The following is a 57671-nucleotide window of genomic DNA, read 5'->3' on the forward strand; positions in this document are numbered from 1 at the left end:
GCGAAAGACTTAAGGAATCCCACGAAACGGAGTACTAATTCCGCGAAAAATCAAATGAATCCCGCGAATAATGGCTCTACGGATAGAGCAGATCGATAATCCCGCGAAAAGTCGAGTGAATTCCGCATATGGTGTGCTTCATGGAGTGAAAATAATTAGTATAAATACTTTTGGTGAATGAATAAAACAAAAAAAGGCAAAAATAGAAAATATATTTTAATTGGGGGTAATTGTATGGCTGATGAGCTTGATTTAAGTAAATTCTCAGTGCGAACCGATTTAGCGGTTGAAGCACGAGAAATGGTCGTTGAAGAACGGAATAAAAGCTTAGGGGAAAATGAAGAACCTATTTCAGATATACGTGGAGTAATCGTAAAGGACCGAGAAGTTGATGGTATTTTAATCTCTTCTGTTGAGATTACAGAAGAAGGTGCTAATGAAATCGGTAAGAAAAAAGGAAATTATTTGACACTTGAAGTACAAGGTATTCGCCAAAAGAATACGGAATTACAAGAGAAAGTACAAACTGTTTTTGCGAATGAATTTAGTCAATTTTTAAAGAAAATAGGGATTGAAAAAGAGGCGAGTTGTCTCGTGGTGGGGCTTGGAAACTGGAATGTTACCCCAGATGCACTTGGTCCAATCGCAATCGAGAACCTTGTCATCACTAGACACCTATTTAATCTACAACCTGAAAGTGTCCAAGAAGGATTCCGTTCTGTCAGTGCAATTGCTCCAGGAGTAATGGGGATTACCGGAATTGAAACTAGTGACATTATACATGGAGTCATTGAAAAAGCGAAGCCTGATTTTGTTATAGCAATTGATGCGCTTGCTTCAAGATCGATTGATAGAGTTAACTCTACTATTCAAATATCAGATACTGGGATTCACCCTGGGTCTGGAGTTGGAAATAAAAGAAAAGAACTGAGTAAGGATTCATTAGGAATACCAGTTATTGCAATTGGTATACCGACAGTTGTTGATGCAGTTTCAATCACGAGTGACACAATTGATTATATCTTGAAACACTTTGGCCGTGAAATGAAAGAAGGAAATAAGCCATCACGTTCACTTGTTCCTGCAGGTATGTCATTTGGAAAGAAAACCAAGTTAACAGAAGAAGATCTTCCTGGAGAAAACGAGAGAAATACGTTTTTAGGGATTGTAGGTAATCTTCCAGATGATGAAAAAAGAAGACTTATTTATGAAGTTCTTTCACCACTTGGACATAACCTAATGGTGACACCGAAAGAAGTAGATGTGTTTATTGAGGATATGGCAAATGTCATTGCTGGCGGTCTAAATGAAGCTCTGCACAAGGAAATAAACGATGGTAATGCAGGCGCTTATACACACTAAATAATTCAAACCTATTAGTTCTACTCTTTCAAGCTTGTTCATATTGATAGTATAGACAAGCTTTGAAGGAGGAAGAAAATGAAAAGCCGAACTCAAGGAATGATGGTTACTGTTGATGGGACGAGCATTAGTAAGGGAGTAATTCTATTAATTTTCGGAATTATGATGACCTTTATGCTAACTGCAATTATGACTTCTTTAAAACCTGAATACCGTATTTCATCATCTTCTATAAATAATATTGCAACAACTCTAAATGGCGAATCACTAGTTTATTTACTAGGTTACGAAAATCATTATTTTACTCAAAGTTTACCTGAATCTAGTAAAGAGCCTAATTATTCAGCACTCGTTTTTCATGCTGCAACCAATATTAATCCAGATGATCCAAGAAGTTTACTTGGTAGAGAATTACCTGGTTTTTCTATTTTTGATTCTAAATTAGTTGTTGCGGGTCAAGGGACAAACTATTCTAATCTTCCGATAGAGTCTTCTCCACCATTGGAAGTACTACTAGAGGAACGTGAGGCATCAATTGAAAATATAGAAGGAGATTCTGAGGAGGACAATCAGCCTGTTACTCCACCAGAAATGACTACAGGTGATAAAAAAGTCGTCTATATTTATCATACACATTCACGTGAATCTTATTTTCCTCATCTTAAAGCAGATTCATCTAATGCGAATAATGCTTTCCATCCAGAGGTTAACGTAACAATGGTTGGGAAGAAGCTTGGTGAAGAGCTAGAGGCAAAAGGTTTAGGAACCTTAGTGGATACATCAGATGTGACAGATATATTATTGAAGAATAAATGGCAGTATGGTCAATCTTATAATGCATCAAGATCAGTTGTAGCATCGGCAGTAAATAATAACCGTGATTTACGTTATTTAATAGACATACACCGAGATGCAGCAAGAAAAGATGTAACTACAGCAACAATTAATGGAAAAACATATGCGCGTACATGGTTTATTGTAGGTGGTAACAATCCTAATGCTGCCAAGAACTTGAAGGTGGCTGAGGATCTACATCACCTCCTTGAAAAGAAATACCCTGGTCTAAGCAGAGGTGTTAGTGAAAAGTCTGGTGCAGGAACAAATGGGAAATTTAATCAAGATCTCTCAGGCAATGCGATGTTAATAGAATTTGGTGGAGTAGATAATACAATGGACGAATTAAACAGAACTGCCAAAGCTGTTGCAGACGTGTTAGCAGAATATTACTGGGAGGCAGAGAGAGTAAATTCTTCTACTACTGAAAAAGAATAAAAGGGGTCATTAAAATGGCGAAATTCACGATGAAATGCTTTTTTATAGCATCAGTACTATTAATTGGTGTCTTAATTGGAATGCAGCAGGCCAATGAAGGTATGAAGAAGATGAAGGGGTATGAAGACCCTTCTCTTCAAAGTGCCTTTCAGATATCAAGTGAGACGTCTGGTGAAGTAGAAGCTTCAGTATTAGGCAATAAAGTGACTAGTCATGACCTTGATGAAAAACAAAAGCAACTTGAAGAAGTGGAAGCCTTCAACTTCTTCTCAATGATGGGAAGAAAACTAGGTGAAGGTGTTAGTGCAGTATTTGAAGTCATACTGACAGAAGTATCTAAGGGTATTGGGAAGGCGATTGATCAAATTGGATAGATCTCCATTGAGGTCGATTGAAAATGAAAAGGCATAATTGCATACTTGATATTGAACTCGCTGCGAACCACTCAACTCCTGCAGGATATGCAGTACACGGGAGATCCCGCAGGAGCGAAAGTGACGAGGAGGCTCCCGGACTGCCCTGCGGAAAGGGAGTGGTTCGTAGCGAATGAAATTTTAAAACTAAGTTCAGAGTAAACTATTTGGGCAACCTAACAACCTAGGTTGCTTTTTTATTTCTCGTATAATTTTCTGAGTACAATTTAAGATAAGTATAAATACAATTGTAACTTTTCACGATTCTTTGATATAATGAAGGGCAATGTATGTTTTCGGCGAAATTGGTAGGAGTGAAGATGATGAATAATGATGAAAGATTAAAAAGACAATCAAAAATCCGAAATTTTTCGATTATAGCTCATATAGATCATGGTAAATCTACATTAGCGGATCGTATTTTAGAAAAAACAAGTGCTCTAACACAACGTGAAATGAAGGATCAATTACTAGATTCAATGGACCTTGAACGTGAGCGTGGAATAACAATTAAGTTAAACGCTGTTCAGCTTCAGTATAAAGCAAGAGATGGCGAAACGTATATATTTCATTTAATTGATACCCCAGGGCATGTGGATTTTACGTATGAAGTATCACGAAGTCTAGCAGCATGTGAAGGTGCGGTACTAGTAGTAGATGCTGCACAAGGTATCGAAGCGCAAACACTTGCTAATGTTTATTTGGCATTAGACAATAATTTAGAGATTATGCCAGTGATTAATAAAATTGACCTACCGAGCGCGGATCCTGAACGTGTTCGAGGTGAAATTGAGGATGTTATTGGGTTAGATGCATCTGAAGCGGTTCTTGCTTCTGCAAAGGCAGGGATAGGAATTGAAGAGATCCTTGAACAAGTAGTCGAAAAGGTACCAGCTCCACAAGGGAATCCTGATGCGCCTTTGAAGGCATTGATCTTTGATTCGATCTATGATGCTTATCGTGGTGTTGTTGCCTATATTCGTGTCGTTGACGGTACTGTCAAAGTTGGAGACAAAGTTCGAATGATGGCAACAGGTAAAGAATTTGAGGTATCCGAAGTGGGTGTTTTTACACCGAAACCTGCAATGCTAAGTGAATTAACAGTTGGTGATGTTGGATTTTTAACAGCAGCCATTAAAAATGTTGGTGATACTCGTGTTGGTGATACAATCACACTTGCAAAAAATCGAGCAACTGAGGCACTACCAGGATACCGACGTTTAAATCCAATGGTATTCTGTGGACTATATCCAATTGATAATGCCAAATATAATGATTTAAGAGATGCGCTAGAGAAGCTAGAGTTGAATGATGCTGCATTACAGTTTGAGCCTGAAACATCTCAAGCTTTAGGATTCGGTTTCCGATGTGGGTTCCTTGGACTTCTTCATATGGAAATTATCCAAGAGCGTATTGAGAGAGAATTTAAGATAGACTTGATTACAACTGCACCAAGTGTTATCTATCATGTTCATCTTACAGATGGGACAGAAATAAAGGTAGATAACCCATCAAATATGCCTGACCCTCAAAAAATTGATCGTGTAGAGGAACCATATGTGAAAGCAACGATGATGGTTCCGAACGATTATGTCGGTGCTGTAATGGAACTGTGTCAGGGTAAACGAGGAATTTTTATCGACATGCAATATCTTGATGCAAACCGTGTGAGCATTGTCTATGAAATTCCGTTAGCAGAAATCGTTTTTGACTTCTTTGATCAACTAAAATCAAGTACAAAGGGCTATGCTTCCTTTGATTATGAATTAATTGGTTATAAACCATCTAACTTGGTGAAGATGGATATTTTATTGAATGCGGAAAACGTTGATGCACTATCCTTCATCGTTCACCGTGACTCAGCATATGAACGTGGAAAAGTGATTGTAGAGAAATTAAAAGAATTAATTCCAAGACAACATTTTGAAGTGCCGATTCAAGCCGCGATTGGACAGAAGATTGTTGCTCGATCAACGATTAAAGCTATGCGTAAGAACGTATTAGCGAAATGTTATGGTGGCGACATTTCTCGTAAACGTAAATTACTTGATAAGCAAAAAGAAGGTAAAAAGCGTATGAAATCTGTAGGTTCTGTTGAAGTGCCGCAAGAAGCATTCATGGCTGTTCTACGAATGGATGATAAGTAAGAAAAGCGTAAGCGCCTTGTTCAGACCCGACTGGCATAAGTCGAATCACGCAGGAAACCTTGGTTTCTGAAGTGATTTGACTTATGAGGGGCTAGGCGCTGGAGCTAGACACCAGAACTAAGTAAAAAAATATTCACCATGAAAAAGAGGCTGTCCCAAAAAGTACCTGGTTCCATTAACTCTCACATCAGAATGGGAAGTGGTTCATGGCACTTTATTATGGGGACATCCTCTTCTCTATTATATACGTATGGAAGAAGTGATTAACATCGTAAAAGCCGCATATCTTCATATCCCATTTTGTGCTCAAATTTGTCACTATTGTGATTTTAATAAGGTATTCTTGCAAGGTCAACCTGTAGAAGAATACCTTGAAAGTATGGATATAGAAATGAAAAACACAGTGGAAGCTTATCCTTTTTCTCAAATGAATACGATTTTTGTAGGTGGAGGAACTCCCACTGTCCTAACTGAACAACAGCTTGAGTTATTCTTAGCGAGCATTCATAAACATTTAATACCTAAAACTCTCGAGAACCTCGAATTCACTTTTGAAGCAAATCCAGGTGACCTTACTTTACAGAAGTTAAAGCTACTTAAAGAAGGAGGAGTGAATCGCCTAAGTTTCGGTGTCCAAACGTTTAATGATAAATTGTTAGAAAGTATTGGTCGAACACATCGGAGAGAAGATGTATTTAGAACGATAGAATTGGCTCGTGTTGCTGGGTTCACGAATGTAAGCTTAGATTTAATTTATGCACTTCCAAATCAAACGGTAGATGATTTCAAAGAAACACTTGATATCGCTCTTTCACTAGAAGTTGAACACTTTTCCGCGTATTCCTTAATCATAGAACCTAAAACTGTCTTCTATAACAGAATGAGAAAAGGAACCTTGAACTTACCAAGCGAAGAAAATGAAGCAAATATGTACGAACTTTTAATGGATACAATGGAACGAAACAATTATCACCAATATGAAATTAGTAATTTTGCTAAAAATGGGTTTGAGAGTAAGCACAATCTTACTTATTGGAACAACGAGGAATATTATGGAATTGGTGCAGGTGCGCATAGTTATTTACAAGGAAAAAGAATTGCGAACGCTGGTCCAATCAAGCAGTATATGACGAAGATTGCTGAAACTGGTTTCCCACACGTCGACATTAACCCTGTTCCTGAACATGAGAGAATGGAAGAAGAATTATTTTTAGGCTTAAGGAAAACGTCCGGAGTTTCGAAGCTACACTTCAAAAAAAAATTCGGTAAAGACATCATGGATGTGTTTGGTGAACAGATCATTGAACAAAAAAATAAAGGTCTATTGGAAGATACTGAGGAAACCATTCGGCTGACTCATAGAGGGAAATTCCTAGGAAATGAAGTTTTTCAAGCTTTTATCGGTTTAATCTAAATCGTTGACATTATCATTTGAATTTGGTAATTTATTTATAGAATTAGCACTCGAACAATAAGAGTGCTAACAGAGGTGATGTTCATGCTTACAGATCGTCAGCTTTTAGTTCTTCAAGTAATTATTGATGACTTTATAAGAAGTGCTCAACCAGTAGGATCTAGAACATTGTCGAAAAGGGACGAAATAACATTTAGTTCTGCAACGATTCGAAATGAAATGGCAGATCTAGAGGAACTTGGTTTTATAGAAAAAACTCACAGCTCCTCTGGAAGAGTACCTTCAGAAAAAGGTTATCGATATTATGTTGACCATTTATTATCACCATCACGCCTTTCAAAAAAAGATCGATTTGAAATAAGATCTATTTTTGCCGAGCGTATATACGAGTTAGAAAAGGTTGTCCAAAAATCTGCGCAGATTTTATCTGAGTTAACAAACTATACTGCTATTGTCCTAGGACCTGCTATGGCAGTTAATAAAGTGAAAAGACTTCAGATTATTCCAATCAACAATGAAACAGCTGTAGCGATCATTGTAACTGATACTGGTCATGTAGAGAATCGAACCATCAATTTCCCCGGATCTATTGACCCTTCGGATATTGAGAAAATGGTTAATATTCTTAATGAACGCTTGGTTGGTGTTCCGTTAAATGAACTCAACGATAAGATCTATAAAGAAGTGGCTTCTTTACTAAGTGCGCATATTCGAAATTATGATAGCCTACTACAAGCTTTCTCAGGTACATTTAATATTAATGCAATTGACCGAATGTATTTTGGTGGAAAAACGAATATGCTAAGTCAGCCTGAATTTCATGATGTGCAAAAGATTCGTTCACTTCTTACAATGATTGAAGAAAAGCAAGATTTCTATCAGTTATTGAGGAAATCACAGACTGGTATCAATATTAAGATTGGTCGAGAAAATCAATTTTCTGCAATGGAAAACTGTAGTTTAATTACTGCAACATACTCGATAGGTAGTGAACAACTTGGTTCAATTGCGATCCTTGGTCCAACTAGAATGGAGTATGCAAGAGTAATTAGCTTACTTGATTTGGCTACAAATGATTTATCAAAAGTACTAACTAAATTGTATCAAAATGAATAGTGGTGGCAATATTTAGTATAGAGTGATGAGTATGACTCCTAACCTCTATACTAAGTATCATTCATACTAGATACGTCCATACCTTAAGGGAGGTGAAAGAATTGGCTAATGAAGAGCAAATTGTAAAAGAAGAAACCATTAACGAAGAAGTAAATCAGCAAGAAGATGTGATAGTAGAATCTGAACAAGAAGCAAGTATCGAAAAAGATGACTTGACCATTGCCAATGAAAAAATCGCAGATCTTGAGGCTAAATTAGCGGAGTCTGAAAATCGAACGTTTCGGTTACAAGCCGACTTTGAAAATTATAAACGCCGCATCCGTTTAGACCAAGAAGCTGCTACAAAATATAGAGCTCAAAGCCTGGTAACAGACATTCTGCCGGCACTTGATAATTTTGAAAGAGCGTTAAAAATAGAAGCAATTGATGATAGTGCAAAATCATTAATGCAAGGCATGGAAATGGTATACCGCAGCTTAACTGAAGCTCTCGCAAATGAAGGTGTTGAGGCAATTGAGTCTGTTGGCAAACCATTTGATCCACACCTACACCAAGCAGTTATGCAGGTAGAGGAAGCAGATGCAGAGCCGAATGTTGTACTTGAGGAATTCCAAAAAGGCTACAAATTAAAAGACAGAGTAATCAGACCTACAATGGTTAAAGTAAATCAATCGTAGTCTACATAAAGCATGAACTTAATAATTGAGTGATATATAATATTTTTTAGAGTGAATGAGGAGGTAATTTACGATGAGTAAAATCATTGGTATCGATTTAGGAACAACTAACTCTTGTGTGGCAGTTATGGAAGGCGGAGAAGCGAAAGTAATCCCGAATCCAGAAGGAAATCGCACAACTCCATCTGTAGTTGCATTTAAAAATGGTGAGCGTCAAGTTGGTGAAGTAGCAAAGAGACAAGCAATCACTAACCCAAATACAATCATTTCAATCAAGCGTCATATGGGAACAGACTACAAAGTAGAAGCTGAAGGGAAAGATTATACTCCACAAGAGCTTTCTGCAGCAATCCTACAATATCTAAAATCTTATGCTGAAGAATATTTAGGTGAAAAGGTAGAAAAAGCAGTTATCACAGTTCCTGCTTACTTCAACGATGCTGAGCGTCAAGCAACAAAGGATGCTGGTAAAATTGCAGGTTTAGAAGTTGAACGTATTATCAATGAGCCAACTGCTGCGGCATTAGCTTATGGATTAGATAAGACTGAGGAAGACCAAACAATCCTTGTATATGACTTAGGTGGTGGTACGTTTGACGTATCAATCCTTGAACTTGGTGATGGTGTATTCGAAGTTAAATCAACAGCTGGTGACAACCGTCTTGGTGGGGATGATTTTGACCAAGTAATCATTGATTATTTGGTAGAACAGTTCAAGAAAGATAACGGAATTGATCTTTCAAAAGATAAAATGGCGCTACAACGTCTAAAAGATGCAGCTGAGAAAGCGAAAAAAGACTTATCAGGTGTAACTAGTACACAAGTTTCATTACCATTTATCACTGCTGGAGAAGCTGGACCACTCCACTTAGAAGTAACACTTTCTCGTGCTAAATTTGATGAATTATCTTCACACCTTGTTGAAAGAACAATGGGACCTACTCGTCAAGCATTAAAAGATGCTGGTCTTTCTGCAAGTGAACTTGATAAAGTCATTTTAGTTGGTGGATCTACTCGTATTCCTGCAGTAGTGGAAGCAATTAAAAAGGTGACTGGAAAAGACCCACATAAGGGAGTTAACCCAGATGAAGTTGTTGCACTAGGTGCTGCAATCCAAGGTGGAGTATTAACAGGTGATGTTAAAGATGTAGTATTACTTGACGTAACACCACTTTCACTAGGAATTGAGACAATGGGTGGAGTATTCACTCGTCTAATTGACCGTAACACAACAATTCCAACTAGTAAGTCACAGGTATTCTCAACAGCTGCTGACAACCAAACAGCAGTAGATATCCATGTACTTCAAGGTGAGCGCCAAATGGCTGCAGATAATAAGACATTAGGTCGTTTCCAATTATCAGACATTCCACCAGCACCACGTGGAATACCACAAATTGAAGTATCATTTGATATTGATAAGAATGGTATTGTTAATGTACGTGCCAAAGATCTTGGTACAAACAAAGAACAAAACATCACAATCAAATCATCTTCAGGTCTTTCTGATGAAGAAGTTGAAAGAATGGTACGTGAAGCAGAAGAAAATGCTGATGCTGACAAAGCACGTAAAGAAGAGGTTGAACTTCGTAATGAAGCAGACCAATTAGTGTTCCAAACTGAAAAGACGCTTAAAGATCTTGAAGGTAAGGTTGATGAGGCTGAGGTTGCGAAAGCAAACGAAGCGAAAGATGCTCTGAAAGAAGCGATTGAGAAAAATGAGCTTGAAGAAATTCGTACAAAGAAAGATGCTCTTTCTGAAATCGTTCAACAATTATCTGTTAAGCTATATGAAGAAGCTGCAAAAGCAGCTCAAGCAGCACAAGGTGATGCAGGAGCTCAAGGTGGAAAAGCTGGAGACGATGTAGTCGATGCAGAATTTGAAGAAGTTAAAGACGATAAGTAATTAGTAAAAGTAGCAGGCGATCAATTTAAGTGCCTGTAACTAAATAATAGACAAAGAATTATGGTATAAAAGTCAAAGTCAGGCATGTCTTGGCTTTGACTTTTTTTAACGAAAAGCATTTAACTTATACGATTTGTATATACAATAGGTTCGTTTAAAGATTATTCGTATCACTATGGTTTGTTATCAGATAAGAAAGTATATAATTTTGCATTCAGTTTTGGTGTCTAGCTCCAGCGCCTAGCCCCTCGGGGTCATAAGTCGAATCGCTACGGAAAACAAGATTTCCTACGTGATTCGCCTTATGCCTGCCTGAAGCTGAACAAGGCGCTTGCGCTTTTCTTATTGCCTTTTGATTTCAAGAAGTGATAGAATAATCTTTATGTGAAAGGAAGCGGGAGTGGGTATCAATGAGTAAAAGAGATTACTATGAAGTACTCGGGCTTAGTAAAGGGGCGTCAAAGGACGAGGTAAAAAAGGCGTATCGTAAGCTTTCTAAGAAGTATCATCCTGATATTAATAAAGCGGATGATGCAGCCGATAAATTTAAAGAAGTAAAAGAAGCATATGAGACTTTAAGCGACGATAATAAGAAAGCACATTATGATCAATTTGGTCACACTGATCCAAATCAAGGGTTTGGCGGATTCGGCGGCGGACAGGACTTTGGTGGCGGCTTTGGTTTTGAAGATATCTTCAGTTCAATTTTTGGTGGTGGAACTCGAAGAAGAGATCCTAACGCTCCAAGACAAGGTGCAGACCTTCAGTATACGATGACTTTGGATTTTGAAGAAGCTGTTTTCGGAAAAGAAGTAGATATTGAAATTCCTAGAGAAGAGACATGTGAGACTTGTGATGGATCTGGGGCAAAGCCTGGTACTAAGCCATCAACATGTTCACATTGTAATGGAAGTGGTCAGCTAAATGTAGAGCAAAATACTCCATTCGGCCGTATTGTGAACAGAAGAGTGTGTAACTACTGTAGTGGTACAGGTAAGAAAATCGAACATAAATGTTCGACTTGTGGTGGTTCAGGAAAAGTAAATAAACGCAAGAAAATCCATGTCAAAATACCAGCGGGTGTTGATGATGGACAACAATTACGTGTTTCTGCACAAGGTGAACCTGGCGTAAATGGTGGACCTTCAGGAGATTTATATGTTGTTTTCCAAGTGAGAGGGCATGAGTTCTTTGAACGTGATGGTGATGATATCTATTGTGAAATGCCATTAACATTTGCTCAAGCTTCACTCGGTGACGAAGTAGAAGTACCAACTCTTCACGGAAAAGTGAAACTAAAAATTCCTTCTGGCACACAAACAGGAACTAAATTCCGTCTTCGTGGAAAAGGGGTTCCTAATGTAAGAGGATATGGTCAAGGAGATCAACACATCCATGTGAGAGTTATTACCCCTACACAACTAACAGAAAAACAGAAACAGCTTATTCGTGAGTTCTCTGACCTTAGTGGACACGGAACCCCAGATGAACAGCATGATAGCTTTTTTGCGAAGGTAAAAAGAGCCTTTAAAGGCGATTGATAAGAGCATAATCTGAAAAATAAATATCAGTATTGGAGTTGGTAGTATGAAGTGGTCTGAACTTAGCATTCACACGACACAAGAAGCGGTGGAACCGATCTCAAATATTTTACATGAAGCAGGTGCTAGTGGTGTCGTCATCGAAGATCCGTTTGATTTAACAAAAGAACGTGAACAGGTTTTCGGTGAAATCTACCAACTCAATCCTGATGATTATCCAATTGAAGGAGTTATTGTAAAGGCCTATTTACCTGTAAATAGTTTCTTAGGTGAGACGGTTGATGCAATTAAAGAGGCAATAAATAATTTACTTCTATTTGATATTGATTTAGGACACAACGAGATTAATATAAGTGAAGTAAATGAAGAAGAATGGGCAACTGCTTGGAAAAAATACTATAATCCCGTGAAAATTTCCGAGAAATTCACCATTGTTCCAACATGGGAAACATATGAGCCGGTTAGTAGTGACGAACTAATTATCGAGTTAGACCCAGGAATGGCCTTTGGCACTGGAACTCATCCAACAACTGTCATGTGTATTCAAGCACTTGAAAGAACAGTATCTAAGGGTGATAAAGTAATTGATGTAGGGACAGGTTCAGGAATCTTAAGTATTGCTGCAGCGCAATTAGAAGCTGAAACTGTAAAAGCATTTGACCTTGATCCAGTGGCTGTCGATAGTGCTCGTTTAAACGTGAAATTAAATAAAGTACAAGAGCGGGTAACTGTTACTCAAAATAACTTGCTAGATCATGTTGAAGGACCTGTTGATTTAGTTGTAGCTAATATATTAGCAGAAATCATTGTTCGCTTTACTGATCAAGCTGCAAGCATCTTAAAGCCTAATGGGTATTTCATTACATCAGGAATCATCAATACAAAGAAAAATGAAGTGAAAGAACGTTTATCTGCTTCTGGCTTTGAAATTGAAGAAACGTTAGTAATGGAAGATTGGGTTGCATTTATTGCAAAGAAGGTATAATTCTCTTTCTAAAATCAATCTTCAGGTGGTGAATCACTTTTGCAAAGGTATTTTATAAATGAAATAACTGAAGAGCAAAAAGCGATGATTATGGGCGATGATTTTCATCATATCGTTCGAGTTATGCGAATGGAAGTGGGAGATCACTTTATTTGCTGTGACAGTAAAGGTAAGCAGGCGCAATGTGAGATAACTGAAATTACCAATGATATGATTTTAGCTAGTGTTGTAGAATGGATAGAGACACAAACTGAATTGCCAATTACTGTTTCAATAGCAAGTGGGTTGCCTAAAGGGGATAAACTCGAATATGTTATACAAAAAGGGACAGAGCTAGGTGCCAACGAGTTTGTCCCTTTTATTGCTGCCCGCTCCATTGTGAAATGGGATGAGAAAAAGGGAGCAAAAAAGGTAGAGCGTTGGAATAAAATTGCAAAAGAAGCGGCAGAGCAATCACATCGTTCTGTCGTTCCGGTGATCCCTTCGCCAAAAAGGTTTAATGAATTGATTTCTTATAGTGATGGTTTTGATTATAAAGTTATCGCCTATGAAGAGGAAGCAAAACGAGGAGAAAAATCTGCGCTAGCTTCTATTTTTAACAAGCTTACAGTAGGGGATTCACTTTTGGTTGTAATAGGGCCTGAAGGTGGATTGACTGAAAAAGAGGTGTCAGAGCTTCAAGATCACGGTTTCGTTTCTTGTAGTTTTGGGCCGAGAATATTAAGGACAGAAACAGCACCTCTATATGTCCTTTCCGCTGTGTCCTATCATTTTGAATTAGCGAGGTGAAAGTTATGCCTATCGTTGCGTTTCATACATTAGGTTGTAAAGTGAATCATTATGAAACAGAAGCTATCTGGCAGCTTTTTAAAGAGCAAGGTTATGAGCGTTCAGAGTTTGAAAGTACTGCTGACGTTTATGTAATAAATACATGTACTGTAACAAATACAGGAGATAAAAAGAGTCGTCAGGTGATTCGTAGAGCTATTCGTAAAAATCCTGATGCGGTAATTTGTGTGACTGGTTGTTATGCACAAACTTCTCCTGCTGAAATTATGGCAATTCCTGGTGTTGATGTTGTCGTTGGAACTCAGGATCGAGTTAAAATGCTCGATTATATTGAGCAATTTAAAGAAGAGCGTCAGCCTATTAATGCAGTTGGTAATATTATGAAAGCACGACTATATGAAGAACTTGATGTTCCTTCATTTACAGATCGTACCCGTGCATCACTAAAGATACAAGAAGGGTGTAATAATTTCTGTACGTTCTGTATTATTCCATGGGCACGTGGATTAATGCGTTCAAGAGATCCGAAGGAAGTGATTAACCAAGCTCAATCTTTGGTTAATGCTGGATATAAAGAAATCGTTCTAACTGGTATTCATACAGGTGGATATGGTGAAGACATGAAGGACTACAATTTAGCAGCCCTTCTGCGAGATCTTGAGCTGCAAGTGCATGGACTCAAACGAATCCGTATTTCTTCGATTGAGGCTAGTCAAATTACCGATGAAGTTATTGAAGTGTTAAACAACTCTAAGAAGGTAGTTAGACACTTACACATCCCTCTTCAATCAGGCTCGGACACTGTTTTAAAACGCATGCGTCGTAAATATACAATGGAGCACTTTGGAGAGCGTTTGGACCGGTTGAAAGAAGCATTACCAGGGCTAGCGGTAACATCAGACGTTATTGTAGGGTTCCCAGGGGAAACTGACGAAGAGTTCATGGAGACTTATAACTTTATTAAGAAGCATCAATTCTCTGAATTACACGTATTTCCTTATTCCAAGCGTACGGGAACACCTGCTGCACGGATGGAAGATCAAGTTGATGAGGAAGTTAAAAATGAACGAGTGCATCGACTAATTGCATTATCTGATCAATTGGCGAAAGAATATGCATCACAATTTGAATCCGAAGTTCTTGAAGTTATCCCGGAAGAAGAGTACAAACAAGACGGAGTTGCAGTGCCAGGGATGTATATTGGTTACTCTGATAACTATTTAAAGGTTATATTCCCGGCTTCTGAAGAATTAATTGGTAAGATTGTTAAGGTAAAACTAACTAAAGTAGGTTATCCATACAATGAAGGTCAATTTGTTCGTGTGTTAGAAGATCAGGCTGGCATAGTACTTGATGACAATAAAGTGAAATTAAGTTCATAATCTTTACGGAAGGATGGCTGTAAATCAGTCATCCTTTTATAATGGTTGAAAATAATTGTTGCTTTTTGCATACACTATATGTGGAATAGAGATATAAACAGTGTTATGATATAGAGGTACGTACAACTAAAAAAGGAGTTATACATATGAATTCAACTGAAATTGCAAAAACCATTGACCACACGGCATTAAAAGCGGATACAACAAAGGAACAAATTATTGAGTTATGTAAGGAAGCAAAGGAATATCAGTTTGCCTCTGTTTGTGTGAATCCAACATGGGTTGAAACAGCTGCGGATTTATTAAAAGGAACTGAAGTGAAAGTATGTACAGTTATTGGTTTTCCATTGGGTGCAAATACACCAGAAACGAAAGCGTTTGAAACAAAGGATGCGATTGCAAAAGGTGCAACAGAAGTAGATATGGTAATCAATATTGGTGCTTTGAAGGATAAAAATGATGAGCTTGTAGAACGAGATATTCGTGCAGTTGTTGAGGCTGCAAAAGGGCAAGCGTTAACAAAAGTGATTATAGAGACTAGCCTATTATCTGAAGAAGAAAAGGTTAGAGCTTGTGAACTTGCGGTAAAAGCAGGAACTGACTTTGTGAAAACTTCAACTGGTTTTTCAACAGGGGGAGCAACGATTGAAGATATTAAATTAATGCGAAAAACAGTTGGTCCTACAATTGGTGTTAAAGCATCTGGTGGAGTGCGTGATACAAAAGGTGCTGAAGACATGATTGAAGCAGGCGCTACAAGAATTGGTGCAAGTGCGGGTGTGGCAATCCTTAATGGTTTAACTGCATCAACTGATTATTAAAACTATTTTATTGTTCAAAAAGAAACTCCACAAATGTAGTGGAGTTTTTTCTTTATTGTTTAAGCTTTTCTCGTGTGGAGCCTTATAATAAATGTAGCCAATAAGCCAGTAAATGGAAGTGCGATTAGAGAAGTTAACACATTAAAAATCAAACTAACATGTGCTAATTGAATGTCTGGTACAGAGGTCATCATAACAGCGACAGCACCTAAACTTTTAATAAAAGGGTAAAATAATGCTACACCTAAAATATTGATCCAAATGTGAGCATATGCTGCGAGCTTTGCTTCTTGTGTTGAACCAAGGCTTGCAAGAAATGCAGTAATACAAGTTCCTATATTTGCTCCTAATATAATCGCGATTCCTGCATGCAAAGATAGTAGATGCTCATTCATGAATCCCATTATGATTCCTGTTGTTGCACTACTAGATTGTATTATTGCTGTTAAAAGAGTACCCAATCCAATTCCTATTAAACCATGATTGTTAGTGTATTCAAAAAAGGAATGAATGGATGGATACAAAGATAAAGGGTGGGCAAGTTGTTCAAAGCCATTCATGGAGACGAATAAACATCCTAAACCGAATAAAAGAGCACCGAGACTAAAAACTTGTTGGTGTCTAACAAATAAACATAAAAAGCCGATAAAAAGAAATGGTATAATGGCTTCGTAAATATCTATAGTTATCAATTCAGTTGTAAAAGTCGTGCCAATGTTTGTCCCTAGAATAATTCCAATCGATTGCTTGAACGTTAAGTAGCCTGTGGCTATAAGGCCGACAATAATAACCATCACAGCTGAACTGCTTTGAATAATGGCAGTAATGACTGTTCCGGTAATGAGGCCCTTAATTGGGTGATTAGTAAATGTAATAAGCCATACCTTTACTTTATCTTGAGATAAATTATATAGTCCTGTCCTCATTACTGTCATTCCGAAAATAAATATCGCAATATACACTGCGAATAAAGAGATAATCTCTATCATCATATCACCTCGTCCATCTATTCCTAATTTACTCTTAAGACAATTGTATGGACAAGATTAAAAATACATGACTGAATATTTTAGAGCCGGAAAATAATTTTGAAAAAATTTATCGGATTATGAATTGTTTCATATAAATACGGTTGACCAGACTTTCTTGTTATATTATAATTGCAAAGTACATGTTTATTTTTATATCAAAAGTTGGAAAATGATTAAAAATAGGACTTAAAACATGTTTATTAAGACGTTTAGTGGTTGTTTTGGAGGGAGGGAAATAGAATGTCAAAAACGGTCGTTCGTAAAAACGAATCGCTTGAAGACGCTCTTCGCCGCTTCAAACGTACGGTATCAAAGTCTGGTACTATACAAGAAGCAAGAAAGCGCGAATTCTATGAAAAGCCTAGCGTAAAGCGCAAGAAGAAGTCTGAGGCAGCAAGAAAGCGCAAATTCTAATAAGAGGGTGTAGTTTATGAGTCTTCTTGAGCGTTTGAACCATGATATGAAACAAGCGATGAAGAATAAAGAAAAAGACAAACTTTCTGTGATTCGGATGGTTAAAGCATCTATTCAAAATGAACAGATTAAGCTTAGCCAAGATTTATCTGAAGAACAAGAATTAACTGTCCTAACTCGTGAATTAAAGCAACGTAAGGATTCCCTCCAAGAATTTAATAGCGCCGGTCGTCAAGACCTTGTTAATAAAATTCAGTCTGAAATTGAAATTCTAGAAGTGTACATGCCCGTTCAACTGAGTGAAGAAGAACTATTGAAAATTGTTAATGAAACAATCTCAGAAGTGAATGCTTCGTCTAAGGCTGAAATGGGAAAGGTAATGGGAGCCATCATGCCGAAGATTAAAGGAAAAGCAGATGGTACACTTGTTAATAAACTTGTACTTCAGCAACTTTCATAAAAAAACACCTTACTCTGTAGGGTGTTTTTTTATTTAATTCTATTTTAAAGGTTGTTTTTCCACCTAAAACGAAAAAATAAGTGAATAAAAATATTTATTTTTAAATTTTGAAACTAAACTCATTCTATTTCGTATTACTTTACATAAACGGAAAATAATATAATCAAATAGATGTAGAAGGGGGGAAGGAATGATGGCAAACAAAAACAAGTTTAGAAAAAATCAACTAAGAATGGGCAGGCTGTCTTTTTATTTGTTTTTACTGTTTTTAGCATTAATTTTAGCTTTTGTACCTGACAAAGGGCAGACTAACACAAATGGAGAACTTGTATACGTTATTCCTGTTAAAGATGCAGTGGAAAAAGGATTGTTTGCTTTTTTAGATCGATCCATTTCTGAAGCAGAAGAGAATCATGCGAGCTTAATCGTATTAGAAATTCATACTCCTGGTGGTGCTGTTGATGCAGCAACAAATATCGGAAAGCGTATCCGTGATTCAGATACACCGATCATTGCCTTTATTCATACAGATGCTCTATCCGCAGGGGCATACATTGCATTAAATACTGATGAAATCTATATGACTAGAAATGGTCGGATGGGTGCTGCCGCTGTGATAACTGGTGATGGCAATGCTGCTGATGATAAAGCAACCTCAGCATGGCTAGCTGCAATGAGAACAGCAGCTGAACACAATGGTAGAGATGTGAATTACGCATTAGCGATGGCTGATAAGGAAATAAATCTTCCAGATGTTGATGCACCAAAGGGAAAGTTATTAACCTTAACAGCAGAGCAGGCACTTAGGGTTGGCTATGCAGAAGGAATTGCAGATGACCGTACTGAATTATTAACTCAACTAGGTTATCAAGATGCAGCAGTAGAAGTAATGGAAGTTAGTTTTGCCGAAAAGTTGGCAAGATTTATCACACATCCTATTGTGGTTCCAATCTTACTTTCGATTGGTAGCTTAGGACTTGTGTTAGAATTGTACTCACCAGGCTTTGGTATCCCAGGTATTATGGGGGCTTCCTCACTGGTCCTGTTTTTCTTTGGTCACATGGTTGCAGGACTTGCAGGGATGGAGACACTTATTCTATTCATTGTTGGGATAGTTCTAATCTTACTGGAATTTGTCGTACCAGGTGGTGTACTTGGTTTTCTAGGCTTAGGTGCGATTATTACTAGTATGTTTTTAGCTACAGATGATGTAGGGCATATGGCGCTTTCGTTATTAATTTCTTTTAGTATTACAATTGTTGTGTCCATCATTCTATTTAAAGTGTTTGGTAAAAAAATGAGAATCCTAAGAAAAATTGTTTTAAGTGACTCAACAAACACTGAAAGTGGATATATATCAAATGTAAATCGAGTAGAGTTAATTGGTAAGGAAGGTTTTGCTCTAACAACATTAAGACCTTCTGGTACAGCCTTAATTAACAACGAACGAGTTGATGTTGTCACTGAAGGTGGTTATATTGAACAAAATAAAAAGGTTGTTGTAATTAAGACAGAAGGTACACGAATTATTGTAAGAGAAGTAGTTGAATCGTAAAAAGAGTCCTTTATGGATGTTGTCCATAATTGAACTTAAGGAGGAAAAAAATAAATGATCGCACCAGAAGCAATTTTCACATTATTATTAGTAGGTCTATCCATCATTATCATAGCTGTGTTCTTTACATTTGTACCAGTTATGCTTTGGATTTCAGCGCTAGCAGCAGGAGTCAAAGTAAGTATCTTAACATTAATTGGGATGAGATTACGTCGTGTTATTCCGAGTAGAGTAGTAAACCCTCTAATTAAAGCTGTTAAAGCAGGACTCAATGTTAATACGAACCAATTAGAGAGTCATTATTTAGCTGGAGGTAATGTAGACAGAGTTGTTAATGCGTTGATTGCAGCGCATCGTGCAAATATCGAGTTATCTTTTGAAAGAGCAGCAGCAATTGACCTTGCAGGTCGTGATGTTCTGGAAGCAGTTCAAATGAGTGTTAATCCAAAAGTAATTGAAACACCATTTATTGCCGGTGTAGCAATGGATGGAATTGAAGTTAAAGCGAAGGCTCGTATTACAGTACGTGCAAATATTGAACGTTTAGTCGGGGGTGCTGGAGAAGATACAGTTATTGCCCGTGTTGGTGAGGGGATTGTTAGTACAATTGGTTCTCAAATTGACCATAAAAAAGTTTTGGAAAATCCTGATATGATTTCACGTACTGTTCTTGCGAAAGGCTTAGATGCTGGAACTGCTTTTGAAATTCTCTCGATTGATATTGCTGATATTGATATCGGTAAGAACATTGGTGCAGGACTTCAAACAGATCAAGCTGAAGCAGATAAGAAAATTGCTCAAGCTAAAGCTGAAGAACGCCGTGCAATGGCTGTTGCTCAAGAACAAGAAATGATTGCCAGAGTACAGGAAATGAGAGCTAAGGTTGTAGAAGCTGAGGCTGAAGTTCCTTTAGCGATGGCTCAAGCACTTAAATCAGGTAATATTGGTGTAATGGATTATATGAACCTAAAGAACATTGAAGCTGATACAGATATGAGAGGTTCTATAGGGAAAATAACTGACGATACAGATGATAAACAAAAATAACATGTGAAGGTTTCCTTCATGTTAAACCTCAACCTTGAAAGGAGGTTTACTATTTTATGGAAGTTATCGGAGACTTCTTCGACATAATTATAAGTAACCTCTTCTTCGTCGTTCTAATTATCGGAGCCATTTTTAACTTTCTAAAGCGTAAAGCTGGGACAGAAAATGACGAAGGTATACCTAACCAGCACCCAGGAAGTGATGGAGAGAAGAGAACGCCGCTTAAGGACATTTTTCAGCAATTTGAAGATGTATTTAAGGAAGAAGAGAAACAACAGCCACAAGCGAAACCAGTACAACATAGAGCACCTATGGCTGAATCTAATCAGAGTCAAGAATTATTTAATCGTTATGAACAATTAAAGGAATCAAAAGGTAAACCTGATATGAGGGTTGATTATCAACCAAAGGTTCAATTGACTGAAAGGTCAAAGAGAACTGTGTCAACCAATTTGACTGTAACTAAAAAGAAAGCAGTTCAAGGTGTTTTGTGGGCAGAGGTTCTAGGTCCACCAAGAGCAAAACGGTCATTTTATAGCCAAAGACATTCGAATATTAAATAGATCTTTTGGTCTTTGATAAAAACTCCTACAAATGAATAAACTTTGTTCTACGAACCCCCTTTTTCTCATAAATATGAGTTGAAAGGGGGTTCTTTTTTATGGCTAAAAAATGGAGACAACAAATGAGAAATTGGATAATGACCAAGATGGAACTACCCGCTGATGTGATGATGGATCTTCCTAGAATCACAATGATTGGTCAATTACATATTTATATCGAAAACCACAGAGGTCTATTAACTTTTACCGATAAAGAGGTGCGCCTGTTATTAAAACAAGGACAACTTCTGATTAAAGGAGAAGCTTTCGTGATTAAGACGATTCTGCCTGAAGAAATCATGTTAGAAGGTAAGATCAATAGCGTTTTATATATCGATAATTAGCCCGTAGGAGGATTCACATGAAAAACGAATGGATAAACTATTTTTCAGGTAGTGTTCAAGTGAAGGTAACAGGAAAAGGGATGGAACGCTTTTTAAACGAATGTGTTCGTCAGCAGATTGATATTTGGAATGTAAGAAAGTTAGGGACAGAATCAATTACATTCTTTTTACATTTAAAAGATACGAAAAAAATAAGACCGATTATTAGAAAAAGTGAATGTAAGCTTATCTTTTTAAACAGAAAGGGCTTGCCTTTCTTAATTAGAAAATCAATCTTAAATAGTGGATTTTTAATTGGAACCATTTTATTCTTTGCTTTAATCATCATTCTCTCAAACATGGTTTGGGGGATTGAAATTAAAGGGGCCAAGCCTGATACTGAACATTTGGTATTGAAAGAATTGAAAGAAATGGGAATTGAAAAAGGAAAAATGCAGTTTACGTTAGATAAAGTTGAGGATATTCAAAGGACATTAACAGACAATATTGATCAAATTACATGGGTTGGTGTTGAGTTAAAAGGGACGACCTTTCATTTCCAAGTAGTAGAAAAAAACCAACCAGAACCTCCAGAGTATTTTAGTCCTCGTCATATTGTTTCGAAGAAAAAAGCCGTTATTACTGATATATTTGTTGAAGAGGGAAAACCGCTTGTCGCTATTAATGATTTTGTGAATAAGGGGGACTTGCTCGTCTCTGGAGAAATTGGTCAAGACGGGGAAAAGCCAGAATATGTACCGGCAAGAGCCCAAATTTTTGGAGAGACTTGGTACAAGTCAACAGTACAGGTAGAACTTTCAACGAAATTTAATGTGTTTACTGGTAACCATAAAAGTAAACACTATTTAAATATAGGGTCCTTATCATTTCCAATTTGGGGCTTTGGAAAAATCGAGTATAAAGAGTATCGGGAAGAAAACAATCAACATAGTGTCCGATTTTTTAAATGGAAACTACCAATTAGCTATGAACAGGTAACGATTCGTGAAGAAGAAGCGGTTGTAAGAGAATATACAGAAAAAGAAGCTGTTCAAGTAGGGAAGGAGATTGGGAAAAGCCATTTGGAGGACAAGTTAGAAGAAGATGCTACTATTATTGGTGAAAAAGTTTTGCGCCAAACTACTAACAATGGTAAAGTGAAATTGGAAATATATTATAATGTTATCGAAAACATCGTAACAACGATACCATTAGTTCAAGGAGACTAAAGGATGTCAGAAGAGTTAGTAATGATGAAACAACAAATTGATAACCCGAATGAAGCAATTGCTTTATTTGGAAATAATGATGTGCATTTAAAAAGAATCGAAGATGAAATGAAGGTCTCTATCGTCACACGAGGTGAAAACCTTAATGTCTCAGGAGATCAAAAAGATGTTAAAATCGTAGATGACGTACTTAATCACTTGCTTATCGTCATTCGAAAAGGTGTTATCATTAGTGAACGTGATGTTATTTATGCCATTGAAATGGCAAGGGTCGGAAAGCTAGAAACATTTGAAGAATTATATGATGAGGAAATTGCAAAAACGGCAAAAGGGAAGAGTATTCGAGCTAAAACATTAGGTCAAAGACAATATGTATCATCTATAAAGTCTAAAGATTTAGTGTTTGGGATTGGCCCAGCAGGAACAGGTAAAACGTATATAGCCGTAGTTATGGCTGTAACTGCTTTGAAAAATGGTCAAGTCAAAAAAATCATCTTAACAAGACCTGCTGTTGAAGCTGGCGAGAGTCTAGGTTTTCTACCTGGAGACCTTAAAGAGAAAGTAGATCCGTATCTACGTCCTTTATATGACGCTTTACATGATGTTTTAGGAACAGAGCATACAGAACGTCTAATTGAGAGAGGGACCATTGAAATTGCACCTCTTGCTTATATGAGAGGAAGAACTTTAGATGATGCGTTTGTCATTTTAGATGAAGCACAAAATACAACGCCAGCGCAAATGAAGATGTTTCTAACAAGATTAGGATTTGGTTCGAAAATGGTCATTACTGGTGATATCTCTCAAGTTGATTTACCAAAAGGGATTAAATCAGGACTAGCAGCTGCTGCTGAAATTCTCAAGGAAATCAAAGGGATCTCCTTTAATTATTTAGACCAATCAGATGTGGTAAGACATCCGTTAGTTGGCAGCATTATTCAAGCATATGAAAAGGGAATGAATCAGTAAAGAGACCCATCTCCATATGGGTCTTTTTTACCATTTTATATATAATTTTCGAAAGAATGATTCTTATTATAAAATCTTTCACTTAAAAAGGATAACAATCTGCCAAAGATAGCCTATAATGAAAAAGGGAGTCAAGAAAAGTAGATTTGTGTAAAGGATGGTGAAGAAAGTTGTCGTTTAAAAAAACGGTTACGAATTTCATAACTAATGCAAAAGGGTTTAAATTTCTTCCCTTAATTGTATACATTCTTCTTGGAGCAATCATGTTTAGCTCGATGTATAGTAATGTAAAGCCTGAAAAATTAAATCTTGAGCTTTTGGAAATCTCTGAACAAACGATACGCTCACCATATACCATTGAAGATAAAGCAAGTACAGAAAAGAAGCAAAAGGATGCGGAAAATGAAGTTGAAGATGTATATACACTAAACACTGATTATGCCGCTAATCGAGTAGACTTAGTCACCTCTATATTTGAATCAGTTACAGAAGTTAATGAAGAAATAGAAGATGACTATACAAAAAGATTTCAGGCATGGGAGAAAGAGCCTGAAGAGGAACGAGGAGAAGCGCCAAAAAAGGAAACTTTGGAAGGTAAGCTTAAATTACTAAATTCAAAACTACCTAAAGATATAACCTCAGCATTATCAGGATCTGTTTTTACTGCTTTGTTAGAGGTTTCTTCAGACCAGTTATCTCGGGCAAAGGATTCGACTGTAACTGCAGTTAATAACATTATGAATACGCGGATTCCTGCCAGTGATATTGAAAATGCCAAAAGTAAGATTGACCAGGAATTAAAATATGCAAATGTTGATTCGAATGTGAAACAAGCCATTACTGAATTAGCGAAATATGCTGTTATTCAAAATGTCTTTTTTGATACAGAGGCAACAGAAGAGAAGAAACAACAAGCACGAGATGCGGTCGAGTCAATCAGAATTTTACAAGGCCAAATAATTGTTGAAGAGGGCGACCTTATTACTAAAGAAATTTATCGACAATTACAATTGCTAGGCTTTTTAAATAGTGGAAACGCACTGCAACCTTTCATAGGTTTGTTGTTATTAATCTTATTGATTATTTCTGCTGTTATTTATTACTTTCAGGAGGGTATTCCTAAAAGTCGTAATCGTAATACGTATGTACTCATTTTCGGGATTATCTTTTCAGTTACACTTGTATTGATGAAAACAATAAGTTTATTTCAGCAAATTGACTACTCTGAAATTGGTTATATTGTTCCTGTTGCAATGGGGCCTTTGCTTGTTCGACTTTTGATTAATGAAAGAGTCGCAATTGTTTCTAGTATGATATTTGCAGTCTGTGGCAGTATTATTTTTAATGAAGGAATTACAGGGACATTGAACTTTTCTATAGGGCTCTACTATTTATTTTCAAGTTTAGCCGGTGTATTATTCTTGAGTAAATACAATCGAAGAGGGAAAATCCTTCAAGCAGGACTTTTTGTTTCCTTTGTAAATATTATTATTAATGCGTCAATACTATTGTTGAAAAATGGAAGTTATACGCAATTAGAAGTAGGCTCTTATCTCATTATGGCTGTTGTTTCTGGGATTATTGCAGCTGTTTTAACAATTGGTTTATTGCCTTTCTTCGAAGCTGGTTTTGGGATATTATCGACAATGAGATTAATTGAATTATCAAATCCAAACCATCCGCTACTTAGAAAAATATTAACTGAAACACCAGGTACTTATCATCACAGTGTAATGGTTGCAAATCTTTCTGATTCTGCCTGTGAAGCAATTGGTGCGAATGGATTATTAGCAAGAGTCGCATCCTATTATCATGATATTGGTAAAACAAAACGCCCACAATTCTTTATAGAAAATCAACTTAACATTGACAATCCGCATGATAAGATTGCACCACAGTTAAGTAAGAATATCATTATTTCTCATGCGACTGATGGTGCAGAATATTTACGAAAACATAAGATGCCAAAAGAGTTTATCGATATCGCTGAACAGCATCACGGAACTACTTTACTCAAGTTTTTCTACTTTAAGGCTAAAGAAAATAGTGAACACGAAATCGCTGAATCTGAATATAGATATCCTGGGCCAAAAGCGCAAACAAAGGAATCAGCCATTATCGGAATTGCAGATAGTGTGGAGGCTGCTGTTAGATCATTACCTAATCCTACACCTGCAAAAATCAAATCTTTAGTAACTAGTATTATTTCGGATCGACTTCAGGATGGACAGTTTAATGAATGTGATATCACCTTAAAGGAGTTGGATATCGTAGCGAAATCTCTGTGTGAGACTTTACATGGTTTTTTCCATTCTAGAATTGAATATCCTGATTCGACAGGACAGAAGGTGAAAGAAGCATGAAGTTAGAAATTGACTTTATTGATGAAATAGGGAATATGAAAGAAGAGCATTATAAACTATTGGAAGAATTATTAGCAACTGCTGCTGATTATGAAAGTGTTAATGAAGGGTCTGAATTATCTATTACATTTGTTGATAATGAACGAATAAGAGAAATTAACCGGGAGTATCGCGGGAAAGATCAGCCGACAGATGTGATTTCTTTTGCAATGGAAGAAATGGGCGAGGGGGAAATTGAGATACAAGGAGCGGACTTACCAAGAATGCTCGGAGATCTTATTATTTCTGTTCCAAAAACAATTGAACAGGCTGAAGAATATGGACACTCATTTTCTAGGGAATTAGGCTTTTTAACTGTACATGGGTTTTTACACTTACTTGGATATGATCATGAAACGACTGAGGATGAAACAATAATGTTCTCAAAACAAAAGGAAATTCTTGATGCTTATGGACTCACAAGATAAAAACAAAAATGAATGGTCTAGACTAATTAACAGTTTTGGGTTTGCGTTGAATGGATTAAAAAATGCGATTATGAAAGAGAGAAATCTACAAATTCATATTAGTGTTGCAGTGTTGGTTGTTATTCTAGGGGCCTTCTTCCAACTCTCTTATTCTGATTGGGCTCTCCTAGTCATCGTGATAGGTGGAATGTTTACTCTTGAATTAGTAAATACATCCATAGAGCGATTAGTGGATTTGGTGACAATGGAGTTTCATCCATTGGCAAAGCTTGCAAAAGATATTTCAGCAGCTGCCGTTTTTGTTTTTTCACTGACTGCAGTTGTTGTAGGATTTCTTATTTTCTATCCATACATGTTAGAATGGTTTATGGGTAACTTTTAATGACATCACTTTTTTGTGATGATACATACCAATTGATAGAAAATTCTTACATTTATATTACAAATGTCAATTAAGCAAGATTTCTCATTTGTTTTTAGGTAAAATAGATAATACCTTTTAGATTAAATGAGATCTAAGAAAGGGAGACAAATTAGTGAATACAAACGATTTAATCAAAGAAGCAAAAAAAGCAAGAGAACGAGCGTATGTACCGTACTCAAAGTTCCAAGTAGGAGCAGCGCTCTTAACGAGTGATGGGAAGGTATACCATGGTTGCAATATTGAAAATGCAGCATATAGTATGACTAACTGTGCTGAAAGAACTGCCTTTTTTAAGGCCATTTCTGAAGGAGATAAAACGTTTTCATCTCTTGCGGTAGTAGCTGACACAGAAGGGCCGGTTTCACCTTGTGGAGCATGCCGACAAGTAATTGCAGAGTTTTGCCCAGAAGATATGACTGTGTTTTTGACAAACCTTAAGGGTGATATTCAAGAAATTACTGTTCGAGATTTATTGCCAGGGGCTTTTTCTGCGAGGGATTTAAATGAGTAAAGAAGTATACAAATCAGGTTTTGTTTCCATCATTGGTAGACCGAATGTAGGGAAATCTACTTTCTTAAATAAAGTGGTTGGCCAAAAAATCGCGATTATGAGTGATAAACCACAAACGACGCGTAATAAAGTTCAAGGTGTGTATTCAGAGAATCAGGCGCAAATTGTTTTTATTGATACTCCTGGTATACACAAGCCAAAGCATAAGCTTGGTGACTTTATGATGAAGGTTGCACAAAACACGTTAAAAGAAGTCGATATTATCTTATTTATGATAAATGCAGAAGAAGGATATGGTCGTGGGGATGAATTTATTATCGAGAAATTGCAAGGAACTTCTACACCTGTATTTCTCGTCATTAATAAGATTGATCAGATTCACCCGGATCAATTGCTTCCTTTAATTGAAAAATACAATAACTTATATTCGTTTAAAGAAATTATCCCTATTTCTGCACTTGAGGGGAATAATGTTCCAACACTTGTTGACCAAATAAAAGCCTACTTACCTGAAGGGCCACAATACTATCCGATTGATCAGGTGACAGATCATCCAGAACGTTTTATTGTGACTGAATTAATTAGAGAAAAAGCGTTGCATTTAACAAGAGAGGAAATTCCTCATTCAATTGCAGTGGTGATGGATTCCATGGAAAAAAGAGAAGGCAATACTGTATATGTTGGTGCAACGATTATTGTTGAACGTGACTCTCAAAAGGGAATCATCATTGGTAAGCAAGGGAGTATGTTGAAGGAAATTGGTAAACGTGCAAGAACTGATATTGAAGCACTACTAGGATCAAAAGTGTATTTAGAATTATGGGTAAAAGTTCAAAAAGACTGGCGTAATAAGATGTCACAGCTACGCGATTTTGGTTTTAGAGATGATGAGTATTAAAAAGACTAAGACTTGTCTTGCACGGATTTACAAAAATTGTGTAACATGATTTTAGGATAGTTGGTCAAAATAATGGTAAGGAATTGGCTAAGAATTGCTCAGCTTAAAATACAGAAAGGTGGGGTTTCATATGTTAGATTTTACCTGGAAAGTGTTCAGTCATACAGGTAACATTGATACGTATCTTCTTTTTAAAGAATTAGAAATGAACAAGGAAGAAAGACCCGATTCACATGAAGAAGAGCTAGCAGAGGTTGATTTTCCAATTTCTTGACCATACCAATCTATCGTGTAATCAATTGGATGGTGACGAGAATTGTTACAAAAATGCGAAGGCATTGTGATCCGTACCAATAATTATGGAGAAAGTAATAAAATAATTACCTTGTTCACTAGAGAATGGGGGAAGGTTGGTGTAATGGCAAGAGGAGCTAAAAAGCCGAGTAGTCGGTTAGCTTCCATTACACAACCATTTACATACGGTCACTTTTTGGTTCAAAGAACTTCTGGCTTGGGCGGCTTACAACAAGGCGAGACTATCAAGACATATAGAGGAATAAGAGAAGATATCTTTTTAACGGCTTATGCTTCCTATATTGTTGAACTAACTGATAAATGTACAGATGAAAAAAAGCCAAATCCGTTTATTTTTGAATTATTATTACAAACCTTACAATATATTGATGAGGGCATCGATTTAGATATTTTAATGTACATCTATGAGATGAAAATGTTGCAGGTGTTAGGATTATCACCAAAGTTAGATGGATGTTCGATTTGTGAAAGCACTGAAGGAGAGTTCGCCTTCTCTATAGGAGAAGGCGGTTTCTTGTGTCATCGTTGTTATCATCACGATAAATATCTTATGAAGCTTTCACAAACAACAATTAAACTTCTTCGTCTATTTTACTATTTTGATTTAAACCGACTTGGGAAAATAGATGTTAAGCAAGAAACAAAGAATGAACTAAAAACGGTTATCACAGCTTATTATGATCAATATTCAGGTTTAACCATTAAATCAAAAAGGTTCTTAAATCAAATTGATCAACTGAGAGACATGTTACCCCCTCCAACCGAATGAAAATTAAAGGATCCCAGCGATACGGGGTTGACAATACTTACTATTTCGATTAATATGCTAATCATAATATGATGCGTTGACGGAAAATAGTACTAAATCCTCTCTATATAAAAGCGAACCTAGGATAGTGAAAGCTAGGGTATAGAAGATATAGGAAGGCGTTCCTGAGTATGAACTGTAAAAGAGGCTATGTAAGGCATTTGTCTTACTAGCAAATAGGGTGGAACCGCGGGTTAACTCTCGTCCCTATGTCATTTAACTGACATAGGGATGAGAGTTTTTTGTTTTGACATAAAACCCGTCGCTATATGTCAGTGAATATCAATTTACAACGGAGGTGTGTTTATGAACATACAAAATATGATTTTAACACTACAAAAACATTGGTCAGAACAAGGCTGTATTCTAATGCAAGCTTATGATGTCGAAAAAGGTGCTGGCACAATGAGTCCATATACCTTTTTAAGAAGTATAGGGCCAGAGCCGTGGAATGTGGCATATGTAGAACCCTCTAGGAGACCTGCAGACGGCCGGTATGGAGAAAATCCTAATAGACTTTATCAACATCATCAATTCCAGGTCATTATGAAGCCTTCTCCAGATAACATTCAAGAGCTTTATCTGGATTCTCTCAAAGCATTGGGGATTGACCCACTAAAGCACGATATTCGTTTTGTTGAGGATAACTGGGAAGCACCTACACTCGGAGCAGCTGGTCTCGGTTGGGAAGTTTGGTTAGATGGTATGGAAGTTACTCAGTTTACCTATTTCCAACAAGTTGGTGGGCTTGAGTGCAAACCAGTCTCTGTAGAAATAACCTACGGTGTAGAAAGACTCGCGTCTTATATACAAGACAAGGAAAATGTATTTGATTTAGAATGGACTAATGGATTTACAGTACGAGACATCTTTGGTCAACCAGAATATGAACATTCAAAATATACGTTTGAAACATCTAATACAGAAATGCTATTTAACTTATTTTCGATTTATGAAAAAGAAGCTCACCGTCAAATGGAAGAAGGGCTAGTTCATCCAGCCTATGATTATGTCCTTAAATGTTCACATACATTTAATCAGTTAGATGCAAAAGGAGCCATATCTGTTACTGAAAGAACAGGCTATATAGGTAGGGTTAGAAATCTTGCGCGGAAAGTTGCAAAAACATTCTATGATGAAAGAGAAAAATTGGGGTTCCCAATCTTAGAACAAAAAGGAGGTGCTGAAAATGAATAAGCGGGATTTACTTATTGAAATTGGTCTTGAAGAAATGCCTGCAAGGTTTATCACTGATGCTAGTAATCAGTTAACTGATAAAGTGACGAATTGGTTGCTTGAGAAAAATATTTCATATGAAACGATTCAAGGTTTTTCTAGTCCAAGAAGATTAGCGGTTTTGGTAACAGCCGTATCAGAAAAACAAGAAGATGTGGAACTTGAAGCAAAAGGGCCAGCAAAAAAAATTGCCCTTGATCAAGAAGGAAACTGGACAAAAGCAGCAATTGGTTTTACAAAAGGGCAAACAGCAAATGTTGAGGATATCTATTTCAAAGAAATTAATGGAATTGAATATGTACATGTAACCAAATTTATAAAAGGCCAAGAAACAAAAGATACATTGTTTGAGTTAGAACAAATTATTACAAACCTTAGTTTCCCAAAGAATATGAGATGGGGAAATGAAGATTTACGATTTGTACGTCCAATTAAATGGTTACTTGCCATATTTGGTGAAGAAATCATACCGATCAGTATTACGGGAGTTGCCTCAAGTAATACAACTCTTGGTCATCGCTTCTTGGGTGCTAAAGTAACAATCAATAGACCAAGTTCATATGAGACTGAGCTACTTTCACAATATGTCATAGCTAATGCATTAGAAAGAAAAGAAGCGATACAAAGTCAAATTAAATCTCTGGCAGATGAACACAACTGGGTAGTTCCGATTGATGAAGACTTACTAGAGGAAGTTACAAACCTAGTTGAGTATCCTACTGCTTTGTATGGTAAGTATGAAGAAGAATTCTTAGATCTTCCAGAGGAAGTTCTGATCACTTCAATGAAAGAGCATCAGCGTTATTTTCCAGTGAAAAGTAAGGAAGGTCAATTACTTCCATATTTCATTACGATTAGAAACGGTGATCATAAGCATATTGATAATGTAGCTAAAGGGAATGAAAAAGTATTAAGAGCAAGGCTTTCTGATGCTGATTTCTTCTATAAGGAAGATCAAAAGAAGCAAATTTCAGACCTTGTTAATAAATTAGATGCCATCGTTTACCATGAGGAAATTGGAACACTTGGAGAGAAAGTGAGAAGAATTCAAAAAATCTCAATAGAACTAGCCAAACTTTTAGGTGTCGATGATTCTGTCTTACAACAAGTAAACCGAACTGCAGAGATATGCAAATTCGATTTAGTCACACATATGGTCTACGAATTCCCAGAGTTACAAGGATTAATGGGAGAAAAATATGCGTTAATAAATGGTGAGGATGAGGCAGTTGCCAAAGCAATCAATGAACACTATATGCCAAGACACGCAGAAGATGATGTTCCTGCTTCAATAGTGGGAGCGATCGTTAGTATTGCTGATAAGCTTGATACGATTATAAGCTGTTTTTCAATTGGAATTATACCGACAGGTTCACAAGATCCGTACGCACTTAGAAGACAATCAGCAGGGATTGTCCAAATTCTACTCGAAAAAGAATGGGACTTCGCTTTGGAAGACTTGCTTTCAATTGCAATTAATAATTCACGAGTAGAAAACAACAAGGAACAAGCGTCTTCTAACTTATTGGATGAGCTTATTAACTTCTTTAAATTACGTATCAAAAATGAATTATCAAATCGCAAGATTAGGTATGATATTACTGAAGCAGTTCTTGGTTCAAAAATAGATCGGATTGGTACACTAATCAAAAAAGCAGTTATACTAGATCAACACAAAGAAGATCGAGAGTTTAAAGATATTATTGAGGCACTAAGCAGAATCCTGAATATTGCTAAAAAGGGAGAGGATAAAGAGATTAATCCGTCTTTATTCCAATCACAAGAAGAAAAGAATCTATATACTGCCTATTCTAGTTTGAGCAAGAATATAGAATTAAGTTTGGCTAATGGAGATGTAGAGGAAGCTTATAATCTACTGGCTGATATGAAAGAGGTTATTAATCAATACTTTGATCATACAATGGTTATGGCTGAGGACGAGAACATTCGTGTGAATCGACTTGCACAGATGGTACAATTATCTGCTGTTATCAGTCATTTCGCTAATGTGAATTCAATTGTGGTAAAGTAATTGTAAAAAAGGGTATCTAACCTGTAATAAGTGTTGCAATTAAGGTTAGAGCCCTGTTCTTCATTTTAAAGGCTGGGTGGTGAGTACAATCGAACTTAATAAACGACAAGAGCAAATCGTTCAAATTGTTAAAGATAATGGCCCTATAACTGGTGAATCGATTGCAGATCAATTAAATCTTACAAGGGCCACGCTTAGACCGGATTTAGCGATTCTAACAATGTCTGGGTATTTAGATGCCAGGCCCCGGGTAGGCTATTACTTTACGGGAAAAACGGGCTCTCAAGTATTAACGGATAAAATTAAGAAGCTGCAGGTTAAGGATTTTCAGTCAATTCCAGTAGTTGTTGCAGAGAATGTATCTGTTTATGACGCAATAGTAACGATGTTTTTAGAGGATGTAGGAACATTATTTGTCGTTGATCAAGGCTCGATTCTCGTCGGAGTTTTATCAAGAAAAGACCTGCTTAGAACCAGTATTGGCAAACAGGAGCTATCAACTATTCCTGTAAACATTATTATGACAAGAATGCCAAATATAACGATGTGTGAGAGAGAAGATTCATTAATAGATGTAGCCCAAAAGTTGATTGAAAAACAAATAGATGCACTACCGGTTGTTAAGCTTACTGAAAAAGGGATAGAGGTTATCGGAAGAATAACAAAAACCAATATGACAAAAGCATTGGTTTCTTTAGCAATAGATGGATTAGTCTAGACTCTTAAGCTTATGGGGGGAAACAAATGAGTAATCGAATGATTTTTGTGGTATCTGACTCAGTTGGTGAAACGGCTGAATTAGTTGTGAAAGCAGCAATAAGTCAATTTAAGGATTGTAATACTGAGGTGAAACGAATACCTTATGTAGAAGATATTGCAACGATAAATGAAATTATTTCAATGGCAAAAGGTAAGTTTTCGATCATCGTGTTTACATTGGTTGTTCCTGAGCTAAGAGAACATTTACATAAAGAAGCGGCACGTGAAAAAGTTGAAGTTTATGATATATTAGGACCTTTGATTGATCAAATGGGTTCTCTATATGAAACTAAACCAAGTCACGAACCTGGTTTAGTACGTAAATTGGATGAGGATTATTTTAAAAAAATTGAAGCGATCGAATTTGCTGTTAAATATGATGATGGAAGAGATCCTCGTGGTATTTTAAGAGCTGATATTGTTTTAGTTGGTGTTTCAAGAACCTCTAAAACCCCTCTGTCGCAATATTTAGCACATAAAGGAATTAGAGTAGCAAATGTTCCTTTAGTACCTGAAGTAGATCCGCCAGAAGAGTTGTTTAAAGTTTCATCTGACAAATGTTTTGGTTTGAAAATTAGTGCAGAAAAGTTGAACAATATTAGGCGAGAACGACTCAAGTCATTAGGTTTAAATGATCAGGCTATCTATGCAAACATCGATCGAATTAATAATGAACTAAAACACTTTGATACAGTGGTTGAAAAAATAGGCTGTGATATTATCGATGTAACAAATAAAGCAGTTGAAGAAACAGCAAATATTATTCTTTCTACGAAAAATAAACGAAAGAGCTTATAAGATAGAAACATGACTCTAAATTTACTTTAGCGATTGATCAAGGAATTGTTCAGAGCTGAGAATGTTAAGAGTCATTTTTTTGTGTATGTTTATGTAGAAAAAGTACGATAATTGTTTAAAAAACGTAGAAATATGTAGAATTTATATTGTTAATGTATTATAATAAAAAAATTGTGATAAAAATGTATAAAATAGGTTTAGAGTTAGGGAAGATAGAATAAACTATGTATTGTGAGTTGTCAAGAGACAAAGTGGAATTACCAAGAAAAATTTTCGACATTTTCCATGGGAATTAGTCAGTTTATTTATTTTCTTTAAAAAGAAAGAAGGATTCTATGGAGTGATGTAGAATTAAAAAATATGACGAAAAAAAGAAGAAGATTGTAGTCGATGCTGATGTATGTCTGTTAAACAATTGTCAGCTAGGCAAATACATAACCTAGAGGAATCTTTCCTTAATAATGACATGGATGCTGTATTACATGTAATGTTTCTTTCGGCAAAGGAAAGACGTACTGGAACTCTTACACAATGGTCCAAAACCCTATTTAGAAAGTGACCAAAGAATTTTTTAATGCCATTAGAAGAAATTTGTCGAAACTTGCAGGAATTAAAGTGAACGACAGCGAATATTAAGTAGACGGAGTTGTTACGAATAATGGGAAATCGTATTCCCGAAGAAACAATTGAAAAAATTCGTCAATCTGTTGACATTGTTGATGTAATTAGTGAATATGTTCAATTGAAGAAACAAGGTCGAAACTATTTTGGGTTATGTCCTTTTCATGGTGAAAACACACCTTCTTTTTCGGTCTCTGCGGAAAAACAACTCTTTCAATGCTTTGGTTGCGGGGCAGGGGGAAATGTATTTTCATTTTTAATGGATCTTAAGGGGTATTCTTTTATAGAAGCTGCAACAACATTAGCTGAAGGAAAGGATATTGAACTCCCGGCGGACCGGACACCGAGTTCACAATCAAATAATAAACATCAAAACGAGATGTCTATTATGATCGAGGCACATGACCTTTTAAAGAAATTTTACCATCATTTATTAGTAAATACAAAAGAAGGTCAAGAAGCCTTAGATTATCTGTTAAATCGTGGCTTTACGAAAGAGATTATTGAGCAGTTTGAAATTGGTTACTCATTAGATTCATGGGATTATATTTCTAAATTCCTACATAAAAGAGGGTATAGTCTTGAATTAATGGAAAAAGCCGGTTTACTTGTAAAAAAAGAAGATACTGGTTCTTTCCTTGATCGGTTTCGCAATCGTATCATGTTTCCAATTTGGGATTATCAAGGTAAGACCATTGCATTTTCTGGGAGGATATTAACCTCCAATCAAGAACCAAAATACTTAAATAGTCCCGAAACTCCTATATTTAACAAAAGTAAGACACTATACAATTTTCATCAAGCAAGAATGCATATTCGTAAGAAAGAACAAGTTATTCTTTTTGAAGGATTTGCAGATGTTATTTCCGCAACAAAAGCTGGTTTTCCGTATTCCATTGCTTCAATGGGAACATCATTGACTGAAGAACAAGCAAAGTTGATTAGACGTAATGTTGAGTCTGTAATTCTTTGTTATGATTCTGACCAGGCAGGGATTGATGCTGCACTAAGGGCATCTAAAATTTTGTCAGACGTTGGGTGTTACGTGAGGATTTCATTAATGCCAGAAGGACTTGACCCTGATGACTACATTAAGAAATACGGTAGTGAAAAGTTTAAGAATGATGTAATAGGGGCAAGTATTACTCAGATGGCTTTTAAGATGCAATATTTACGCCGTGGAAAAAACCTTCAAGATGAAGGAGAACGGATGCGCTATATCGAAGAAGTACTTAAGGAAATAGGTGCTTTAGATAAAGCTGTAGAGCGTGAACACTATTTGCAACAAATTTCTTCAGAGTTCTCAGTATCGTTAGAAGCCCTTAAAGAACAACAAGCACAATTTAACAAAAGTGAGTTCAAGAAAAAGGATAATAGCGATAGGAATAGAAATAATATACCTAGAAGAACGAATGTACAAAAAAGTTTGAAACCTGCTTTTCATAATGCAGAAAGATATTTAATCGCTCATATGCTAAGAGATAAAGATATTGCTTATAAAGTTCAAAGCGAACTTCAAAGTGAATTCAATATTGAAGAACATCAAGCTATTGTTACTTATCTGTATGCTTACTACGAAGAAGGAAACGAACCAGACCCAAGCGCATTTCTGCAACGTTTAAATGATGAGCGACTTTCACGTGCAGTGACTGATATCGCTATGCTACTCATTAATGAAGAAACAACAGACACCGAAATTAGAGACTATATAAAACAGGTGTTGAAACATCAAAAATTGTCAATGCTAAAAGAAAAGGATTTAGAAAAGCAGCAAGCAGAGCGAGAGAAGGATTTTCTTAAAGCAGCAACGATCGCTAATGAAATCATCCAAATAAAAAAAGTACTTAATAACTAAGTGTAATTTACCTCTATGGCTCACTAGTTTGAAAGGAGGGGAACTTATGGCTGAAAAGTCAGCACGTTCTAAAGAAGTGGAAACAGAAATTACAATTGATCAGGTGAAAGATCAATTAACAGAGTTAGGTAAAAAACGAGGAGTTCTGACATACGAGGAAATCGCAGAGAAGATGTCTGGATTTGAAGTTGAGTCAGATCAACTTGATGAGTATTATGAGTTCCTTGGAGAACAGGGTGTTGAATTGTTAGGTGAGGGTGATGAAGATGCGGACCCAAATATCCAACAATTAGCTAAGGAAGAAGAGTTTGATTTAAATGATTTAAGCGTTCCTCCGGGTGTTAAAATTAATGACCCTGTTAGAATGTATTTAAAAGAAATAGGTCGTGTTGATCTTCTGTCTGCTGAAGAAGAAATCTCTTTAGCAAAGCGTATTGAAGACGGTGATGAAGAAGCCAAGCGACGCTTAGCTGAAGCAAACCTTCGACTAGTTGTTAGTATTGCGAAACGTTATGTTGGTCGTGGGATGCTATTTCTTGATTTAATTCAAGAAGGTAACATGGGTCTTATTAAAGCAGTTGAAAAGTTTGACTATCGTAAAGGTTATAAATTCAGTACGTATGCAACGTGGTGGATTCGTCAAGCAATAACACGTGCAATTGCCGATCAAGCACGAACAATCCGTATTCCGGTTCATATGGTTGAGACGATTAACAAGCTAATTCGTGTACAGCGTCAGTTACTGCAAGATCTTGGTCGTGAGCCTTCTCCTGAAGAGATTGGTGAAGATATGGACTTAACTCCAGAAAAAGTTCGTGAAATCTTAAAAATCGCTCAAGAGCCTGTTTCATTAGAAACTCCAATTGGTGAGGAAGATGATTCACATCTTGGAGACTTTATTGAAGATCAAGATGCCACTTCTCCTTCTGAGCATGCTGCATACGAGCTGTTAAAGGAACAACTTGAAGATGTTTTAGATACATTAACAGATCGTGAAGAAAACGTATTGCGCCTTCGTTTTGGACTTGATGACGGTAGAACTCGCACATTAGAAGAAGTTGGTAAGGTCTTCGGTGTTACACGAGAGCGTATCCGACAAATTGAAGCAAAAGCACTACGTAAGCTACGACATCCAAGCCGTAGCAAACGTCTTAAGGATTTCTTAGAATAAAATATCAAATAATAGGGATGACCCTTAGGACCCCAATCTCCTAGGTCATCTTTTTTATTATTGTGTATCTATAGTAACTGTTAAATAAGCCTTACATTTTAGAGGTGAACACATGGATGAAAGTAATAGAAAAAAGATTATCATTAAAGAAATAAGGGATTGGAAGCAATCTAGACTTTTACCAGAAGAGTATTGTAATTTTCTCCTTACCCTATATACAGAAGGAGATTTTAACCTTCTGAATGAGGAACTTAAGGAAACGAAGAAAGTGAAGAAAACATTTACTCCTGTCTTTTTCATTTTTTGTTTGCTACCAATTTCATTTCTTGTCACTTATTTTACTGAAATAAATTTGGTTTTGCAAATCGCTATTTTTAGTGTTTTTATAATAATCTGTGTATTATCATCGATTTTTCTTAAGAAAAATCAATTATTACAACATTTTTCCTCTATTATTGGTGCCTTAATTTTTCTAAATGCTACTGTACAATTAAATAGTCATTTTAATGGTGATAATCAATTTGCACTATTAGTTATCGTATTATTGAATTGTTTAATATGGCTTGTTTTAGGGATTTTCTTGAAGAGGAACTATTTTCTATTTGCAAGTGGTTTAGGTATAGTACTTACAATTATAGCATTTTTTAGATAATATTTCATTATTTTAAATAATTAGATAATTAAGTAATCTTAGATATTGATATTCATTCAATTAATTAAAATTAATATGGATATAGTAAAAAACTGCGAATTAGCCATTCTTTAAATTAGAATTATGAAAGATATTTGAACAACTTGTACATTTAGGACTTTCACTTCTTTATAAATTAAAGTAAAATAGGAATTGTTTGTATATTATCTTCGTATAAGAAACATTAGTATTTACATAAGGGAGGTTAAAGGAATGAATCGTAATCCATTGATTCCATTTGGCTTAATTTTTGTTTTTGGAATTGGACTTATGTTCCTACTTTCATTTATTGGATTAGGAAACATGGATGAGCTTGCAAATGAGGGTGAAGAAACTCCTGAGGCAACTGTTGCAGCTTCTCCTGAAGAAATTTATCAAGGGAAATGTGCAGCATGTCATGGTGTAGATATGTCTGGTGGAGTTGGTCCAGATCTACATGGTGTAGGTGAGCGTTACGAAGCTGATGAGATTAAAACCATTTTAGAAGAAGGTAAAGGAATCATGCAAGGTGGTCTTGTACCTGCTGAGCATCTTGACGACATGGTTACTTGGCTAAGCGAACTTTAAAACATTTGCAATTGTTTTAAAGGGTTCTCCAAAGAGTCTGGCAATACTGGTTACACGTAACTGTGTAAATAGTGCCAGGCTTTTTGTTTATATATTGGACATAAGTTTTTATTTCATGGATAGTTTTTGTATAATAAATTTGTAGAAAATAAAATAAATGTGGTGTAAAAATGAATGAATTACAATTATCGAAACGACTTGAGGCTGTTGCTTCAAATATCCTTCCTAATAGCATTCTTGCTGATATAGGATCTGATCATGCATATTTACCTTGTTATGCTTTTCTTAAAGGGAAAATATCATCAGCAATTGCTGGGGAGATCAATGACGGTCCCTTCCGTTCAGCACAAGAACAGGTACGTAAGTCTAACCTAGCAGAAGTGATCGAAGTAAGAAAGGGTAACGGACTAGAGGTTATCCAGCCTAACGAAGTTGATTGTATTACAATTGCAGGCATGGGTGGCACATTGATAACATCAATATTAGAAGAAGGTTCAAATAAATTAGAGGGTGTGTCTAGGTTAGTATTACAACCTAATATTGGAGCGATCAATATTAGAAAATGGTTGATCCAAAATAATTGGGGAATCACTTCTGAAACCATTCTTGAGGAAGATGGTAAAATCTATGAAATTATTGTTGCTGACCGTGGTAATACGGAAAAATCATACGAAGATTTAAAGGCAGGTTTATTGCTAGGACCATTTTTACTAAAGGAAAAAAATAAAGTATTTATTAAAAAGTGGACGAATGAACTACAGCATTGGAATCAAATTATGATGAAACTTCAAAGTGCTGAGTCTACTCCTGAAAACAATGAGAAGAGAAAAGAAATTGAAGAAAAAATAAAGATTGTAAAGGAGGTACTAGATGATTAAAGTACCAAATGGACATGAGGTTATTCAAGTTTTTGAGGCTTTTTCACCAAAAAAGTTTGCTGTTGAAGGAGATAAAATCGGATTGCAAATTGGGTCACTCAATAAGCCGATTAATCGAATCATGACTGCATTAGATGTGAATGAGGACGTGATAGAAGAAGCCATCATTAAAAACGTCGATTTAATCATCGCTCACCACCCTGTCATTTTCCGACCACTCAAACACATACAAACAGATTCAACAACCGGAAGAATGATTGAGAAATGCATAAAAAATGATATCACTATTTATGCAGCCCATACGAATTTAGATGTAGCTGAAGGCGGAGTGAATGATTTATTAGCAGACGCACTAAATTTACAACAACAAGAAGTCTTGTCTCCTTCATATACTGATAGTAATAAAAAGATTGTTGTTTTTGTTCCAGGTTCTTCGGCTAACAAAGTGAGAGAAGCCATGAGTGCTGCTGGAGCTGGAAACATAGGAAACTATAGTCATTGTACATATAATACTGAGGGTGTTGGTACATTTCTTCCTGAAGCGAGTTCCCACCCTGTCATAGGAGAGCGTGGAAAGCTCGTAGAAGTTGAGGAAATTAAAATTGAGACAATTGTACCCACTTCACGTCAAAAAGCGGTTATAAGGGCGATGCTTGCCGCTCATCCTTATGAAGAAGTAGCCTACGATATTTATAGTCTTGAAAATGAAGGAAAAGAATATGGTTTGGGTCGGGTTGGGTATTTACCAAATGAAATGACCTTAGAAGACTTTGCTTTGTATGTAAAAAAACAATTACATGTGGATGGGGTTAGAGTAGTTGGCCCTCTAAATGGTAAAGTGAAAAAAGTAGCTGTTCTTGGAGGAGATGGAAATAAGTATATTTCTCAAGCCAAGTTCAAAGGTGCTGATGTGTTTGTTACTGGTGACCTCTATTATCATGTAGCACATGATGCACTAATGATGGGACTTTCTGTTGTAGACCCAGGTCATCATATTGAGCAAATTATGAAAAAAGGCGTGGCAGACAAGTTATTCTTAGAGTTTAAGGATAGGAAGTGGGACATCGAAGTTTTCCCTTCTGAACCCTCGACAGATCCTTTTGTGTTTATATAAATAGTAATTCGAAAGTTCGGTAAAGTGGAGATAGATGCTCGAGATTCTGTCGGAGAGCCCAAAAAAGCTTGAGTCCAAGAGGACTCAAGCTTTTTTAACCTACTTATTTTGTTTTAACTTTAGGTAAAATTTTATGAAGTGGTACACTACGTTCTCTTTTCCAAGTTGATTCGTCGTTCGAATCGAATTGTTCAAGGAAGTTGATCACTTCTTTTGTAATTGGGGTTGGTGTAGAGGCACCTGCAGTTACAGCTACATTTTTGGCATCTAATAGCCACTCTACTTTGATCTCACTTACATCTGCCACACGATAAGCTTTTGTACCCGCAATTTCTAGGGATACTTGTGCTAATCGGTTTGAATTATTACTTTTAGGATCACCCACAACAATTGTTACGTCAGCTGCTGTTGCTTGTTCAGCGACAGCTTCCTGGCGCACTTGTGTAGCCATACATATTTCACGATGAACCTCTGTTTGAGGAAATCTTTCCTGTACACGTTCCATAATGTGCTGTACATCCCATTGACTCATTGTTGTTTGATTTGTAACAATGATTTTCTCGTTTGATAGCTTTAAGTTTTCTACATCTTCTAGGGTTTCAACAAGATGAACAATATCTGGTGCAACACCAACGGCCCCTTCAGGTTCAGGGTGACCTTTTTTCCCGATATAAATGATTTGGTATCCTTCTGCCTTTTTTTGTTCAATTAAGTTATGGGTGTTAGTCACATCTGGGCATGTTGCATCAATAGTCACTAGCCCTTTTTCTTTTGCAAGGCGTTTAACCTCTGGTGAAACACCATGTGCGGTAAAAATGACTGTACCTTCGTTCACATTTTTAAGTATTTCAAGACGATTTTCTCCATCTAGCGTGATAATACCTTCTTCTTCAAATGCATCTGTTACATGTTTATTATGAACAATCATACCTAGGATGAAAATCGGTCTAGGTAATGATTTATCTAATGCCGCATTTTTTGCAATAACCATTGCATCAACAACACCATAGCAATAGCCACGCGGTGCAATTTTGATGACTTCCATTTGTTTGACCTCCTCAGGTTAAGACGAAAGAGTTTATCGGTAATTACTCTCTTAATCTCTTATATTATATCTGAGTAGGCGTGATAATTCAAAGAGGACGATGAGCTAAATCAAATATACATACGTGGAACGGATTGACCTGATTTTGTTGTTGTGGTCTTTTTACTAGGTGTAGCTGCTTTTGGTACATCTCGTTCTTCGTCTAATTCTTCCGCACTTTCTGTGGACGGTTGTGCTTTCTTTGTTTTGCGTTTTTTAGTCGTTACTACTTCTTCTTCATCACTTGTTTTCTCACTATCATCATCACTATCGCTACTATTTAATTCTCGATAGAGCTTTAGCATTGATGGTATATTTTTTACTAAGGGCCCGTATTGCTGAACCATTGGCATGACTGATTCGGCTGTGTGAAGGGCTTTTTGAACATTTCCTAACATAGTACCTAGATTTGCTGGGTTCGTTAAGCCAGACAAAACAGACGTCGTTTTTGCAGCCCCAGTGGCGGCATTAGCAGCATTAGCCGCATTAACACCAGCTCCCATAAAGTTTCCAGGCCCTTGCATGAAATTTGCAGGATTCATTCCTTGCATCATTCCGGTTGGGGCAGCAGATCCGCCACCTTTGAAACCTGACATAAGCTTGCTTAAGAATCCTCCTCCACCAGCTCTACTCATAGCTTGAGCAGGCATTTGTGTTCCCATAAACTGACCTGGACCCATTCCAGGCATTCCTCTTCCGGGAAAAAACATGATAGTTCCTCCTTCCGATAGTCTGTTGATTTATATGAAGGTTACAGATTTACTTTTTAGTAGGTATGACTTCTATGATTCCTTTTGATTAATGAGCCTTCACAATAAGCTATGCGAGGAAGAGGGGAAGTGTTTATTTTATTCTTAATAATAGGCACCGAGTAAAAAATATTGGTTGTATTGGTTTTTTTTCTCAAAATCATATATAATGGTTTGTTGAGTTAAATATGTTCGATTAAGGAAGAATAAGCATACTATATGCTATAGAATGAGGGATTTAAAAATGGAAAAGAATCAATTTGAAAGATTTCAACTCCAACCATTTATACTTGAAGCAGTAAGTGAGCTTGGATTTACAAAACCGACAGAAATTCAAGAAAGATTAATACCTACAATACTTCGTGGTGAAAATGCAATTGGACAGTCACAAACAGGGACAGGTAAAACACATGCCTACCTTTTACCAATCATTCAAAAAATTGATGCATTAACTCCTGAAGTACAAGTGGTTATTACTGCACCAACAAGAGAATTAGCTACTCAAATTCACCAAGAAGTTGTGAAAATTATAAAGCACTCTGATGCTAAACACCCAATTACTTCTAAATTATTCGTGGGTGGTACAGATAAACAGCGAGCAATTGATAAGTTGAAAACTCAACCACAAATTGTCGTAGGTACACCTGGTCGAATAAACGATCTTGTTAAAGAACAAGCATTATATGTTCATAAGGCGAAAACGTTAGTAGTGGATGAAGCTGATTTAATGTTAGATATGGGTTTCATTAAGGACGTTGATCAAATCGCTGCAAAAATGGTAGAGAAGTTACAAATTTTAGTCTTTTCTGCAACAATTCCTGAAAAGTTAAAGCCTTTTTTGAAGAAATACATGGAAAATCCAAAATATACGCATGTAGCACCACAACAAGTAACAGCAGCAAAAGTTGAGCATGTACTAGTTCCACTAAGACACCGAAAGAAAATTGATTTATTGCATACGATGTTAAAATTATATAATCCATATTTAGCGATCGTTTTTACAAATACCAAAAAAATGGCTGATAAAGTTGCTGATGGATTAATTGAAAGAGGACTTCGTGTTGGTCGAGTTCATGGGGATCTTAGTCCAAGAGAACGAAAGAAAACGATGAAACAAGTTACTGAATTGGAATATCAGTTTGTGGTTGCAACAGATTTAGCAGCTAGAGGAATTGATATTGAAGGAGTAAGTCATGTCATAAATTTCGAATTACCATCTGATTTAGATTTTTATGTTCACCGCGTTGGGAGAACGGCTCGTGCAGGTTATTCAGGAATTGCGGCTACTATGTATGAACCATCAGATGAAGATGCATTAAATAAATTAGAGAAAATGGGAATTACCTTCACGAACTATGATATCGAAAAAGAGGAATTCGTTAAAATTGGTGAGCGAAATCGAAGAAAGACACGCCAGAGACAGACTGATGAAATCGATGAAAAAGCAAAAAGTCATGTTCGTAAGCCAAGTAAGGTAAAGCCAGGTTACAAAAAGAAGATGACAAGAGAAATGGATAGCATTAAACAACGTCAAAGACGTTTAAAGAAAAGAAGTAAGTAATAGTCAGGGAGAAAGAATGAGGAGTGAAGGAAAATGTTGAAAATAGGTTCTCACGTTTCGATGAGTGGGAAGAATATGCTTTTAGCAGCAAGTGAAGAAGCGGTTGGCTACGGTTCAAATACATTTATGATTTATACGGGTGCACCTCAGAACACGAGACGTAAAAAGATTGAGGATTTAAACATTGAAGCGGGACAAGCTCATATGTCTGCAAATGGTATTGTTGATATTGTTGTACATGCTCCTTATATCATTAATATAGGAAATACAACAAATCCATCTACATTTGAATTAGGAGTGCGTTTTTTACAATCTGAAATTGAACGTACAGATGCACTAGGTGCTAGGCAAATTGTTCTTCATCCTGGAGCACATGTTGGAGCAGGTGCAGAATGTGGAATTAATAAGATTATCGAAGGTTTAAATGAAGTGATTACAAAGGATCAAAATGTTCAAATTGCGCTTGAGACTATGGCTGGTAAAGGTTCTGAATGTGGTAGTTCTTTTGAGGAACTAGCAAGGATAATCGATGGTGTTACTCACAACGAGAAGATGTCTATTTGTTTTGATACTTGTCATACTCATGATGCTGGCTATAACATTGTCGAAGATTTTGATGGAGTCCTTGAACAGTTTGACAAAATTATCGGAATTGATCGATTGAAGGTACTTCATATTAACGATAGTAAGAATGAACGTGGTGCGAAAAAGGATCGACATGAAAACATTGGTTTTGGCCATATAGGGTTTGATGCCTTAAGCTATATCGTCCACCATGACTCGCTTAAGGATGTTCCAAAGATCCTTGAAACGCCATATGTTGGTGATGATAAAAATAGCAAAATGCCACCGTATAAGTTTGAAATTGAGATGTTAACAAAAAAACAATTCGACCCTGATCTTTTACAAAAGATTATGAATGGGTGATAAGGCTAAGAAGTAACTAAACAATCTAGTTACTTCTTTTTTTTGTAGCTGTTTTCGTATAGATTGTCGCTTTTAAAGCCGCAGGCTGAATACACTCCGCGTCCGGCGGGTGACCAGTGAGCCTCCTCGTCGCTTAGCTCCTGCGGGGTCTCACTTTGGCCACTTATTTTGTAAATTCATTAAATAGGATATTTAGTTGTCTTGCTACTTCTGGACTTGTTACTTTTGCAATTTCCTTTAGAAGTTTCTTTCGTTCTTCACTGTCAAAAATATCGATTTTGGTGTCAGCTTTAGATTTTAAGTATTTAATTGCTTTTTGTGCTTGAGGTCTTGTTAATGAAATATCATATTTACTGCTATAAGAAAGCAGTTCATCTACAGTAATAGTCTTAATCTTTTGATTAACGATTTTATGGTAAATATTCATTCATCTCACCTTCCTTATTAAACTCTATGAGTGATATGTTCCAAATGTGCATACTAGATCATAAAACAACAAAAATTGTGCTTAAAGAATACGAATGCTTTACAAAATAGGGGATACTCATGTATACTTCACTAGGATAAATCGTAACGATTCTACTTTATTTTATAAAAAGGTGATTTAATGAAGGATAACAAAGAACCAATATTAGAGATTTCAAATGTTACTTTTAGATATGAAGAAAGAAATGTTCTTGAAGATATAAATATTGTTGTCCCTAGAGGGGCTTTTTTAGGATTAGTAGGCCCTAATGGATCAGGGAAATCAACATTACTTAAATGTATATTAGGTTTGGTAAAGCCGCAGCAGGGCAAGATTAAATTGTTTGGAATTGATCGTTCAAAATTTAAAGAGAAATATAAAATAGGATTTGTCTCACAAAAGGCGAATAGTTTTAATACTGGATTTCCTGCGACTGTTTTTGAGGTTGTAGCAAGCGGTCTGACATCAAAGATCGGTTTGTTTCGCTTTTTATCAACTGAAGATAAAAAGAAAGTGAGAGAATCAATCGAGGCAGTAGGAATGTCTGAATTTATCGATCAAAATATTGGAGAACTCTCTGGTGGCCAACAGCAGCGAGTATTCATTGCACGAGCACTAGTTAGTGACCCTGAGTTACTTATTTTGGATGAGCCAACTGTTGGTGTGGATGCACAAACCGTCCAAGGCTTTTATCAATTATTAGAAGAGCTTAATAAAAATTTAGAGCTTACACTTATATTGGTTACACATGATGTAGGGACGGTAAGCGAAAAAGTAACGCATGTCGCGTGTCTTAATAAGCATTTACACTTTCATGGGAATGCGAGTGAATTTGATGAGTTTAAAGCACAGGACTTGTCAGAGCTTTATGGTCATCATGTAAAAGTCATCACACATGACCATAGTCATGGAGGACAATAAGATGATTACTGGATTATTTCAATACGAATTTCTTCAGAATGCGTTTTTAACAGGGATCCTAATTGGATTGATTGCACCTTTATTAGGTGTCTTTATTGTTGTTAGAAGACTATCGTTAATAGCAGATGCATTAAGTCATGTCACGCTAGCGGGAATCGCCGCTAGTTTATTTCTTGAAAAAAAACTCGGATTATTTCAAGGGGTAAATCCACTATATATGGGAATGACGTTCTCAGTAGTCGGATCACTCTTTATTGAGCGTCTTAGGATTGTTTACAAACATTACCAGGAATTAGCTATTCCAATTATTCTTTCAGGAGGTATTGGGATAGGTGTAATATTTATCTCATTAGCTGAAGGTTTTAATACGGATTTATTTACTTATTTGTTTGGAAGTGTAAGTGCTGTTAGTCGAAATGATCTTTGGACCGTTTTAGGGATTACTATTCTTGTTCTTTCCGTTGTATTTTTACTTTATAAGGAGTTATTCTTACTTTCATTTGATGAGGAGCATGCTGTAGTAACTGGTATTCGTGCAAAGTGGCTTCATTTTATCTTTATTATTACTGTGGCACTTGTTATTGCTGCATCAATGAGAATTGTGGGAATTATGTTAGTATCTTCACTTATGACCTTACCAGTAGCAGCGGCAATGAGAGTTGCAAAGGGATTCAAGCAAACGATATTTTTATCCGTGATTTTTGGTGAAATTTCAGTTATCATAGGATTAATAGTATCTTATTATTTAGATTTGGCACCAGGTGGAACCATCGTTGTTTTAGCCGTTGTGATTTTAATCGGTGCAATCATGTGGAAAAAGTTGTGGAGAGGACGATCACAATGAATGTTACGCAAGCTTTAGAATTAATGAAAGAAAAGGGCTTTAAGCATACGGGTAAAAGGGAAGAAATGCTTGAAATCTTTTCGAACTTTGATAAGTATTTAACTGCCAAGGATGTTCTTGATTCAATGAAGGACGATTATCCTGGTTTAAGCTTTGATACGATTTACAGAAACTTATCTATGTTTGTTGAGCTAGGAATTTTGGAAACTACAGAGCTTTCAGGTGAAAAGCATTTTCGATTCACTTGTGGTACCAATCATCATCATCATCATTTCATTTGTATGGATTGTGGCAAAACCAAGGAAATCGAACTATGTCCTATGGATGGACTTTCTGAAAACTTAAAAGGATACAATATTTCAGGTCACAAGTTCGAAATTTATGGTACATGTCCTCAATGTCATTAGTTTTAAAAAGAGCGATCCTTAATTGGACCGCTTTTTTTGTGTTGTTAAACTTTAATTTTTGTCCAGTTTGATACCCATTGTTTCGCTTCTAACCAGTTATTAACTCTTATCACGTTTTTTGGAATAGGATCTTGATTATAAGGTGTATTAAATAAAATAACTGGGATTTTACATTCTTCACTTATATCACAGGCATTATCATGTTTGTCCTCAAAAAATAAATCAATTCCATGCTTTTGAACTGCAGAAATTTTATCATGTGAACCAATAAGTTCAATGTGTTGATAGGAAATTGAATTTTCTTTAAACCAGCTTTCGGTAATATCAAATAGATGATTTCTTCGGGCACTTATATAAATTAAATCATGCAGTTCTTTCCATTCGTCAATAACCATTTTTGCGTGTGATGCAAGGGGGGAGTCCTTGTAAATAATTGGCTCCTTTTTGTCCATCCACTCCCAGAACTGCTTTTCATTAATTCCAAGTAATGGGAGTAGATTATATTCCTTCATATCATCAATCGTAATATTCATATTGAAGGATTCATTGATATAAGGGACGAAGGTGCTTGGAGATGTTAGTGTTCCATCAATGTCAATTCCGAATTTTTTAGCCATTATGTAATCCTCCTTAAAACAGATAACTACAAGTTTACCATGGAATTGATGGGTTGCCTATTGAAGAAAACATTAACAATTATAATTTTCTTCATGAAGTCCATAATAATAAATGCTTCCAACCAATAAGGGAAAGCGAGGGATTCTTTCATGGCAGAAGACAACAAACGTGTAGGAACTGACTATGACGAAAATCATGCTGTTGACCCGAATCTAGGAGCTAATACCTTTTCGGACTATACCGAAGAGACAGCTGCAGAGGTCGCACCACCATTCACACCCGTACGAGAGGCACGAGAAACTAACACTGGAGATAATTCAGGTGTTATGGGTGGAACAGGATTAGGTTGGCTAGCTTTAGCGCTGTCAATAATATCACTTTTTGTAATGCCAGTGTTAATGGGAGCTGCAGGTATTATTATCGGCTTCATTGCACGTAGAAGAGGTGCAACTGGTACTGGAGCATGGGCAATAGGTTTAGGTGTCGTTTCAATCGTCTTAGGCATCTTTATTCTCCCATTTTTCTAGAAAATAGGAAAGAATTTATGATAAAAGGGGAGCAGAGTTACTCTGCTCTCTTTTGCGATAGGAGAGATAAAAGTGGAAAACTACTCTGACACAGCAACGAATGAAGCTAATATAAAGCTAAATAAAGAATTGGAAGATACTACCGTTCATACGCTTTCAAATGACGTTGAACAAACAAATCGAAAGTTGAATGAAGAATTTTATGATGGAAGTGAAAAAGCAGCAGAAAACATGGCACCTACTTATTTGTATAATAATACTCCAGCTATAAAAATAAATGAGAAAAGTAAATAAGAACTGTCCAGTGGACAGTTCTTATAAATTAAGTATTAGGAGTAGAAGTTGCTGCAGCTTCTTTTTCTTCTAATGCTTTTTTTGCGAAATATTCTTCAGCAATTTTGTCAATTTCTTTTTTTAACTCTTCCACCATTGTCTTTTCAGGTACTTTACGAACAATTTCACCATGTCGGAAGAGTAAACCCTCTCCACGTGCTCCTGCAATACCAATATCAGCTTCCCTAGCTTCACCAGGTCCGTTTACAGCACAACCAAGAACAGCTACCTTTATTGGCGCTTTAATCTTTGATATGTACTCTTCAACGTCATTAGCGATACTTATAAGGTCAATTTCTATGCGTCCACAAGTTGGGCATGAAATGAGTGTTGCAGCATTAGAGGATAACCCAAAGGATTTCAGTAATTCTCTAGCCACTTTTACTTCTTCAACTGGATCAGCACTTAATGAAATTCGTAATGTATTGCCGATTCCTTTATGAAGAATAGCGCCAAGCCCAGCTGCACTTTTAACCGTTCCTGCAAAAAGGGTTCCAGATTCAGTAATTCCAAGATGTAATGGATAATCGAATGCTTTAGCTGCTTTTTCGTAGGCTTCGATTGCTAAATTAACGTCAGATGCCTTCATTGATACGATAATATCGTGAAAATCTAAATCCTCAAGAATCTTAATATGATGTAAGGCACTTTCAACCATACCATCAGCTGTTGGATAACCATATTTTTCAATAATTCGTTTTTCTAATGATCCAGCATTAACACCGATTCGTATCGGAATCCCTTTTGCTTTAGCCGCATTAACGACGGCTTCCACTTTTTCTCTTCTACCAATATTACCGGGATTAATTCTAATCTTGTCAGCGCCACCTTCAATTGCTTTTAAGGCTAATTTATAATCGAAATGAATATCCACTACTAACGGGATGTTAATTTGTTTTTTGATTTCCGGGATGGCATTTGCTGCTCTTTCATCAGGGCAAGCGACACGCACAACCTGGCATCCTGCTTCCTCAAGACGTTTTATCTCAGCAACAGTTGCTTCTACATCATGGGTCTTAGTTGTAGTCATACTCTGTATAACTACCTCATTATTACCGCCAATTGTGAGATTGCCCACTTTAATTGGACGGGTCTTCGTACGATGAATGATTTCACTCACGAATATCGCTCCTTCTATAATAACTAGGGGCAAGAAATACCCATTATTACAAAAATTGTGTAAGATGAACTAAAAACTATAGGTTCTCCTGACATATTGTAACAGTGAAGCTATCATATTGACAAGAACGAAAGCTTTTTATTCATACAAAGGTATTTTATAAACCTGACCTATCTTTAAAGAATTCGCTTGAACGTCTGGGTTCAATTTCTCAAAATCTTTAATTATGGTCATGATTGATATTTTCTTATGATTTTGATTTAAGTCTTCACTAATTGAGAGTAAAGTATCTCCTGGTTTTATTTCTACAGCTTGAAAAGGGGCTGATGATTTATCTTCCTGGGTAGTTACTTCAACAGCATTGACAGGCTTCACTTCTCCTTTAACTATGGAGAGTGTTCCAATATTCATGTCATAGTAAATTACATATAGGATAAAAAAAAGGATTGCAAAACCAGCCATTCTCTTCATATTATCGCCTCCAAAACCACTATCTTTATATTACAAGATATGCTTGTCCTATAGAAGTATGACTTGAAACAAAAAAAGGCTGTCTCTTATATTGATATACGAGGACAGCCTTGTTGTTATTTGTTTTTTCTTGGAATTTCTTTCATTGCCAAATACATAATAAGCGTGACTACAAGCCAATTTAAAGTGCCAGAGTAGGGGACGAATATATGTAATGCATCCATAATCATAAAGAACACCGTTGGGATGGTCAAACTATATGCCGCGATAATCCAAGTATGCTGATACTTTAAATTTAATCGTAGAATATTTCTTAAAGCTAATCCGATTAATCCAGCAACAGAAACCTCTATGAATTTTATCGCACTAGTGAAGATGTACATAATTATAATCATAATCGTCACAATAATAGGCATTGAAGATTGTAAAGTGTTTATATAAGAAGAAATATCTTCACTAGTTAGTGAAATCCCTTCAAGCAATGAGTACTCAATGCTTTCAGCTTGGTACTGTGATGACAATATAACTTCATTTGCTAAAAATGCTAGGGCATTGCCGTATTGACTCACATCCATTGGGGAAATTGTGTTTGTATTATCTATGATAATCACAAAATTTCCTTGATCAGAAATATAGGGTTCTGAACTAGACATAGTAAGGTTACCATCACTTATTTCAAAAGACGGCACTTGTTCATCATTCATAGCATTTTCTAATGATCGAACTCCAGCTGTGAAATCAGTACTTAATGAGATAGCTGAGGGGAGCAATGATAACAATGATAATAAAAAGACAAATAATATTGTTTTTCCGATACCTTGAAATCGGTACATGACGATATCTTTTGGTGAGTAAAGACTTTTTATAAGCTGTTTAAAAATTGACATTCATATACACATCCTTAGAATAGTTCATTTTTATTTTATCGATATAGCAACAAATAAACAAGATATCTAACTGGTAAAAAAACGTAAAAAATATTTATTCTAAAAACCTTTACAATAAATTTACACTAGGTTATATTTTAAAGGGTTTGTAGGATATTGTCGAAACGAAATACATATTTTAGGGGTTGAAAAGATCGTGGAACTTGATGTTCAGAAGATGATATTTGAGTTTGTTGGTGGACTCGGTATTTTCCTATTCGGGATAAAATACATGGGTGATGGTTTGCAAAAGTCGGCTGGTGATAAGCTTAGAGACATTCTTGACCGCTTTACAACAAACCCGTTAATGGGTGTATTAGCAGGTATTTTTGTTACCATATTGCTTCAAACAAGTAGTGGAACAACTGTTATCACTGTTGGGTTAGTCAGTGCAGGGTTTATGAATTTAAAACAAGCCATTGGTGTCATTATGGGTGCAAATATTGGTACAACTGTTACTGCATTTATTATTGGTATTAAAATAAGCGACTATGCATTACCTATTATTGCTGTTGGTGCTGTTTTACTGTTTTTCTTTAAGAATAAAAGAGTTCACAACCTTGGACAAATGGTCTTTGGATTTGGTGCATTATTCTTAGGTTTAGAAATGATGGGAGATGGAATGAAACCTCTCCGTGGTTTAGAAGCATTTCATGATTTAACGGTTAGTATGAGTACAAACCCAATACTTGGAGTAGTCATTGGTACGGTATTTACAGTTATTGTACAAAGTTCTAGTGCAACAATTGGAATTTTACAGGAATTATTTGGACAAGGACTAGTTACTTTAGATGCTGCACTTCCTGTTTTATTCGGTGATAATATCGGAACAACTATTACTGCTGTATTAGCATCAATTGGAGCTACTGTGGCTGCTAGAAGAGCTGCATTAACACATGTTATTTTCAACTTAATAGGTACAGCCATTTTCTTATTATTACTACAACCATTTACTGGACTAGTTGAATCAATTAAAAGTGGCCTAAGTTTGAACGAAGAAATGACAATCGCTTTTGCACACGGGATTTTTAATACAACGAATACAATTGTTCAATTGCCGTTTATCGGAGTTTTAGCATATATTGTGACGAAGTTAATCCCTGGTGACGATTCGGCTATAGAATATAAAGCAAAGCATTTAGACCCTAATTTTATTGAACAGTCTCCTTCTATTGCATTAGGACAAGCAAAAGAAGAAGTGATTAGAATGGGACAATTTGCTTCAATTGGTTTAGAAGAGTCAAATAATTATTTGAAAACTCGATCACAAAAACATGCAGATATGGGTTTACAGTTAGAGGATGCAATTAATAATCTTGATCGCAAAATTACAGATTACCTTGTACTTTTATCGTCAGCTCCATTATCTGTCGCTGAATCAGAAGAACATTCAATTTTGATGGACACAGTTCGTGATATTGAGCGAATTGGTGATCATTTTGAAAATGTAATTGAATTGGTTGACCATCAGATTAACAATAAATTAAAGTTAACAGATGGTGCAATGTCTGACTTAGAATCAATGTTTGAATTGACGATTTCGACAGTTAAACAGGCAATTCTAGCCCTAGAGAATAATGATAAAGATGCAGCACGTGAGGTAGTTACTAAGGAAGACCAAATTGATACAATGGAACGCACATTACGTAAAAAACACATTTTGCGTATTAACGAAGGTGAATGCACTGGTGCATCTGGTATCGTGTTTGTAGATATCATTAGTAATCTTGAACGTGTTGGCGACCATGCAGTGAATATTGCAGAGGCTGTTTTGGGCGAGAGTAATTGATAAGTACTTCATCATAACGATATAATAAATACAAGGGGATTCTAGCCCTTGTATTTTTTTATCCTTATAATAGGAGGAATAGAATAGATGGACATCTTATATTGGAGTATTATTATCGTTCTTTTCATTATTTCTTTTGTTGGACTAATATTTCCTATCATTCCTGGTGTTCTTTTCTTGGTAGGAGGATTTATCGTTTATGGGTTTATTTATGGGTTTGAACATTATTCATGGATATTTTGGGTTATTCAAGGCTTATTCTTTGTTTTATTAATGCTTGCAGATTACCTGGCAAACCTATTTGGTGTTAAGAAGTTTGGTGGAAGTAGTGCAGCTATATGGGGAAGCACAATTGGGTTGTTAGTAGGACCCTTTTTAATTCCTGGAATAGGTATATTGATTGGTCCTTTCCTTGGTGCGATTATTGCTGAACTTATTGTACATAAAAAAACACTTCGCACAGCTGTGAAGATAGGGGTTGGTTCTCTAATTGGTTTTCTTAGTGGAACACTGGCAAAGGGGATTATCCAAACAATCATGATTGTTTATTTTTTTATTGTCGTTCTTTAATACCTTATAAAGAATAGTGAACTGTGTCATTGGTTATTTTAAAGATGTTGATGCTTAATAATTGAAACTTATTGGCAAATTTGGTAATCTATTTTTGACGGACTTATTAAACATTTATGTTTAGAATGTTTTTGATTAGTTCTAATCGGGTACATAATTAAGAGGAGGAGATTTAACATGGCTTACGAATTACCACAATTACCTTATGCATACGATGCATTAGAACCACACATTGACAAAGAGACAATGAACATTCACCACACTAAGCATCACAATACGTATATCTCAAACGTAAATGCGGCTTTAGAAGGAAGCGAGCTTCTTAACAAATCTGTAGAAGAACTAATTTCAGATCTTGATGCTGTTCCTGCAGAAAAACGTACTGCTGTACGTAACAATGCTGGTGGACACGCTAACCACAGCTTGTTCTGGACAATTCTTTCGCCAAACGGTGGAGGAGAACCTACTGGTGAGCTTGCTGATGCAATCAACAGTAAATTTGGAAGCTTCGCAGCATTCAAAGAAGAATTTGCAAAAGCTGCGGCTACACGCTTCGGTTCTGGTTGGGCATGGCTTGCTGTGAACAACGGCGAACTAGAAGTAACTAGCACACCTAACCAAGATTCACCATTAATGGAAGGTAAAACTCCAATTCTTGGTGTAGACGTTTGGGAGCATGCTTACTACTTAAACTACCAAAATCGTCGTCCTGATTATGTTGCTGCATTCTTCAATGTAGTTAACTGGGATGAAGTTTCAAAGCGTTTCGCTGCTGCGAAATAATAACCAATAGATCAAAACCAGAGGAGCAATCCTCTGGTTTTTTTGTTTCAAACTAAGTTATATGGAATGAGTGTGGTCCGAGCGAATGCAAATTACACAAAATAAAAAAGTTTTTACTGTAAAAAACATGTAAATGATAATTCCCTTAACCTGAATATCTACAATCCCTTTTTGACAGACTAGTTAGTAGATAAAAAAGGGGAGTCTGCTCATGTTTTCGTTTAAAAAGGTAATTGGGAATATCGATACAAGCAAGGATTTGGTATTACTCCTTGTAATTGGAGGACTATATTCACTTAGTATTGCATTATCTAATACCTTCGTGAATGTTTACTTATGGAAACAGTCTGGAGAATTTCTTGATTTAGGGATTTATAATTTATCTGTTGTGATTATGCAGCCCATTACATTTATTCTCGCAGGTCGTTTGGCCAAGAAGATCGATCGAGTTTTAGTCTTAAGACTAGGTGTTTCATCCCTTGCTATTTTCTTCATTACGGTTTTGGTAATTGGTGAAAATGCTTCCCAATTTTTAATTTTATTGGGAGGGATTTTAGGAGTTGGCTATGGATTTTATTGGTTAGCGTTTAATGTATTAACCTTTGAAATAACAGAGCCAGATACACGAGACTTCTTTAATGGGTTTTTAGGGATATTATCTTCCTTTGCTGGTATGGTTGGTCCAATATTAGCGGGATTTATTATTCATTCAATGAAGGAGTTTACAGGTTATACTGTCATATTTGGTATCTCATTAGCATTATTCGCAGGTGCTGTCATTTTAAGTTTCTTCTTAAAAAGAAGAAAGGCGACAGGTAACTTTCTGTTTAGGAGAATTATCAAAGAGCGTCAGAATAATTATAATTGGAAAATGGTTACAAATGCTCACTTTTTCCAAGGATTACGTGAAGGAACGTTTGTATTTGTCATTACTGTTTTTGTTTTTATTGAAACAGGTAGTGAGTTAGCACTTGGGAAATTTGGACTTGTTAATTCTGGAGTTTCTTTTTTAATGTACTATATCGCAACTAGAGTAATAAAGAAGCACTTTCGAAAGAAGTCAATTCTACTTGGTGGCTTGTTAGTATATGCAGCAATCTTTTTAATTTTATTCGATGTTACGTATACACGTCTAATTATCTATGCTGTTGTAATAGCCATTGGATATCCATTTTTACTTGTGCCTTATGTATCACTAACATATGATGTCATCGGTAAGGGATGGAAGGCAGCTGAAATGAGAATCGAGTATATTGTTGTAAGAGAGTTGTTTTTAAATCTCGGGAGAATTGTATCCATTCTTGCTTTTATAGGTGCAATAACATTTTTTGATCAAGAGAAAAGCATTCCGATTTTATTAGGAGTTGTAGGTGCAGGACATGCAGTCATTTACTTTTTCATTCGTAAGATTAAATTTGATAAAGATCATACTGAGGCCGTTCATCCAAAGTCTATTTCAAAAACAAAATTGGTTGAAGGTGACGGTGGATCGACTGCATAATGGGTCTTTTTACTGCTGGAAAGAATATATATTTTCCTTTACAATAAGAAAGAGATGGGCACCTATTTCATCTAGGTGTCTTTTTGTATGAAAAATAGGTATGATAAAAGTATAAATTATGATTGAAGGTAGTTGGTGAGATGCGAAATACAAATTTTAATAATCCTAATGCAAAGAAGGAAAATGTAAAGAAAACCAAAAAAACGCAGGTACCCTTGCGTTTGAATATTCTATTTTTCCTAGTGTTTGTTTTATTCTCGGCACTGATTCTTCGCCTTGGTGTTGTGCAAATTGTAAATGGTGAAAGCTACCAAGAGGAAGTTGATCGGACAGAAAATAAAACCGTTAGTACACCTGTTCCTCGTGGGAAAATTTATGATCGATATGACCGTACAATTGTCGATAATGAGCCATTAAATGCAATTACCTATACACGTGCTCAAGGTGTTTCACAACAGGAATTATTAAAGGTTGCACGTGATCTTGCGAATCTGATTGATATGAAACCCGAAAAATTTACTGAAAAGTTAACAGACCGAGATCTTAAGGATTTCTGGTTAGTATCAAATCCAGAGGAAGCTAAGGAGAAGCTGACAGATAAAGATATAAAAGATCTTACAAATAGTGAGCAATACCAACTTCAGCTTGAGAGAATAACCGAAGAAGAAATTAAGTCAATTATAGACAATATTGATGAATTAGAAGTAGCTGCGATTTTTAGGGAAATGAATAAAGGGTATACCTTAACACCACAAATCGTTAAAAATGTCGATGTAACTCCGAAGGAATATGCGATAGTTAGTGAAAACTTGGAAGAACTTCCTGGAGTTGGCACAATGGTTGATTGGGAACGCAAATACACATATGATTCAACATTGCGATCCATTCTAGGGAAAACAACTACATCTGACGAAGGGTTGCCAGCTGAAAAGCTTGATTATTACCTTGCAAGAGGGTACAACAGAAATGACCGTGTGGGCAAAAGCTATTTAGAAGAGCAGTATGAAGAGGTACTAAGTGGGCAAAAGGCGATTGTTGAGAATATTACTCAGGGCCATACACTTTTAGATACAAATGTAATTTCAGATGGCCAACGCGGTGGTGATCTAGT

The 57671-nt window shown here is 36.2% G+C and carries 58 protein-coding genes (1 of these 58 running past the window's edge); 50 read left to right on the top strand and 8 right to left on the bottom strand.

Annotated features, from left to right (window positions below; genetic code table 11):
* Positions 1 to 234: 234 nt before the first annotated feature.
* From gpr to deoC, 13 genes are all read left to right on the top strand, one after another.
* Entirely contained in the window at positions 235 to 1362 is a 1128-nt protein-coding gene (gene gpr, locus BLQ56_RS13230) for a GPR endopeptidase (RefSeq protein ID WP_090855018.1), read from the top strand.
* 78 nt (positions 1363 to 1440) lie between these two features.
* Positions 1441 to 2634, top strand: coding sequence for a stage II sporulation protein P (gene spoIIP, locus BLQ56_RS13235; protein WP_090855020.1), 1194 nt, complete (start codon positions 1441 to 1443; stop codon positions 2632 to 2634).
* Positions 2635 to 2648: 14 nt separating this feature from the next.
* On the top strand, positions 2649 to 3008 hold the full coding sequence (locus tag BLQ56_RS13240) for a YqxA family protein (RefSeq protein WP_090855023.1): 360 nt from the start codon (positions 2649 to 2651) through the stop codon (positions 3006 to 3008).
* A gap of 362 nt (positions 3009 to 3370) precedes the next feature.
* Positions 3371 to 5194, top strand: a complete 1824-nt coding sequence (lepA, locus tag BLQ56_RS13245) for a translation elongation factor 4 (RefSeq protein ID WP_090855026.1) — start codon at positions 3371 to 3373, stop codon at positions 5192 to 5194.
* Positions 5195 to 5462: 268 nt separating this feature from the next.
* Positions 5463 to 6608 carry a radical SAM family heme chaperone HemW gene (gene hemW / locus BLQ56_RS13250; protein ID WP_090855455.1) on the top strand — a complete coding sequence of 382 codons (1146 nt, stop codon included), beginning with the start codon at positions 5463 to 5465 and terminating at the stop codon, positions 6606 to 6608.
* An 84-nt stretch (positions 6609 to 6692) separates the two neighbouring features.
* A complete protein-coding gene (hrcA, locus tag BLQ56_RS13255; protein ID WP_090855029.1) occupies positions 6693 to 7724 on the top strand; it encodes a heat-inducible transcriptional repressor HrcA in 1032 nt (343 codons plus the stop codon).
* Positions 7725 to 7825: 101 nt separating this feature from the next.
* The gene (grpE, locus tag BLQ56_RS13260; RefSeq protein ID WP_090855032.1) at positions 7826 to 8401 is read left to right on the top strand and encodes a nucleotide exchange factor GrpE; all 576 of its coding nucleotides are present in this window, start codon (positions 7826 to 7828) and stop codon (positions 8399 to 8401) included.
* A gap of 73 nt (positions 8402 to 8474) precedes the next feature.
* On the top strand, positions 8475 to 10307 hold the full coding sequence (gene dnaK, locus BLQ56_RS13265) for a molecular chaperone DnaK (RefSeq protein WP_090855035.1): 1833 nt from the start codon (positions 8475 to 8477) through the stop codon (positions 10305 to 10307).
* Positions 10308 to 10717: 410 nt separating this feature from the next.
* Complete coding sequence (gene dnaJ / locus BLQ56_RS13270) at positions 10718 to 11848, top strand: molecular chaperone DnaJ (RefSeq protein ID WP_090855038.1); 1131 nt, start codon at positions 10718 to 10720, stop codon at positions 11846 to 11848.
* A gap of 46 nt (positions 11849 to 11894) precedes the next feature.
* Positions 11895 to 12833: a 50S ribosomal protein L11 methyltransferase gene (gene prmA / locus BLQ56_RS13275; protein WP_090855041.1), complete on the top strand. Its 939-nt coding sequence runs from the start codon at positions 11895 to 11897 to the stop codon at positions 12831 to 12833.
* A 39-nt stretch (positions 12834 to 12872) separates the two neighbouring features.
* A complete protein-coding gene (locus tag BLQ56_RS13280; protein WP_090855043.1) occupies positions 12873 to 13622 on the top strand; it encodes a 16S rRNA (uracil(1498)-N(3))-methyltransferase in 750 nt (249 codons plus the stop codon).
* 5 nt (positions 13623 to 13627) lie between these two features.
* Entirely contained in the window at positions 13628 to 15004 is a 1377-nt protein-coding gene (mtaB, locus tag BLQ56_RS13285; protein ID WP_090855046.1) for a tRNA (N(6)-L-threonylcarbamoyladenosine(37)-C(2))-methylthiotransferase MtaB, read from the top strand.
* Positions 15005 to 15150: 146 nt separating this feature from the next.
* Entirely contained in the window at positions 15151 to 15825 is a 675-nt protein-coding gene (gene deoC / locus BLQ56_RS13290; protein ID WP_090855049.1) for a deoxyribose-phosphate aldolase, read from the top strand.
* 59 nt (positions 15826 to 15884) lie between these two features.
* Here the strand turns inward: deoC and BLQ56_RS13295 are convergent, their stop codons facing one another.
* The gene (locus BLQ56_RS13295; protein WP_090855051.1) at positions 15885 to 16814 is read right to left on the bottom strand and encodes a Na/Pi symporter; all 930 of its coding nucleotides are present in this window, start codon (positions 16812 to 16814) and stop codon (positions 15885 to 15887) included.
* 282 nt (positions 16815 to 17096) lie between these two features.
* On the opposite strand from BLQ56_RS13295, the gene rpsU reads away from it, so the two are divergent.
* From rpsU to BLQ56_RS13420, 25 genes are all read left to right on the top strand, one after another.
* Positions 17097 to 17270: a 30S ribosomal protein S21 gene (gene rpsU / locus BLQ56_RS13300; protein ID WP_015595024.1), complete on the top strand. Its 174-nt coding sequence runs from the start codon at positions 17097 to 17099 to the stop codon at positions 17268 to 17270.
* Between the two features lie 16 nt (positions 17271 to 17286).
* Positions 17287 to 17730: a GatB/YqeY domain-containing protein gene (locus tag BLQ56_RS13305; RefSeq protein ID WP_090855054.1), complete on the top strand. Its 444-nt coding sequence runs from the start codon at positions 17287 to 17289 to the stop codon at positions 17728 to 17730.
* A gap of 193 nt (positions 17731 to 17923) precedes the next feature.
* Complete coding sequence (locus tag BLQ56_RS13310) at positions 17924 to 19285, top strand: NfeD family protein (protein ID WP_090855056.1); 1362 nt, start codon at positions 17924 to 17926, stop codon at positions 19283 to 19285.
* Between the two features lie 54 nt (positions 19286 to 19339).
* The gene (gene floA, locus BLQ56_RS13315) at positions 19340 to 20332 is read left to right on the top strand and encodes a flotillin-like protein FloA (RefSeq protein WP_090855058.1); all 993 of its coding nucleotides are present in this window, start codon (positions 19340 to 19342) and stop codon (positions 20330 to 20332) included.
* A 56-nt stretch (positions 20333 to 20388) separates the two neighbouring features.
* On the top strand, positions 20389 to 20895 hold the full coding sequence (locus BLQ56_RS13320) for a hypothetical protein (RefSeq protein ID WP_090855060.1): 507 nt from the start codon (positions 20389 to 20391) through the stop codon (positions 20893 to 20895).
* Between the two features lie 98 nt (positions 20896 to 20993).
* Positions 20994 to 21278: a sporulation protein YqfC gene (gene yqfC / locus BLQ56_RS13325; protein WP_090855063.1), complete on the top strand. Its 285-nt coding sequence runs from the start codon at positions 20994 to 20996 to the stop codon at positions 21276 to 21278.
* Positions 21279 to 21295: 17 nt separating this feature from the next.
* Positions 21296 to 22486, top strand: a complete 1191-nt coding sequence (yqfD, locus tag BLQ56_RS13330) for a sporulation protein YqfD (protein WP_090855065.1) — start codon at positions 21296 to 21298, stop codon at positions 22484 to 22486.
* 3 nt (positions 22487 to 22489) lie between these two features.
* On the top strand, positions 22490 to 23455 hold the full coding sequence (locus BLQ56_RS13335) for a PhoH family protein (protein ID WP_090855068.1): 966 nt from the start codon (positions 22490 to 22492) through the stop codon (positions 23453 to 23455).
* 170 nt (positions 23456 to 23625) lie between these two features.
* A complete protein-coding gene (locus BLQ56_RS13340; RefSeq protein ID WP_386756449.1) occupies positions 23626 to 25818 on the top strand; it encodes an HD family phosphohydrolase in 2193 nt (730 codons plus the stop codon).
* Positions 25815 to 26285, top strand: coding sequence for an rRNA maturation RNase YbeY (gene ybeY / locus BLQ56_RS13345; protein WP_090855071.1), 471 nt, complete (start codon positions 25815 to 25817; stop codon positions 26283 to 26285). Before BLQ56_RS13340 ends, ybeY begins: the two co-directional genes overlap by 4 nt.
* On the top strand, positions 26263 to 26667 hold the full coding sequence (locus BLQ56_RS13350; RefSeq protein WP_090855074.1) for a diacylglycerol kinase family protein: 405 nt from the start codon (positions 26263 to 26265) through the stop codon (positions 26665 to 26667). The genes ybeY and BLQ56_RS13350 overlap by 23 nt, the downstream gene beginning before the upstream one ends.
* Before the next feature lie 154 nt (positions 26668 to 26821).
* Positions 26822 to 27220 carry a cytidine deaminase gene (locus tag BLQ56_RS13355; protein WP_090855077.1) on the top strand — a complete coding sequence of 133 codons (399 nt, stop codon included), beginning with the start codon at positions 26822 to 26824 and terminating at the stop codon, positions 27218 to 27220.
* Positions 27213 to 28118: a GTPase Era gene (era, locus tag BLQ56_RS13360; protein WP_090855080.1), complete on the top strand. Its 906-nt coding sequence runs from the start codon at positions 27213 to 27215 to the stop codon at positions 28116 to 28118. The genes BLQ56_RS13355 and era overlap by 8 nt, the downstream gene beginning before the upstream one ends.
* Before the next feature lie 130 nt (positions 28119 to 28248).
* A complete protein-coding gene (locus BLQ56_RS13365; RefSeq protein ID WP_090855083.1) occupies positions 28249 to 28392 on the top strand; it encodes a YqzL family protein in 144 nt (47 codons plus the stop codon).
* 42 nt (positions 28393 to 28434) lie between these two features.
* Positions 28435 to 29202 carry a DNA repair protein RecO gene (recO, locus tag BLQ56_RS13370; protein WP_090855086.1) on the top strand — a complete coding sequence of 256 codons (768 nt, stop codon included), beginning with the start codon at positions 28435 to 28437 and terminating at the stop codon, positions 29200 to 29202.
* A gap of 345 nt (positions 29203 to 29547) precedes the next feature.
* A complete protein-coding gene (gene glyQ / locus BLQ56_RS13375) occupies positions 29548 to 30438 on the top strand; it encodes a glycine--tRNA ligase subunit alpha (protein ID WP_090855089.1) in 891 nt (296 codons plus the stop codon).
* The gene (gene glyS / locus BLQ56_RS13380; protein WP_090855091.1) at positions 30431 to 32509 is read left to right on the top strand and encodes a glycine--tRNA ligase subunit beta; all 2079 of its coding nucleotides are present in this window, start codon (positions 30431 to 30433) and stop codon (positions 32507 to 32509) included. Before glyQ ends, glyS begins: the two co-directional genes overlap by 8 nt.
* A 76-nt stretch (positions 32510 to 32585) precedes the next feature.
* Positions 32586 to 33227, top strand: coding sequence for a transcriptional regulator CcpN (gene ccpN, locus BLQ56_RS13385; protein ID WP_090855094.1), 642 nt, complete (start codon positions 32586 to 32588; stop codon positions 33225 to 33227).
* A 26-nt stretch (positions 33228 to 33253) separates the two neighbouring features.
* Entirely contained in the window at positions 33254 to 34066 is an 813-nt protein-coding gene (locus BLQ56_RS13390; protein ID WP_090855096.1) for a pyruvate, water dikinase regulatory protein, read from the top strand.
* 658 nt (positions 34067 to 34724) lie between these two features.
* On the top strand, positions 34725 to 36542 hold the full coding sequence (dnaG, locus tag BLQ56_RS13395) for a DNA primase (protein WP_090855098.1): 1818 nt from the start codon (positions 34725 to 34727) through the stop codon (positions 36540 to 36542).
* A 46-nt stretch (positions 36543 to 36588) separates the two neighbouring features.
* On the top strand, positions 36589 to 37713 hold the full coding sequence (rpoD, locus tag BLQ56_RS13400; RefSeq protein WP_090855102.1) for an RNA polymerase sigma factor RpoD: 1125 nt from the start codon (positions 36589 to 36591) through the stop codon (positions 37711 to 37713).
* 112 nt (positions 37714 to 37825) lie between these two features.
* Positions 37826 to 38365 carry a hypothetical protein gene (locus BLQ56_RS13405; protein WP_090855105.1) on the top strand — a complete coding sequence of 180 codons (540 nt, stop codon included), beginning with the start codon at positions 37826 to 37828 and terminating at the stop codon, positions 38363 to 38365.
* A gap of 252 nt (positions 38366 to 38617) precedes the next feature.
* On the top strand, positions 38618 to 38971 hold the full coding sequence (gene cccA, locus BLQ56_RS13410; RefSeq protein ID WP_090855108.1) for a cytochrome c550: 354 nt from the start codon (positions 38618 to 38620) through the stop codon (positions 38969 to 38971).
* A gap of 170 nt (positions 38972 to 39141) precedes the next feature.
* Positions 39142 to 39849: a tRNA (adenine(22)-N(1))-methyltransferase gene (locus tag BLQ56_RS13415; protein ID WP_090855111.1), complete on the top strand. Its 708-nt coding sequence runs from the start codon at positions 39142 to 39144 to the stop codon at positions 39847 to 39849.
* Positions 39842 to 40963: a Nif3-like dinuclear metal center hexameric protein gene (locus BLQ56_RS13420; RefSeq protein WP_090855114.1), complete on the top strand. Its 1122-nt coding sequence runs from the start codon at positions 39842 to 39844 to the stop codon at positions 40961 to 40963. The genes BLQ56_RS13415 and BLQ56_RS13420 overlap by 8 nt, the downstream gene beginning before the upstream one ends.
* A 103-nt stretch (positions 40964 to 41066) precedes the next feature.
* On the opposite strand, the gene BLQ56_RS13425 is transcribed toward BLQ56_RS13420, so the two are convergent.
* Together BLQ56_RS13425 and vrrA are read right to left on the bottom strand one after the other, a co-directional pair.
* Positions 41067 to 42008, bottom strand: coding sequence for a 4-hydroxy-3-methylbut-2-enyl diphosphate reductase (locus BLQ56_RS13425; RefSeq protein WP_090855117.1), 942 nt, complete (start codon positions 42006 to 42008; stop codon positions 41067 to 41069).
* A 110-nt stretch (positions 42009 to 42118) separates the two neighbouring features.
* Positions 42119 to 42757, bottom strand: coding sequence for a VrrA/YqfQ family protein (gene vrrA / locus BLQ56_RS13430; protein WP_090855120.1), 639 nt, complete (start codon positions 42755 to 42757; stop codon positions 42119 to 42121).
* A 283-nt stretch (positions 42758 to 43040) separates the two neighbouring features.
* Here vrrA and BLQ56_RS13435 point away from each other — a divergent pair, with 283 nt between their 5' ends.
* Entirely contained in the window at positions 43041 to 44357 is a 1317-nt protein-coding gene (locus BLQ56_RS13435) for a DEAD/DEAH box helicase (protein ID WP_090855125.1), read from the top strand.
* Positions 44358 to 44390: 33 nt separating this feature from the next.
* The gene (locus BLQ56_RS13440) at positions 44391 to 45284 is read left to right on the top strand and encodes a deoxyribonuclease IV (protein WP_090855128.1); all 894 of its coding nucleotides are present in this window, start codon (positions 44391 to 44393) and stop codon (positions 45282 to 45284) included.
* A 163-nt stretch (positions 45285 to 45447) separates the two neighbouring features.
* Here BLQ56_RS13440 and BLQ56_RS13445 read toward each other — a convergent pair whose 3' ends face one another.
* Positions 45448 to 45711, bottom strand: a complete 264-nt coding sequence (locus BLQ56_RS13445; protein ID WP_090855131.1) for a DUF2624 domain-containing protein — start codon at positions 45709 to 45711, stop codon at positions 45448 to 45450.
* Between the two features lie 180 nt (positions 45712 to 45891).
* On the opposite strand from BLQ56_RS13445, the gene BLQ56_RS13450 reads away from it, so the two are divergent.
* From BLQ56_RS13450 to zur, 3 genes are read left to right on the top strand one after another with little or no spacing between them, the layout of a single operon-like run.
* Positions 45892 to 46671 carry a metal ABC transporter ATP-binding protein gene (locus BLQ56_RS13450; protein ID WP_090855134.1) on the top strand — a complete coding sequence of 260 codons (780 nt, stop codon included), beginning with the start codon at positions 45892 to 45894 and terminating at the stop codon, positions 46669 to 46671.
* A gap of 1 nt (position 46672) precedes the next feature.
* Positions 46673 to 47515, top strand: coding sequence for a metal ABC transporter permease (locus tag BLQ56_RS13455; protein ID WP_090855137.1), 843 nt, complete (start codon positions 46673 to 46675; stop codon positions 47513 to 47515).
* A complete protein-coding gene (gene zur, locus BLQ56_RS13460; protein WP_090855140.1) occupies positions 47512 to 47922 on the top strand; it encodes a zinc uptake transcriptional repressor Zur in 411 nt (136 codons plus the stop codon). Before BLQ56_RS13455 ends, zur begins: the two co-directional genes overlap by 4 nt.
* A 44-nt stretch (positions 47923 to 47966) precedes the next feature.
* Here zur and BLQ56_RS13465 read toward each other — a convergent pair whose 3' ends face one another.
* Positions 47967 to 48539 (bottom strand): hypothetical protein, encoded by a 573-nt coding sequence (locus BLQ56_RS13465; RefSeq protein ID WP_175490298.1) that lies wholly within the window; start codon positions 48537 to 48539, stop codon positions 47967 to 47969.
* 150 nt (positions 48540 to 48689) lie between these two features.
* Between BLQ56_RS13465 and BLQ56_RS13470 the strand changes: the two genes are divergently transcribed.
* The gene (locus BLQ56_RS13470; RefSeq protein ID WP_090855145.1) at positions 48690 to 49067 is read left to right on the top strand and encodes a DUF4190 domain-containing protein; all 378 of its coding nucleotides are present in this window, start codon (positions 48690 to 48692) and stop codon (positions 49065 to 49067) included.
* 72 nt (positions 49068 to 49139) lie between these two features.
* Positions 49140 to 49361: a hypothetical protein gene (locus tag BLQ56_RS13475; protein WP_090855148.1), complete on the top strand. Its 222-nt coding sequence runs from the start codon at positions 49140 to 49142 to the stop codon at positions 49359 to 49361.
* A 28-nt stretch (positions 49362 to 49389) separates the two neighbouring features.
* Here BLQ56_RS13475 and ispG read toward each other — a convergent pair whose 3' ends face one another.
* From ispG to BLQ56_RS13490, 3 genes are all read right to left on the bottom strand, one after another.
* Positions 49390 to 50520, bottom strand: coding sequence for a flavodoxin-dependent (E)-4-hydroxy-3-methylbut-2-enyl-diphosphate synthase (gene ispG / locus BLQ56_RS13480; RefSeq protein ID WP_090855150.1), 1131 nt, complete (start codon positions 50518 to 50520; stop codon positions 49390 to 49392).
* 138 nt (positions 50521 to 50658) lie between these two features.
* Positions 50659 to 50991 (bottom strand): LysM peptidoglycan-binding domain-containing protein, encoded by a 333-nt coding sequence (locus tag BLQ56_RS13485; protein ID WP_090855153.1) that lies wholly within the window; start codon positions 50989 to 50991, stop codon positions 50659 to 50661.
* A gap of 116 nt (positions 50992 to 51107) precedes the next feature.
* On the bottom strand, positions 51108 to 51878 hold the full coding sequence (locus BLQ56_RS13490) for a DUF1189 domain-containing protein (protein ID WP_090855155.1): 771 nt from the start codon (positions 51876 to 51878) through the stop codon (positions 51108 to 51110).
* Between the two features lie 217 nt (positions 51879 to 52095).
* Between BLQ56_RS13490 and BLQ56_RS13495 the strand changes: the two genes are divergently transcribed.
* The 5 genes from BLQ56_RS13495 to BLQ56_RS13515 form a co-directional block, all read left to right on the top strand.
* On the top strand, positions 52096 to 53706 hold the full coding sequence (locus tag BLQ56_RS13495; RefSeq protein ID WP_175490308.1) for a Na/Pi cotransporter family protein: 1611 nt from the start codon (positions 52096 to 52098) through the stop codon (positions 53704 to 53706).
* Positions 53707 to 53793: 87 nt separating this feature from the next.
* Complete coding sequence (locus BLQ56_RS13500) at positions 53794 to 54276, top strand: DUF456 domain-containing protein (RefSeq protein WP_090855160.1); 483 nt, start codon at positions 53794 to 53796, stop codon at positions 54274 to 54276.
* Positions 54277 to 54453: 177 nt separating this feature from the next.
* Positions 54454 to 55059 (top strand): superoxide dismutase, encoded by a 606-nt coding sequence (locus tag BLQ56_RS13505; RefSeq protein WP_090855163.1) that lies wholly within the window; start codon positions 54454 to 54456, stop codon positions 55057 to 55059.
* Between the two features lie 211 nt (positions 55060 to 55270).
* Positions 55271 to 56560, top strand: a complete 1290-nt coding sequence (locus BLQ56_RS13510) for an MFS transporter (protein WP_090855166.1) — start codon at positions 55271 to 55273, stop codon at positions 56558 to 56560.
* Positions 56561 to 56700: 140 nt separating this feature from the next.
* Positions 56701 to 57671 carry the beginning of a peptidoglycan D,D-transpeptidase FtsI family protein gene (locus tag BLQ56_RS13515; RefSeq protein WP_090855169.1) on the top strand. The gene runs 1174 nt beyond the window's last position, so the window shows 971 of its 2145 coding nt (coding positions 1-971); its start codon is at positions 56701 to 56703; the stop codon falls past the right edge of the window.

The sequence above is a fragment of the Litchfieldia salsa genome (assembly GCF_900104555.1).
Classification (GTDB): domain Bacteria; phylum Bacillota; class Bacilli; order Bacillales; family Bacillaceae_L; genus Litchfieldia; species Litchfieldia salsa.

Bases quoted from the DNA above. Each gene is read 5' to 3' on its own strand.
- gpr (WP_090855018.1), top strand. From the start codon at position 235: ATGGCTGATGAGCTTGATTTAAGTAAATTCTCAGTGCGAACCGATTTA.
- spoIIP (WP_090855020.1), top strand. From the start codon at position 1,441: ATGAAAAGCCGAACTCAAGGAATGATGGTTACTGTTGATGGGACGAGC.
- BLQ56_RS13240 (WP_090855023.1), top strand. From the start codon at position 2,649: ATGGCGAAATTCACGATGAAATGCTTTTTTATAGCATCAGTACTATTA.
- lepA (WP_090855026.1), top strand. From the start codon at position 3,371: ATGAATAATGATGAAAGATTAAAAAGACAATCAAAAATCCGAAATTTT.
- hrcA (WP_090855029.1), top strand. From the start codon at position 6,693: ATGCTTACAGATCGTCAGCTTTTAGTTCTTCAAGTAATTATTGATGAC.
- dnaK (WP_090855035.1), top strand. From the start codon at position 8,475: ATGAGTAAAATCATTGGTATCGATTTAGGAACAACTAACTCTTGTGTG.
- dnaJ (WP_090855038.1), top strand. From the start codon at position 10,718: ATGAGTAAAAGAGATTACTATGAAGTACTCGGGCTTAGTAAAGGGGCG.
- prmA (WP_090855041.1), top strand. From the start codon at position 11,895: ATGAAGTGGTCTGAACTTAGCATTCACACGACACAAGAAGCGGTGGAA.
- mtaB (WP_090855046.1), top strand. From the start codon at position 13,628: ATGCCTATCGTTGCGTTTCATACATTAGGTTGTAAAGTGAATCATTAT.
- deoC (WP_090855049.1), top strand. From the start codon at position 15,151: ATGAATTCAACTGAAATTGCAAAAACCATTGACCACACGGCATTAAAA.
- BLQ56_RS13295 (WP_090855051.1), bottom strand. From the start codon at position 16,814: ATGATAGAGATTATCTCTTTATTCGCAGTGTATATTGCGATATTTATT.
- rpsU (WP_015595024.1), top strand. From the start codon at position 17,097: ATGTCAAAAACGGTCGTTCGTAAAAACGAATCGCTTGAAGACGCTCTT.
- BLQ56_RS13305 (WP_090855054.1), top strand. From the start codon at position 17,287: ATGAGTCTTCTTGAGCGTTTGAACCATGATATGAAACAAGCGATGAAG.
- BLQ56_RS13310 (WP_090855056.1), top strand. From the start codon at position 17,924: ATGGCAAACAAAAACAAGTTTAGAAAAAATCAACTAAGAATGGGCAGG.
- floA (WP_090855058.1), top strand. From the start codon at position 19,340: ATGATCGCACCAGAAGCAATTTTCACATTATTATTAGTAGGTCTATCC.
- BLQ56_RS13320 (WP_090855060.1), top strand. From the start codon at position 20,389: ATGGAAGTTATCGGAGACTTCTTCGACATAATTATAAGTAACCTCTTC.
- yqfC (WP_090855063.1), top strand. From the start codon at position 20,994: ATGGCTAAAAAATGGAGACAACAAATGAGAAATTGGATAATGACCAAG.
- yqfD (WP_090855065.1), top strand. From the start codon at position 21,296: ATGAAAAACGAATGGATAAACTATTTTTCAGGTAGTGTTCAAGTGAAG.
- BLQ56_RS13335 (WP_090855068.1), top strand. From the start codon at position 22,490: ATGTCAGAAGAGTTAGTAATGATGAAACAACAAATTGATAACCCGAAT.
- ybeY (WP_090855071.1), top strand. From the start codon at position 25,815: ATGAAGTTAGAAATTGACTTTATTGATGAAATAGGGAATATGAAAGAA.
- BLQ56_RS13350 (WP_090855074.1), top strand. From the start codon at position 26,263: ATGCTTATGGACTCACAAGATAAAAACAAAAATGAATGGTCTAGACTA.
- era (WP_090855080.1), top strand. From the start codon at position 27,213: ATGAGTAAAGAAGTATACAAATCAGGTTTTGTTTCCATCATTGGTAGA.
- BLQ56_RS13365 (WP_090855083.1), top strand. From the start codon at position 28,249: ATGTTAGATTTTACCTGGAAAGTGTTCAGTCATACAGGTAACATTGAT.
- glyQ (WP_090855089.1), top strand. From the start codon at position 29,548: ATGAACATACAAAATATGATTTTAACACTACAAAAACATTGGTCAGAA.
- glyS (WP_090855091.1), top strand. From the start codon at position 30,431: ATGAATAAGCGGGATTTACTTATTGAAATTGGTCTTGAAGAAATGCCT.
- BLQ56_RS13390 (WP_090855096.1), top strand. From the start codon at position 33,254: ATGAGTAATCGAATGATTTTTGTGGTATCTGACTCAGTTGGTGAAACG.
- dnaG (WP_090855098.1), top strand. From the start codon at position 34,725: ATGGGAAATCGTATTCCCGAAGAAACAATTGAAAAAATTCGTCAATCT.
- rpoD (WP_090855102.1), top strand. From the start codon at position 36,589: ATGGCTGAAAAGTCAGCACGTTCTAAAGAAGTGGAAACAGAAATTACA.
- BLQ56_RS13405 (WP_090855105.1), top strand. From the start codon at position 37,826: ATGGATGAAAGTAATAGAAAAAAGATTATCATTAAAGAAATAAGGGAT.
- cccA (WP_090855108.1), top strand. From the start codon at position 38,618: ATGAATCGTAATCCATTGATTCCATTTGGCTTAATTTTTGTTTTTGGA.
- BLQ56_RS13415 (WP_090855111.1), top strand. From the start codon at position 39,142: ATGAATGAATTACAATTATCGAAACGACTTGAGGCTGTTGCTTCAAAT.
- BLQ56_RS13420 (WP_090855114.1), top strand. From the start codon at position 39,842: ATGATTAAAGTACCAAATGGACATGAGGTTATTCAAGTTTTTGAGGCT.
- BLQ56_RS13425 (WP_090855117.1), bottom strand. From the start codon at position 42,008: ATGGAAGTCATCAAAATTGCACCGCGTGGCTATTGCTATGGTGTTGTT.
- vrrA (WP_090855120.1), bottom strand. From the start codon at position 42,757: ATGTTTTTTCCCGGAAGAGGAATGCCTGGAATGGGTCCAGGTCAGTTT.
- BLQ56_RS13435 (WP_090855125.1), top strand. From the start codon at position 43,041: ATGGAAAAGAATCAATTTGAAAGATTTCAACTCCAACCATTTATACTT.
- BLQ56_RS13440 (WP_090855128.1), top strand. From the start codon at position 44,391: ATGTTGAAAATAGGTTCTCACGTTTCGATGAGTGGGAAGAATATGCTT.
- BLQ56_RS13445 (WP_090855131.1), bottom strand. From the start codon at position 45,711: ATGAATATTTACCATAAAATCGTTAATCAAAAGATTAAGACTATTACT.
- BLQ56_RS13450 (WP_090855134.1), top strand. From the start codon at position 45,892: ATGAAGGATAACAAAGAACCAATATTAGAGATTTCAAATGTTACTTTT.
- BLQ56_RS13455 (WP_090855137.1), top strand. From the start codon at position 46,673: ATGATTACTGGATTATTTCAATACGAATTTCTTCAGAATGCGTTTTTA.
- zur (WP_090855140.1), top strand. From the start codon at position 47,512: ATGAATGTTACGCAAGCTTTAGAATTAATGAAAGAAAAGGGCTTTAAG.
- BLQ56_RS13465 (WP_175490298.1), bottom strand. From the start codon at position 48,539: ATGGCTAAAAAATTCGGAATTGACATTGATGGAACACTAACATCTCCA.
- BLQ56_RS13470 (WP_090855145.1), top strand. From the start codon at position 48,690: ATGGCAGAAGACAACAAACGTGTAGGAACTGACTATGACGAAAATCAT.
- BLQ56_RS13485 (WP_090855153.1), bottom strand. From the start codon at position 50,991: ATGAAGAGAATGGCTGGTTTTGCAATCCTTTTTTTTATCCTATATGTA.
- BLQ56_RS13490 (WP_090855155.1), bottom strand. From the start codon at position 51,878: ATGTCAATTTTTAAACAGCTTATAAAAAGTCTTTACTCACCAAAAGAT.
- BLQ56_RS13495 (WP_175490308.1), top strand. From the start codon at position 52,096: ATGATATTTGAGTTTGTTGGTGGACTCGGTATTTTCCTATTCGGGATA.
- BLQ56_RS13500 (WP_090855160.1), top strand. From the start codon at position 53,794: ATGGACATCTTATATTGGAGTATTATTATCGTTCTTTTCATTATTTCT.
- BLQ56_RS13505 (WP_090855163.1), top strand. From the start codon at position 54,454: ATGGCTTACGAATTACCACAATTACCTTATGCATACGATGCATTAGAA.
- BLQ56_RS13510 (WP_090855166.1), top strand. From the start codon at position 55,271: ATGTTTTCGTTTAAAAAGGTAATTGGGAATATCGATACAAGCAAGGAT.